At 40.9% G+C, this 42,123-nt stretch carries 36 protein-coding genes and 1 rRNA gene; 15 read left to right on the top strand and 22 right to left on the bottom strand.

Annotated features, from left to right (window positions below; translation table 11 throughout):
* Positions 1-56: 56 nt before the first annotated feature.
* On the bottom strand, positions 57-353 hold the full coding sequence (locus H6G73_RS21840; protein ID WP_190608286.1) for a hypothetical protein: 297 nt from the start codon (positions 351-353) through the stop codon (positions 57-59).
* Between the two features lie 397 nt (positions 354-750).
* Here H6G73_RS21840 and H6G73_RS21835 point away from each other — a divergent pair, with 397 nt between their 5' ends.
* The gene (locus tag H6G73_RS21835) at positions 751-1,674 is read left to right on the top strand and encodes a PEP-CTERM sorting domain-containing protein (RefSeq protein WP_206756244.1); all 924 of its coding nucleotides are present in this window, start codon (positions 751-753) and stop codon (positions 1,672-1,674) included.
* 425 nt (positions 1,675-2,099) lie between these two features.
* Here H6G73_RS21835 and bchD read toward each other — a convergent pair whose 3' ends face one another.
* Positions 2,100-4,124, bottom strand: a complete 2,025-nt coding sequence (gene bchD / locus H6G73_RS21830) for a magnesium chelatase ATPase subunit D (RefSeq protein WP_190608282.1) — start codon at positions 4,122-4,124, stop codon at positions 2,100-2,102.
* 442 nt (positions 4,125-4,566) lie between these two features.
* On the opposite strand from bchD, the gene H6G73_RS21825 reads away from it, so the two are divergent.
* From H6G73_RS21825 to H6G73_RS21800, 6 genes are all read left to right on the top strand, one after another.
* A complete protein-coding gene (locus H6G73_RS21825; RefSeq protein WP_390840633.1) occupies positions 4,567-5,136 on the top strand; it encodes a YdcF family protein in 570 nt (189 codons plus the stop codon).
* Positions 5,137-5,284: 148 nt separating this feature from the next.
* Positions 5,285-6,448 (top strand): GuaB3 family IMP dehydrogenase-related protein, encoded by a 1,164-nt coding sequence (locus H6G73_RS21820; RefSeq protein WP_190608280.1) that lies wholly within the window; start codon positions 5,285-5,287, stop codon positions 6,446-6,448.
* A 303-nt stretch (positions 6,449-6,751) separates the two neighbouring features.
* Positions 6,752-7,075 (top strand): thioredoxin, encoded by a 324-nt coding sequence (trxA, locus tag H6G73_RS21815; protein WP_190608278.1) that lies wholly within the window; start codon positions 6,752-6,754, stop codon positions 7,073-7,075.
* Between the two features lie 355 nt (positions 7,076-7,430).
* Positions 7,431-8,501, top strand: coding sequence for an LOG family protein (locus tag H6G73_RS21810; RefSeq protein WP_190608276.1), 1,071 nt, complete (start codon positions 7,431-7,433; stop codon positions 8,499-8,501).
* Between the two features lie 467 nt (positions 8,502-8,968).
* Positions 8,969-10,297: a D-alanyl-D-alanine carboxypeptidase gene (locus tag H6G73_RS21805; RefSeq protein ID WP_190608274.1), complete on the top strand. Its 1,329-nt coding sequence runs from the start codon at positions 8,969-8,971 to the stop codon at positions 10,295-10,297.
* Between the two features lie 152 nt (positions 10,298-10,449).
* The gene (locus H6G73_RS21800; RefSeq protein WP_190608272.1) at positions 10,450-11,127 is read left to right on the top strand and encodes a potassium channel family protein; all 678 of its coding nucleotides are present in this window, start codon (positions 10,450-10,452) and stop codon (positions 11,125-11,127) included.
* A 24-nt stretch (positions 11,128-11,151) separates the two neighbouring features.
* On the opposite strand, the gene H6G73_RS21795 is transcribed toward H6G73_RS21800, so the two are convergent.
* From H6G73_RS21795 to H6G73_RS21765, 7 genes are all read right to left on the bottom strand, one after another.
* Positions 11,152-12,705 (bottom strand): Na+/H+ antiporter, encoded by a 1,554-nt coding sequence (locus H6G73_RS21795; RefSeq protein WP_190608270.1) that lies wholly within the window; start codon positions 12,703-12,705, stop codon positions 11,152-11,154.
* A gap of 186 nt (positions 12,706-12,891) precedes the next feature.
* Positions 12,892-13,263, bottom strand: coding sequence for a VOC family protein (locus tag H6G73_RS21790; RefSeq protein WP_190608269.1), 372 nt, complete (start codon positions 13,261-13,263; stop codon positions 12,892-12,894).
* Between the two features lie 107 nt (positions 13,264-13,370).
* A complete protein-coding gene (locus H6G73_RS21785; protein ID WP_190608267.1) occupies positions 13,371-15,542 on the bottom strand; it encodes a GumC family protein in 2,172 nt (723 codons plus the stop codon).
* A 115-nt stretch (positions 15,543-15,657) separates the two neighbouring features.
* Positions 15,658-17,034: a polysaccharide biosynthesis/export family protein gene (locus H6G73_RS21780; protein ID WP_190608265.1), complete on the bottom strand. Its 1,377-nt coding sequence runs from the start codon at positions 17,032-17,034 to the stop codon at positions 15,658-15,660.
* 146 nt (positions 17,035-17,180) lie between these two features.
* Positions 17,181-17,903: a cyanoexosortase B system-associated protein gene (locus H6G73_RS21775; RefSeq protein ID WP_190608263.1), complete on the bottom strand. Its 723-nt coding sequence runs from the start codon at positions 17,901-17,903 to the stop codon at positions 17,181-17,183.
* A 149-nt stretch (positions 17,904-18,052) separates the two neighbouring features.
* Positions 18,053-18,964, bottom strand: coding sequence for a cyanoexosortase B (gene crtB, locus H6G73_RS21770; protein ID WP_190608261.1), 912 nt, complete (start codon positions 18,962-18,964; stop codon positions 18,053-18,055).
* A 98-nt stretch (positions 18,965-19,062) separates the two neighbouring features.
* On the bottom strand, positions 19,063-20,199 hold the full coding sequence (locus tag H6G73_RS21765; RefSeq protein ID WP_242034275.1) for a DegT/DnrJ/EryC1/StrS family aminotransferase: 1,137 nt from the start codon (positions 20,197-20,199) through the stop codon (positions 19,063-19,065).
* Positions 20,200-20,784: 585 nt separating this feature from the next.
* Here H6G73_RS21765 and H6G73_RS21760 point away from each other — a divergent pair.
* Positions 20,785-22,332, top strand: a complete 1,548-nt coding sequence (locus H6G73_RS21760; RefSeq protein ID WP_190608258.1) for a GAF domain-containing sensor histidine kinase — start codon at positions 20,785-20,787, stop codon at positions 22,330-22,332.
* Between the two features lie 269 nt (positions 22,333-22,601).
* Positions 22,602-24,017 (top strand): IctB family putative bicarbonate transporter, encoded by a 1,416-nt coding sequence (locus H6G73_RS21755; protein WP_190608256.1) that lies wholly within the window; start codon positions 22,602-22,604, stop codon positions 24,015-24,017.
* A gap of 148 nt (positions 24,018-24,165) precedes the next feature.
* Here H6G73_RS21755 and H6G73_RS21750 read toward each other — a convergent pair whose 3' ends face one another.
* Entirely contained in the window at positions 24,166-24,447 is a 282-nt protein-coding gene (locus H6G73_RS21750) for a WGxxGxxG family protein (protein ID WP_190608254.1), read from the bottom strand.
* A gap of 426 nt (positions 24,448-24,873) precedes the next feature.
* Complete coding sequence (smpB, locus tag H6G73_RS21745; protein ID WP_190608252.1) at positions 24,874-25,341, bottom strand: SsrA-binding protein SmpB; 468 nt, start codon at positions 25,339-25,341, stop codon at positions 24,874-24,876.
* Positions 25,342-25,749: 408 nt separating this feature from the next.
* Here smpB and H6G73_RS21740 point away from each other — a divergent pair, with 408 nt between their 5' ends.
* Positions 25,750-26,430: a response regulator transcription factor gene (locus H6G73_RS21740; RefSeq protein ID WP_190608250.1), complete on the top strand. Its 681-nt coding sequence runs from the start codon at positions 25,750-25,752 to the stop codon at positions 26,428-26,430.
* Positions 26,431-26,452: 22 nt separating this feature from the next.
* Here the strand turns inward: H6G73_RS21740 and H6G73_RS21735 are convergent, their stop codons facing one another.
* The 4 genes from H6G73_RS21735 to murC form a co-directional block, all read right to left on the bottom strand.
* Positions 26,453-26,929 (bottom strand): low molecular weight protein-tyrosine-phosphatase, encoded by a 477-nt coding sequence (locus tag H6G73_RS21735; protein WP_190608247.1) that lies wholly within the window; start codon positions 26,927-26,929, stop codon positions 26,453-26,455.
* A 76-nt stretch (positions 26,930-27,005) separates the two neighbouring features.
* Positions 27,006-27,356, bottom strand: a complete 351-nt coding sequence (locus H6G73_RS21730; RefSeq protein ID WP_190608246.1) for a YbaB/EbfC family nucleoid-associated protein — start codon at positions 27,354-27,356, stop codon at positions 27,006-27,008.
* Positions 27,357-27,490: 134 nt separating this feature from the next.
* A complete protein-coding gene (gene murB / locus H6G73_RS21725) occupies positions 27,491-28,513 on the bottom strand; it encodes a UDP-N-acetylmuramate dehydrogenase (RefSeq protein WP_190608244.1) in 1,023 nt (340 codons plus the stop codon).
* Positions 28,514-28,653: 140 nt separating this feature from the next.
* Complete coding sequence (gene murC / locus H6G73_RS21720; protein WP_190608242.1) at positions 28,654-30,114, bottom strand: UDP-N-acetylmuramate--L-alanine ligase; 1,461 nt, start codon at positions 30,112-30,114, stop codon at positions 28,654-28,656.
* 389 nt (positions 30,115-30,503) lie between these two features.
* Here murC and nadD point away from each other — a divergent pair, with 389 nt between their 5' ends.
* Together nadD and H6G73_RS21710 are read left to right on the top strand one after the other, a co-directional pair.
* Positions 30,504-31,127, top strand: a complete 624-nt coding sequence (gene nadD / locus H6G73_RS21715; RefSeq protein WP_190608240.1) for a nicotinate (nicotinamide) nucleotide adenylyltransferase — start codon at positions 30,504-30,506, stop codon at positions 31,125-31,127.
* A gap of 120 nt (positions 31,128-31,247) precedes the next feature.
* On the top strand, positions 31,248-32,261 hold the full coding sequence (locus tag H6G73_RS21710; RefSeq protein WP_190608238.1) for a type I glyceraldehyde-3-phosphate dehydrogenase: 1,014 nt from the start codon (positions 31,248-31,250) through the stop codon (positions 32,259-32,261).
* A gap of 21 nt (positions 32,262-32,282) precedes the next feature.
* Here H6G73_RS21710 and thiL read toward each other — a convergent pair whose 3' ends face one another.
* A complete protein-coding gene (gene thiL / locus H6G73_RS21705; protein ID WP_190608289.1) occupies positions 32,283-33,320 on the bottom strand; it encodes a thiamine-phosphate kinase in 1,038 nt (345 codons plus the stop codon).
* Positions 33,321-33,706: 386 nt separating this feature from the next.
* Here thiL and H6G73_RS21700 point away from each other — a divergent pair, with 386 nt between their 5' ends.
* Positions 33,707-34,318, top strand: coding sequence for a GerMN domain-containing protein (locus tag H6G73_RS21700; protein WP_190608236.1), 612 nt, complete (start codon positions 33,707-33,709; stop codon positions 34,316-34,318).
* A gap of 48 nt (positions 34,319-34,366) precedes the next feature.
* On the opposite strand, the gene H6G73_RS21695 is transcribed toward H6G73_RS21700, so the two are convergent.
* The 3 genes from H6G73_RS21695 to efp all read right to left on the bottom strand — a co-directional run bounded on the left by H6G73_RS21695 (position 34,367) and on the right by efp (position 36,051).
* Complete coding sequence (locus tag H6G73_RS21695; RefSeq protein WP_190608234.1) at positions 34,367-34,711, bottom strand: ArsR/SmtB family transcription factor; 345 nt, start codon at positions 34,709-34,711, stop codon at positions 34,367-34,369.
* A gap of 62 nt (positions 34,712-34,773) precedes the next feature.
* Positions 34,774-35,295 (bottom strand): acetyl-CoA carboxylase biotin carboxyl carrier protein, encoded by a 522-nt coding sequence (accB, locus tag H6G73_RS21690; protein WP_190608232.1) that lies wholly within the window; start codon positions 35,293-35,295, stop codon positions 34,774-34,776.
* A 198-nt stretch (positions 35,296-35,493) separates the two neighbouring features.
* Positions 35,494-36,051 (bottom strand): elongation factor P, encoded by a 558-nt coding sequence (gene efp, locus H6G73_RS21685; protein ID WP_190608230.1) that lies wholly within the window; start codon positions 36,049-36,051, stop codon positions 35,494-35,496.
* A 195-nt stretch (positions 36,052-36,246) separates the two neighbouring features.
* On the opposite strand from efp, the gene H6G73_RS21680 reads away from it, so the two are divergent.
* The gene (locus H6G73_RS21680) at positions 36,247-37,353 is read left to right on the top strand and encodes a peptidylprolyl isomerase (protein ID WP_190608228.1); all 1,107 of its coding nucleotides are present in this window, start codon (positions 36,247-36,249) and stop codon (positions 37,351-37,353) included.
* Positions 37,354-37,799: 446 nt separating this feature from the next.
* Here the strand turns inward: H6G73_RS21680 and H6G73_RS21675 are convergent, their stop codons facing one another.
* The 3 genes from H6G73_RS21675 to glyQ form a co-directional block, all read right to left on the bottom strand.
* Positions 37,800-40,151: a ComEC/Rec2 family competence protein gene (locus H6G73_RS21675; RefSeq protein ID WP_190608226.1), complete on the bottom strand. Its 2,352-nt coding sequence runs from the start codon at positions 40,149-40,151 to the stop codon at positions 37,800-37,802.
* A 131-nt stretch (positions 40,152-40,282) separates the two neighbouring features.
* Positions 40,283-40,771, bottom strand: coding sequence for a DUF4079 domain-containing protein (locus H6G73_RS21670; RefSeq protein ID WP_199317816.1), 489 nt, complete (start codon positions 40,769-40,771; stop codon positions 40,283-40,285).
* Between the two features lie 90 nt (positions 40,772-40,861).
* Positions 40,862-41,731: a glycine--tRNA ligase subunit alpha gene (gene glyQ / locus H6G73_RS21665; protein WP_190608224.1), complete on the bottom strand. Its 870-nt coding sequence runs from the start codon at positions 41,729-41,731 to the stop codon at positions 40,862-40,864.
* A 307-nt stretch (positions 41,732-42,038) separates the two neighbouring features.
* Here glyQ and H6G73_RS21660 point away from each other — a divergent pair.
* Positions 42,039-42,123, top strand: a 16S ribosomal RNA gene (locus H6G73_RS21660); the annotation flags it as partial.

The following is a 42,123-nucleotide window of genomic DNA, read 5'->3' as shown; positions in this document are numbered from 1 at the left end:
TGATACTTATTTTCATTAACTCTCTTAGGACTTAAATAAGCTTTAGTTCTTGTGTACTATTTTGGTGGCTTTTTTTGATGTGTGACAGTTAGGGTGCGGAAGGTGGGTTCTATTACTGCTCTAATATTCCTTGGAATAACTTTAGTACCTAATGCTTCACTAAGTATTGGCCAGAATTCAGAACCAATTTCTTTTACATAATGATAACTAAAACCATTTTCCTTAGCTATAGTTCGGTAATATTTACCTTCTAAACAACCCCTCAATACAACGATTTGTATATCTTTAAGAGGTTTGGTAGTGTATTGCTTTATCTGAAGTTTAACGAATTCTACTGCATCATCAGTATTCATTGGCTGACAGTGTTTAAGGCTATTTTTAGTAGATATTTAGTAAATTTAGCATTTTTACCCACCAAACCCACTTTTTCGACTAATTTTTTTATACAACTCCCCACCATCAGTGGGTAGACAGGTCTATCAAGAGTTGATTAGATTTTTATCATAGATTGAAAATACAGGATAAAAAGAAAAAACTGTTTTTTATGCACCGTTACCACGTTATTTATATCGACTAAAAAATCAAATTAGGTTGGGTTAAGCAATAGGGCAACCCAACAACAAAGTTAATAGTATTGGGTTTCCTTATGTCAACCTAACTTAACTGTTACCATCTCTTGTAAGACTGGTAATTTAATTGTACCAATCTATATATCAATCATCTCTTTCAACTCCCATAGGATAGTTACTCATGAAAAAGATAATTACTCAAATAATCTCAATTATTCTAATGATTTCTGGCAGCTTAATTGCTAGTAATCAATCCGCTAGAGCTATAAATCTCTATGGAACTTGGCAATACTTCGATGATTCTCCCAATGATAGCCTTGATGGTCATGGAGGCTCGACTAATGAGTTGTATGGTATCACGAGTATGGAGGATGCAAACTTTATTTATATCGTATTTAATAGCCAATTTCCATTAAACGGTCTTCCTAGTAATGGTGCTAATGATGGTAATATTAATTATGGAGATATTTTTCTCAACTTTTCTCCTGGATTAAGCTTAAATGCAGCTATTAATCAAGGTAGCGTATATGGTGTTCAATTTGCACCTGGAAATAATTCTGGTGTTTTTTCAGGTGTATGGGGTGATATAACTCTAGCTAGTGTAGCTGCACAAAATAATGGTTATTATCTACAAGGTTACTACAACACTCTAAATAATACACTGGGTAGAGATAAAGATGGTGGGCAGATGTTTGGTTATATGTCCAAAGACGAATTTTCTAGTTATATGTCCTATCAACCCAAACCAGCAGGACAATATCAACCTACGCCTAATGTAATTGGTGCATCTAATAAAAAGATAGCAGAAATTACTACTTTAAATAAGCAGGAATTATTAAAACTCGGACTAGATTTAAGTAAGTTTTCTGTAGTAGGTTCTGATCTAGTTGGTGTTAAATTCGATAAAACAGGATTACCTGTTAGTGATTTAATTATTAGTTTATTACTAAATTGCAATAATGATGGGCTTACAGGTTATCATCAACGTTCTCAAAAACCTCCTATAGAAGTTCCTGAACCCGGTACAATTTTAGGTTTCATGGTTCTGATAGGCGTTTTGTTATCTAATAAAAGAGTAGAAAAATCAGGGTTAAAAGCAGAATAAGTTGAGGTATATAGGCAACACAATTACTTATTAACTACAACTTAGATCATCAATAAAAATTGAATATTTACCTTTAGCGATCGCACTCTAGCCACCTTCACATCAAAAGAGCGATCGCTTTTCTCATTTATGATATTGAGCTATCGCCTTCTAGCCACCTTCACATCAAAAACGTGATACCTGCGGTGGTATAACGCCAACGTTTTTCTGTATCTTTTGGCAAACAGAGGTATATAACAATTTCACATTGCATAGGGGTGGGTTTACAAGTACCTGGTTTGAGCAATTCCAGGTATTGATAAACCCGCCCCTACTAGTTTTTCCTGACTACCATTGACTGTGAGGAGTTTTGAAAGCAGAGAGTAGGAAATTATACCATTCTGTGTCAGTTTCAACCGAACGGTTTTAGACCCAATTTCTGAGAACTATCTAGATTTTAAATCTGCTATGGCTCCTTTTGTCATGGCAGCGATCGCTTTATCGGTGGCTTTTGGTAACTGATAATATTTACCACCTGCTGTTTTGGCTAATTCCTTAGCAAACCCAGTAGACACAAATTTACTCTCTGTATCAATTACCAGTAATTGCATTCCCGCAGCGCGAATCCTTGCGGCAATATCTAGTAATTCTGCTTTGATATCTGGCTTTTCTCCTGGTTCTTGGGGTTCACCTAAGGAACGAGATAACGGAATATTACCACGACCATCAGTAATTGCTACGATGACCACCTGTCCAATATCTCCACCCATTTGGGCATTTACTCCCACTCTCACAGCTTGAGTTAAGCCATGGGCTAAAGGAGAACCACCGCCACAAGGTAACTTTTCTAACCTATTTTTCGCCAAAGCGATGGAACGGGTAGGAGGTAGTAAAACTTCTGCTTGTTCACCTCGGAAGGGAATCAAGGCAATTTGGTCACGGTTTTGATAGGATTCAGTTAAAAGCTGCATTACCGCGCCTTTAGCTGACTGCATTCTATTTAAAGCCATTGAACCGGAAGCATCGACTACAAATACCACTAAAGCGCCAGCTTTCCTGACTAGCCGCTTAGTCCGCATATCGCCCTGTTCAACAATTACCTTTTTGTCTGGTTGTCTAGCACGACGTGCTTTTTGATACGGTGCTGCGGCTCGCAATGTGGCATCTACGGCGATGCGGCGGACTTTACCTTTAGGTAACATCGGCTTGATGTAACGCCCTCGGTCTTCTGAGAAGATGAGGCTGCGGCTACCAGATTTGCCCTGGCGTTGAGACATTTGTGTAAAGTACAACACAGTGGGGTCAAGAATTACCCCCTCTGGGTCAAAGACAAATTCTTCAGGAATGCTGGGAGGTTCCTGTTCCTGCTGCTCTTGTTCCTGTTCTTCCTGTTCCTCTTGTTCCTCTTCCTGTTCTTCTTCTGACTCGTCTTGACTTTCTGGTGGAGGAGGTGGTGGTGGGGGTGGTTGTTGTTCTTCTGGTGGGGTTTGAATAATGGTAGTTCTAGGAACTATGACTAATTCCACTGCGCGACGTAGGTCTTCAGCATTAACGGTGTTGCGTCCTTCTAAGGCCGCAGCAGCTTTAGCTACTCGTACAGCAAATAATTCTGCGCGATGTCCTTCTACACCACCACGAATAGCTTCATTGACTAGGTAGGTAATTTGTTCTTGGGTGATGGTGACTTCTTTTAACCATTCCCGTGCGAGGAGAATTTGGGTTTTGAGTCCGTCGATATCTTCGCTGTACTGTTGGAGAAATTCTTGGGGTGATTTAGAATAAGCGATCGCTTGTTCAACTGCTTGGACTCGTTGATCTAAACCGAGAACACCATCTGCGGAAAGAGCGATCGCAATTCTATCTAACAAATGCTCCCTCAGCGTCCCTTCTTCTGGGTTATAGGTAGCAATAAACAAGGGTTTGCAGGGATGTTGGAAACTAATTCCTTCCCTTTCAATTTGATTTCGTCCTTCAGACAGTACGGTTAACAGTTGATTACTAATTTGGTCATCTAATAAATTGATTTCATCAACATACAAAACTCCACGGTTAGCTGTCGCTAGTAACCCTGGTTGAAAAATTGTGTCCCCTTGTTTTACCGACTGTTCCACGTCCACAGAACCTAAAAGTCGGTCTTCCGTTACACCCAGGGGAATTTGTACAAAGGGCACAGGAATAATTTCTGTTTCTATTTCCTGTCTATTTTCCGCTAAAAGCACATCATCCCATTCTTCTGGCTGATTGGGGTTACAGTTGCTAATTGAACCTTTAACAACTTCTATAGGTGGTAATAAGGCGTGAATAGCACGCGCCATCACAGATTTTGCTGTACCGCGACGACCTGCTATTACCACTCCCCCCAACCCCGGATCTACAGCCGCTAATAGCAAAGCTATCTTAATTGCTTCTTGACCGACTACAGCTGTCAGAGGAAAAGCAGTAATTGTCGGGGTAATAGTAGGCGCAGGCATTGTTTCCTTAAAAGCTATCTTAATGGTTTTAGCATAGCAATTTCTGGAACATTTGATAATTAGTAGGGTGTAGGAGGTAGGAATGTAAGGAAAAGAGAGGATGTGTCCTAGAGTCAGAGAACCATAAATCAAGACCGCAATTGCGAGTTATGGATGTTGTATCAGCTATTCAAGGCCACAGTGATGACAATGCTATTCCCATTCAAAATCCCAAATTTTACAAAGGTATTAAACACCTTTGATGAATTTTCACAGATCAGTTAGGATATGGCAGCAATTACCGTCATGTTGATAATACGCAAATTAGCGCGTATTAATGCAAGAAGAGCAAATCCAGATTTTTGAGGAATTTTGCCGATTCTGCTCATGGCAATCTTTATTTTTCTAAATTTTGCTTATTTTTAAAGAAAATTCAGGTCTAAGCAAAAACAACCATAGAACCTTGAAGAAGCGACTGTTCACAGGCACACTTTTACGGCTGACTACTCTTTCCCTACCGCTGCTAATGTGGTGGGGATATAAAGAAGTCCGAAATCAATTTTTAAAGCCCCAGGCTGTTTTGGTTTTAGGCGGTTCCACTAGCCGTTTAGAAAGGGAGAAATTTACTGCTAAATTCGCTCGTCAACATCCTCATATACCCATATGGATTACGGGAGGTAGCCCACCAAAATCTACAAAACAAGTATTTAGCAAAGCTGGAGTTGATCCCAAGCGATTACATTTAGATTATGAAGCGGTAGATACAGTAACTAATTTTACTACCTTAGTAGATGACTTGCGATCGCGTGGAATTAGAAGAGTTTATCTGATCACTTCCGATTTTCATATGCGTCGCGCTTGTGTGATTGGTGAAATTGTTTTAGGTAGTCGGGGGATAGACTTTCAACCGATTTCCGTCCCTTCAGAAAACGCACCAGAACCAATCCAAAAATCCATTCGCGATGGAGCTAGAGCCATTATCTGGCTAGCAACAGGTTATACAGGGGCAGAACAACTTCAAAATAAGCACTAAACCTTATAGATGTATGAGAAAGTAACTGTTTCTATTGGTCAACCATCACAGGAAAATTGCTAATTTTAAATCAAAAATCCAAAATTCAATTCTCAACATCCCCACAATTTGATACCCTAGCTTAAACAGTTTTGAGAAAAGTTACAGCGTGGACATTCAACTTGGGCGGGGAAAGAAGGCTCGCCGAGCCTATGGTATTGATGAAATTGCTTTAGTCCCCGGGAAAAGAACACTAGATCCGAGTTTGGCAGATACTAGGTGGAATATTGGCAATATTGAGCGAGAAATCCCCATTATTGCTAGTGCCATGGACGGGGTTGTGGATGTGGGTATGGCTGTGAGATTATCCCAATTAGGTGCTTTAGGGGTACTTAATTTAGAGGGTATCCAAACCCGTTACGCCGATCCCAACCCGATATTAGATCGGATTGCCTCTGTGGGTAAAGATGAATTCGTTACCCTGATGCAAGAACTTTATGCCGAACCAATAAAGCCGGAATTAATTGAAAAACGTATTCAGGAAATTAAACAACAGGGCGGTATTGCGGCAGTAAGTGCCACACCCGCAGGTGCAAGCAAATATGGTGAAGTAGTAGCTAAAGCTGGGGCAGATTTGTTTTTTGTCCAAGCGACAGTAGTTTCTACCGCTCACCTGTCACCAGAATCTGTGACTCCCTTAGATTTGGCAGAGTTTTGCCGCTCTATGCCCATACCAGTGATTTTAGGCAACTGTGTTACCTATGAAGTCACTTTAGATTTGATGAAAGCGGGAGCAGCAGGGGTATTGGTAGGTATTGGACCTGGTGCTGCCTGTACTTCCCGTGGTGTGTTAGGTGTTGGTATCCCCCAAGCCACAGCGATCGCTGATTGCGCGGCTGCCAGAGACGAGTATTATCAAGAAACTGGTAAATATATTCCTGTGATTGCTGACGGTGGGTTAATTACTGGTGGCGATATTTGTAAATGTATTGCCTGTGGTGCTGATGGTGTGATGATTGGTTCACCCTTTGCTAGAGCGGCCCAAGCTCCAGGCAGAGGCTATCATTGGGGTATGGCCACTCCCAGCCCAGTGTTACCCCGCGGTACTCGCATTCGTGTCGGTACAACAGGTACTCTTGAACAAATACTCACAGGCCCAGCCGTACTAGATGATGGAACTCATAATCTTTTAGGAGCCTTAAAAACTAGTATGGGGACATTAGGGGCCAAAAACATAAAAGAAATGCAGCAGGTAGAAGTGGTGATTGCTCCTTCTCTATTAACCGAAGGGAAAGTTTACCAAAAAGCCCAACAATTAGGTATGGGTAAATAAAGGAATTGGTAAGACTCTTACCCATAAGTAAGCACTAATCACCCATAAATAAATTTTTCCACAGCATTAGATAATCGCTGGAAAAATTGCATCTGTCGCCTACAATAGAAATAGCGGAGACGCATGTTTCCGTTCACTCCTCACACCACACTCCGCCCGGACTACTGTTCGGGCGGTTCCTTATGATTATGCCTTATTTCTATAGGTTCTTTGTAAATGTCCGTTCTTCTCTTCCAAGCTGATGTTTTGGCTATGGTAGAATTTTCACGAAACGCAGAAATATAATAGGCAAAGGTTTTAGGCATGTCAGCAGCAGCAGAAGTTACAGACTCTAGTTTTAAACAAGAAGTTCTCGACAGCGATGTTCCTGTATTAGTCGATTTTTGGGCCCCTTGGTGTGGCCCATGTCGGATGGTTGCTCCCGTGGTGGAGGAAATCGCGGCACAGTATGAAGGTAAATTGAAAGTTGTGAAAGTCAATACTGACGAAAACCCCCAGGTTGCCAGTCAATATGGCATCCGTAGCATTCCCACTCTAATGATTTTTAAAGGTGGTCAAAAAGTAGATATGGTAGTTGGTGCTGTTCCTAAAAGTACATTAGGTACTACTGTGGAAAAGCATCTTTAATAGTCCAGCAGCGATCGCATCCTGTTGGGTTTTCCATTAGCATTAGCTATGGGTGAATATTTGTCCAATCATTCGAGAGACGGCATATTTGCCTCTCTTGTATGTCTAGACCACAATCAAAAAAATTCCCACGAAAACTCTGAGGATGTATCTCCATGAAGGGATACATCCATATTTGTTAATGGCTACATAGTCACTGATTGCTAGAGTAGGTGACAGGTGACAGCACTAAAAGTCTTTGGGTGTCTAGAGTGAAGCCAAAGCAGGATATAAATTAAATTTCTGGTTAGTAAGACTTTGATAGATTTTATAAAAAATTAATGTAAAATATAGTGCCATTATTGTGGCATTGATCATGACCTCGGAAGTATCTTTTGAATCCTTAGAGTCTCTCCAAGCTGATATTGCTGACTTACTAGACCATTTACCAAGTTTAAAAAATCGGCAATACATTCAACAGGCATTATCGACCATAGTCCGTCTAGCTGAGTGTGAAATTGAGCGTCTTGATTGGAAAATATTATCTGCGGCTTTGGCAGATATGGAGCGCGGTTTCCAACTATTTTACAACTACAGGCATGTTCGCAAAGTTACTATTTTTGGTTCCGCTCGATTAGCACCAGAAACCCCAGAATACGAAATGGCCGTTGAATTTGCCCGTGTCGTTACTCAAATGGGTTTTATGGTCATGACTGGTGGTGGTGGTGGCATTATGCAAGCTGGTCATGAAGGTGCTGGTAGAGAAAATTCTTTTGGTTTAAATATTCAGCTACCCTTTGAACAACAAGCTAACCCCATTATTGAAGGTGATGCCAAGCTGATTAATTTCAAATATTTCTTTACCCGCAAACTGTTTCTACTCAAAGAAAGTGATGCAGTGGCTTTATTTCCTGGTGGTTTCGGCACTCAAGATGAGGCTTTTGAGTGCATGACATTGAGCCAAACTGGAAAATTTGGACCTGTACCTCTAGTCTTAATTGACCATCCAGGTGGTGATTATTGGCAGTCTTGGAGTGAATATATCAATCGACAATTGGTAGACAAAGGACTTGTCAGTCCAGACGATCCGAGCCTCTATACAGTCACAGATAATTTACAGGTTGCCTGTGACGCAATTACCCGATTTTACCAGATTTACCACTCTAGTCGCTATGTTGGTAATCAGTTGGTGATTCGTTTGCGGCAAGATTTATCTTCTGCTCAAGTAGAGCAACTTAATGCTACATTTAGTGACATTCTCGTCAAAGGAAAAATCGAAAAAAGTCAAGCTTTACCCCAAGAAAATCAAGATGAAACTGTAGATTTACCGCGGTTGGTTTTGTACTTTAATCAAAGAGATTTGGGACGTTTATATCAAATGATTGGCACCATTAACCAAATGGGTACTCCTTCACCAGAAGCAGCGGCACATCCCGAAAGAAAGTAGATTAACACCCTGACTTTAATATTCTTGATTGAAGTCCAATTTCCACGAAAATATAGACAGACAGATAATCTCAATCTTGCCTCTAAAATCCACAATGGTCAGCATTTTAATTGTCTATCGAATTTACCATTTTTCTGTTATGTTTCTCAGTTATTGTTAATCAATGACAGATATATTAGGTGACAGTGCTAAAAGACTTTGGGTATCTCAGTTTTAGTTGTAGTTAATGTCCTAACTGCCTTGTCTACGGCTATTAGTAAAATAGGCATCTTAATTGCTTGTATAGACCTTAATCACAAGAAATTTTCTATACTTGCCAAAATATTTTAGACATCGTGTGTTTCACCCTACTTCCAAATCAAAAATAGGCTAGTTATCATGGCTCAGTGCTGATGGTCAGCCAAAATGGTTGAATATTAGCACAGTAAACAATAGTTGATATTTAAACAAAGATAGAGGAATAGGAAATGCTGGAATTATTGGGTTCAGGTGTGGTTTCAGTTTGGCTAGAAATGGCTGGTGTGCAAGTTAAGCTCATGGATGCCTTAGATGCCTTATCTTCCCAAAGTCGTCCTGGCTTGGTAATTGCCCCTGACCCCAATCCAGCAGGAGCTTTAACGGTACAACAATATCTCAAAGGTTTGCTGTCTTCCAAAGTAGTAGAGCCAAATCTGCTACAAAGTCAGGGTATTTGGTTACAATCTGGCCCTATGTTGCTGGCTAATCATCAAGGTACAACGCCCCTATCAGCAGCTTCTTTAACTAAGGTTGCTACGTCACTGGTATCTTTCAACATGTTGGGCCCTGACCATCAATTTGAAACTTTGGTGAGTGCCACTGGCCCGGTGATGAATGGAGTGGTGCAAGGTGATTTGGTGATTACTGGTGGTGGTGATCCGATGTTTGTTTCCGAGGAAGCGATCGCTGTTGGTAATATGCTCAATAAAATGGGTATTAAGCAAGTCAAGGGAAATTTGCTTATTACTGGCAGTTTTGCCATGAATTTTCAACGTAACCCTCTCCTAGCAGGTCAACTCTTCAAGCAAGTCTTAAATTCCAAAACTTGGCCCCGTGGTGTGGTGTTTCAACACTCAATTATGCCGAAGGGAACACCAAAACCCCAAGTAGTCATTACTGGAGGGGTGAAATTAGCCAATCAAGTCAATCCCCAAGCCACATTACTGGTACGTCACCGTTCATTACCCTTGCGACAAATTATCAAGGAAATGAACGTTTTTAGTAATAACGACATTGCAGAAATGTTAGCTGAAGCTGTAGGGGGAGCAGCGGTAGTCCAAGCAAATGCTGCTAAATTAGCAATGTTTCCTCAGTCAGAAATTCAATTAATTAATGGTTCAGGATTAGGACAGGAAAATCGGATTTCTCCCAGGGCTGTCTGTGCTATGTTCATGACGCTACAAAGAGAGGCAGCTGTCCATAAATTAACTTTAGCTGATTTATTTCCTACCGCTGGTTTTGACAATCGTGGCACAATGCACTCTCGACACCTACCAGCAGCAACTGTGATGAAGACAGGGACTTTAAATACTGTCAGTGCCTTAGCTGGAGTTGTGCCGACAGGCGATCGCGGTTTGGTTTGGTTTGCTATCATCAACCGAGGGCCCAGTGTACCTACGTTCCGCGTTGAACAAGATAAACTAGTCCAAAACTTAGTTAAACAACTGCAAGTGGCAACAGCAATTCCTTCTGTTCTCACACCTCTCGGTGGCAAAAATGTTTTACCAGAATTAGGGGCTATCAGTCGGAATGAAATTTTGTATAAAACTACCAATTAAGTAAAAACTGGCAACATTTTTAGCATCTAGAATATCAACAAAAAACATACATTGAGATAAGAAATAGCAATCTCTATCTTTTCAGTTTAATCCTTCGTAACTTTGCTAACCTGTAAAGTTAAATAGGAAGTTAAAGAGGATTAGGTGCAGCTATGTATGTGCTAATTGGTGGAGCCGGCTTAGTAGGTCTTTCTTTGGCTCAAAGGTTGATCGAAATAGGGCATACTGTTGCTGTGATTGATATTAATCCTACTGCTTGTCGCTATGCCCGTGACCAAGTAGGAGTAATGGCTTTTGAAGGTAGTGCGGTTAGTACAGAAGTCTTGTTAGAAGCAGGAATTCGTAAAGCCAACGCATTAGCAGCAATGCTCAGAAGTGATGCTTTAAACTTAGCAATGGTCACTCTTGCTAAACACTATGGTGTGCCTCATATTCTCACACGAATGCGTCATGCCGATTTTGCTGAACCTCTGCGCTTGGCAGGAGCTAACCATATTATTAGCACGGTAGATTTAGCTGTTTCCACCATGGTCAATGCCATTGAATACCCGCAAGTAGAATCAATGATGCACTTTGAACAAGGTCAAATAGAGGTGTTGAAACTGTCTATCGCTAATAATTGTTATGTGGTTGGTCGTAGTTTGGCAGAAATTGCCCAAGATGCCAAGTTTCCTACTGGGTCTCTCATTATTGGTTATCAAGCACATCCCCATGAAGATTTGACGATTCCTAACGGTAGCACAGTTCTAGAATCAGGTTCGACGGTACTGGTAGCTACAAAACCAGGATCGTTGCATCAAGTTATTGATTTTATAGAAGGTTGCAAATAACCTCAATTGCAGTTAGATGATTAATTAATCATCTTCTAATTTCAGCAATTGTTCATCAATTTTTCTGAGTCTTTCTCGGACAATTTCTTCGGAAATGATGCGTTTTCGCATTGCTTCATTTAGTGCGCCTTTCTCTGCTAGTAGTAACCGTCGCCGAATAGCATCAAGCTGAATAAATTTGTTACTTTCACCATCAAACTCATCTGAACGGCGATTGTAAAATTCTCTTAATGATTTTTCAGCAGTTGCTACTTGTACTTGATAATTAGAACGCATCTCTTCATAGACAGCTTTGGGTAATATGCCTGTTTTTAATAAAGTATCTAACTCATCTTGCGCTGCCTTAGCAGTGATGAGTTGGGCCTGCAATTCCTCAATTTTTTGATGAGATGCTGAAGATTCAGACAATTGCAACTTTTTGACTGACCACGGTAAACTTAACCCTTGCCCCAGTAAAGATAGCAATACTATTCCAAAGACTATGGCAATTAGTTGTTCTCTTCCTGTTACAGTTCCAGGGATACTTAGTGCTAAGGCCATTGAAAGAGAGCCTTTAATATTACCAAAAAACAAAACATGCTGCCAGCGCCAAGGAATTGGCCGGTCAAACCAGCTAACTAGAGCTAATAATGGATAGATAGAAAGTATTCTTCCTGCTTGATAAGCAACTATTGCTAGCAACACCGCAGGTAAGTTTCTCCAAAGAGTGATTAGGTCAATTTCTAGGCCAATCAGTAGGAAAATAAAGCTATTCACCCCAAAAGCTATAGATTCCCAAAAACTGAGCAATGTTAATCGAGTAGAAGCAGATACGTTGTCTGAAAGACCTACAGTACCGACTATTAGCCCAGCTACTACCACTGCCACTGCACCAGATACGCTCAAAAATTGTCCGATTTGAAAGGCTCCTAGTGCAACCGCCACTGTTAGGAGAATACTACTAAGCGGTTCATCTGAACGCACAAATAAACCTGTACTTAAATATCCCACAGCCAACCCAATCAAGGTTCCACCAACAATCACCACAAACAACTCTTGCATTCCATCTAAAATGGTGAGGGAACCAGCTGCATGAAATTTGACAATTAAACTAAATAAAACTAAAGCAATACCATCATTAAATAAGCTTTCTCCTTCAACAATTGTGGAAAGACGAGAAGGGACAGCTACTTCTTTAAATACTGCTATTACCGATACTGTATCAGTAATGGCTAAAATTACCCCTGCTAGTAAGGCAGCTGTCCAATTTAGACCCAGTATAAATTTTAATAAAATAGATGTGACTGCTGAACAAATTAACACCCCTGGTCCTGCTAATAGGGCTATGGGTTTAATAGTGCTACGCAGACGACTAATATCTGTGTTGATAGCTGCCTCAAAAATGAGAATTGGTAAAAATAGATTTAATATCAGGGAATCATTTAGACCAATACGTCTTGGTAAGAGTTCCGTGATAGCTAAACCTGCTAAAACCAAACCTGTAACATAGGGGACTCGTAGCCAACGACTCAGCAGTGTAACAATGGTGGCTACTAGTAGGAGAATAATGGCAATATTAACTAACTCAGAAACGTTCACTTTAATTTTAGAATGCTGATTGTTGGATACTTCAAATTTTCACCACTGGAGCGAGTGTTTTTATGCACAGAGAAAATTTTCAACCATAGCAGGTGACAGGCTTGGTTGTGAATATCAGCATGTACTCAATGCCTTTTCTAGGACTATAAAACTTATGTATGTATAGAAAATCAAAATTTATTTGACCTAGTTTTTGGAGCAAATTTGACTCAACTCAATCACATTTCCATCTGGGTCTTTGGTAAAAATAGCAGGACGACCAGAAGCACTAGATTGAATAGGATAATTTTGATTAATTAATTCTTGCTTGGCTGATTCCAAATCAACAACAGCAAAAGCAATGTGGGGATTACGTCCCCATTTGTCGTTTTGGTTTTCTGTCGGTATAATATCAGAAACTATTAAATGAATTTGATAATTACCCAATTGATACCATGCACCAGGATATTTTAAGGTGCGGTTGATTTTACTTAATCCTAAAATTTGACCATAAAAATGTTCTGAACGTTCCAAATTGGTCACAAGAATAGCAGTATGGAGACTTTGGCTAATTTCCATAGTTAATTGGTTAATTAATTCGGTGAGGTAACAGGTAATAGTTAATAAGCAATGAAGTAGGAGGGTAAAATGTATCTTTATTCCCTGCCTACACCTCTCCCTTTTCTTTAGTTATTACTAGCAGTAACTGGTACTTCTTCTAAAGTTTCCACAATTTCCGGTATGGGTGCAGAAGTCTCTACTGGTTCAGGGATATAAACAGGAATATCCGCTGCATTAATAATACCTCCCAATAATCCCAATTCATCTTCTGTCAATTGGTCAATTGCTTCCGCTAACATGTTTTCCTGTGTGATGTTGGGTCTAGTGACTAAAACAATGCCATCGCTGTATGGTTGAATTAAGAGGGGGTCATTGGATAAACTTAAGGGGCTAGTATCTAAAATCACCAAGTCGTAGCGTTCTCGTACATCTTCCATCAGTCGGCGCATTTCACTAGATTCGAGAATAGCTGCTGAGTGGCGTACAGGCCCAGGACTAGGAATGATGTATAAATTTTCCACATCTGGGACAATGCGAATACTTTCACTTAAACTAGCGTAATAAAGCAAGGGTTCAAAGGCCGCCTCTGGATCAAGTTTGACATTTAAGGATGAGGCGCGGGAAGGCGATCGCAAATCTGTTTCGATAATTAAGGTTCTTTTCCCAGCACGAGCAGATGCAATACCTAAGTTATAGGCACTGAGCGTTTTTCCTTCTTGGCTGCTCACGCTGGTGATTAACACGACTTTTAAGGTTTTCCCACCAATACGACGCACATTGCTGCGGAATTTTTCGTAAAACTCCAAATAGGGAGAATACAAGGACAGCAGGACGGGTAAGGTATCTGGATCTAAACCATCAACGGGAATCAAGGGTAATTCTCCCAACAAAGCCACTTCCCGTTGTTTGAGACTGTCGCGAATATCCTCTCTGGTTTTGAATGTACCTTCGAGGGAACCTAAGAGGAATATCACCCCTGCACCTACTACTACACCCATAAAACCACCTATGGCTAAGGTCATAGCTACGCTCTTGGGTTTGGCTAGTTCCCGACGTACTATGGGTGGTCTAGCTACGCTAAAACTACTCACCGTTTCGGCTTCCGCGGCTTGAGCGTCTGCTAATTTAGCTTGAATTTGGTCGTAAATAGCTTTTTTCAGGGCTACAACTTGCTCTAAACGCGATCGCTCCAATTGTTTATTGGGAATGAGGGAATATTCTTTTCTTAATTGCTCTTCTAATCGAATTTGTTGATTGAGTTGCTGCTGTAAGGTTTCTCTTTGAGTTTGCAAAGCTACCATTTGGTTAGCTAGCTGCTGTCTGGTGGGGTCTAAGCTGCTTTGGGTGCGAATACCTGACAAATTTTTTTGTAGGGGAGTAGCCATACCTGCGCCACCTAAAACTTCGTTTGCGCGTTGTTGTAGCAGTTCTTCAGCCGCTTGTTTTTGACGCTGTAGCTGAATCATCGTTGGATGTTCAGGCCGCAAGTCTTTTTTGAGCAATGCTATTTGTGATTCAACCTGATAAATTTGCGATCGCAAATTCGCGATAATGGGATCAGCACTCAAAGCTGAAGATACATAAGCTTGACCTACACTCAATCCCAACTTGGCCTCTAGGGAACGCAACTGAGCATCAATCCCAGCAATAGTAAATTGTATTTGCCTTTGTTGCGTCTGACTACTGCTGACCGCAGTTAATAAACTGCCATTTTCTGCGGCTAAGATAGCAGGTCTTTCCCGGCGATCGTATAGTTCTAATTTTCTCTCTGCTGCTTGTAATTCTTGCTTTGCCTGTGGCAATCTTTCATTAATTTTTTTTATAATCGCCGTTAATCTACTATTATTAATATCCCCACTCACTTTAATTATTTGCTGCATCACCTCCTGCACAACTTGTCTAGCTTGATTATCATCAGTATCTTTATACTGGATTTTGGTAATAGAAGATTCTAACTTGCCAAATTTATCTTGACTGGGCAAATTAATAGATATATTTGTACCTATCTTTTCTGGCTTAATATTCAGCTTTGAGGATACAGCTTCAATGATTTGGTTAGATAGTAAAACATCCTCTTTCAGTTCCTTACCTTCTTCCTGAATTTCACTACCTGTTTTAGAGAAAGAGACTGGTGGACCATTGTAGGTTAATTCACCTTCTGAAACATAAGTAGCAGGCGGTTCTGGTTGCATAGCTACCACTGTTGAACCTACGACAATTAATCCAAAACTGACTAATCCAATCCATTTGTATTTTTCAAAAGCAATCAGATAGCGCTTAACAATTGGTGGTGTCATAGTTTTTTAATGATCAGTTATGGAGATGAAGTTGCTCTTTGTGCCCTCAGGATTACCATTTGGGTAGCTATGCTCACAAATAATATCTTAACCATTCAGAGTCTGAATTGGCACATTAGTTATTGGAATTACCACCGAATATGCCATTGCCAAAGTTTTGAAAAAAGCGGAGAAACCCTTGAACATTAAAGAATGGTTGGGTAATAGTGTTCAATAAATTGGTCACTTTGCCAATTAAACTGCGACCTACAACAATTACATCGTTATCTTGCAAAGCCACATTTTGAGAAGCATCTCCTGCTAGTGCTTTTTTGGCATCTAGTCTTTGGGTAATAGCCTTTCCTTGTTCTGGGTCAAAACGCACCAAGGCAATATCCCGCAAATTCGCAGCCTCTAGGCTCACACCACTTAAAGCATCTATAAATGTACTGCCATTGGGTAAAGATTGGACACCAATTCCTCCAGCCGCATAATTTAAAATTCTGACTCTAATTTGCGGTACAGCTAAAGTAGAGCGAGCAATTAAATTCCGGTCATAGCCATCATCACTACCCACTTCTCGTCGGGGAAAAAACACAGCATCTCCATCTTGCAACCGTAAATTAGGAGGGGAACTACCACCTTGCAGTGCTCCATATAAGTCAACTGTTTGTGTAATGATTTCCCCATCCGGTCGTTTACGCCGCACTTGCACTTGCCGTAAGTCAGCCGTCAATGTTGAACCACCCACTAAGGGTATAATGTCTGTAACTCTCGGCATGACAGAAGGAGCAGTATAAATCCCTGGACGAAAAACTTCTCCTGTCACAGTAATTTGCACTGGTCGCATTCCTGCTAAGGAAACCTGTACTAATTGCTCTGGTGCTATGGTATTTAAAGCCAAACGAATTTTTTCTTGGGCTTCGTCTACACTTAATCCTTTGATGGAAATCTTACCCACTTGGGGAATCAATACATTACCATCTGGATCAACATTACCTTGGAAACTTAAGTCTGGACGTGGGGCTGCTAGGGATAAAGTAACTATAGGATTAATAACATAACGATCTATACTTGCCCTGACTTTAGCTTCTGCTTCTGGAATGGTTAAACCTTTGAGAGTAATAATCCCCAGCAGTGGTACAACAATATTGCCTTCTAAATTAATTACTGCTTGAAAGCTCAAGTCTGGAAATCTTTGGACATTGACATTAATACTATCTCCCATACCCAAACGATAGGGACCTGGAGGACGCTGGACAGAGACGCTGATAGTATCTCCAGTATCCAAAAGATAACGGTCAAATTGAGGAGACGTTTCTTCCTGATTGTTGGGAGAAGTGAAGTCTACATTAGATGGGGGGGCAGGTAATTCTCCGGGTAATTGATTGGGAGATGTTGTAGTTTGAGCAACAACAGTAGGAATGGATGTTATGGAATAAACGCCCACTTGAAGAGTGATCAGACACAAGGCGCTGAATGCACGCATATGAGAATTGTAAATTGTAAACATGGGTGCAGTAAATTAGCGATATGTAATTGCGCCGAATAGTTATTTTACTGTGCAATTATCACTGTGTGAGGTTTTTGTATCAAAAATTATGGACAATAGCACCTGAGTAATTTACTAGCTTGAGCAAATTCTTGCCTTGACAGTTTTTACTCAAAAATATTCAACAATGCACTTTGCACTGTTTGCCCTAAAGACTCTGTAGCTTGCCAATATGTTTCCACTTGTCCTAAAGGTTCCATAGGTATCAAAATGGTGACTGCGGCCCAAGCAACTCGCTGTCTGTGCCATTGTGCCAATTGATCAGCGAAAAACCAGTTTACAGGAGAAGGATTTCCACGATCAGGCATAGCGTACCATTGTAAAACAGCAAAAGTTTGTTGAGATGTTACCACACGAAAGAATCTAGCTTTGATGGGAGTAGTTAAAATTTTTCCTGATTGAGAAGTTGTTTTGACATTAAATTCTGCGTCCCGTTCTTGAGATATATCCCACTTACCCCAAGATAATTTTCCCCAACTATTGATATCAGTCCACTCAATTTGTGGTTTATCGTTAGGCCCATTTTGAGGTAACACTAGTAACGTTACTGGTGTTGTTTCTTGGCCTTTCTTCATCATCTGCAACAGCCATTTATGCTCACCAATCCTTGGTTCTAACTTATCGGTGATTTTCCAACCTGGGATATCTAAACCGTTTTGACGAATTTTTTTTAATTCCTGAAGTTTAGCAATTGCTGGTGGTTGTTTCCATTGCCAACGGCCTGTGATGTATCCAGGGAATGCACCCAGACCCAGTAGGACTATCAGAAATATCAAAACCAAAACTTGACTTAGTTGCCGTTCTTTGAGCAGCTTGGATAAATATATCATGAGTGAAATTACCCATACTTAGAAAAGATTATATGGTATTGTCTGCTCAGATTTTTCGGGAAGTGGAAATGTTATCTGTAATAGGGGTAGGGAGACGGAAAGACAAGTTGATACTTCCCGTCTCTCCTATATTCTGCGGTTAAGTGCTATTAACTTTGTTCTTGTTCATCAACGGACAGTTCTAAACTTGGTTCTGGTGCTGTAGCAAAATAACTGTTCATCCAGTTGAGTAATGGTACTAGCAAAAACAACATAGCAGCTGAATACAGGTCTCCCCCCCAACTGTCATGTAGCCAAACAAAAGCTGCTTCCTGTCCAGTACCATGGAAGAATGTTAGTAAGGTATTGCGAATAATGTTGGCAGTTACACTGATGACTACTGCTATGGATAGGAAGCTAACAGTAATACGTCGTGAAGAGAGGGAATCAGTCCAGTAAAGTAGCATCAAACCAACATAGATGGTAGTAAAGAGCATTTTTAACCCAGCACAATAGGGGGCAACTTCCACGATTCGCCCTTTGACGTAAATATTGATACCGTCTACTACTACCCCCATACCAAACTGATTTAAAATAAATCCCGCTGTACCAGCAATAAAACTCTGGAGAGGAAAGGTGTATGGTGCAATGAGATAAGGTACTGAGGTAGGGGTAGCTAGAAAAACTAACAACAGAGGAAATCCATTAAGTTTCAATCCTGGTATACCTTTCAGCCATAGGCATATTCCAGCGAGGATAGTGGGTAAGGAAAGATTTACCCATTCGGTTACACCACTGAGGTAAAAAATAGCTCCTATGACTAACAAACCTATTCCTAAGGGATGGTTGATGTTAGCTAAACGCTGCCATTTTTTTCTATTTGTCCAAGTTAGATATCCAGCAAATGGCAGGCCAATGATACCGTGACTAAAATATTCATGCTCAGTGCTGATATTTTTATGTAGCCAGCCATCTAACCAGTGCAGTAAGATGGGGGCATATAGGAACAGCAAGACAGTAATAATTGCTAAGTTAATTAATGGTGTTAAATTTCTGGTTTTGATCTGTTGCTGGAATGTCATAAAAAAATTCTCAATTGCCAGTTAAATATTTATTTTTGATACTTATTTACAACCTGGGTTGATTTAGAGGTGGTGGATTGACCAGAATGTATGCAACCTCAGATTTTTTCGGTTTTGACTATGGTGGTAATGGCTTCAATCACGGTCTTTGCTTGAGTTGTAGTCAATCCAGGATACATGGGTAAAGATAGTATTTGTTGTGCTAATTTTTCTGCGTGGGGGAAGTCACCCGCTTTATATCCTAAGTATGTAAATGCTGGTTGGAGATGACAAGGTATGGGGTAATGGATACCAGTTTGAATTTCTAAATTCGCCAGTTTTGTTTGTAATTCTTGCCGTGAAATAGGGCAGGAATCATCAATTTTGATGACATAGAGATGATAAATATGGCCTGTCCCACTGTAGTTATGAATGGGAATGATACCAAATGGTGCTAGGGGTGATAGTTGCTGGTCATATTGCTGGGCAATCATCAAGCGATCGCGATTCCATTGGGGTAAATGTGGTAATTTTTGTTGTAGTATCGCAGCCTGTAAGGTATCTAGGCGGCTATTAGTTCCTGGTTCCAGATGAATATATTTTTGGGATGAACCATAATTCCGCAAACTCCGCATTTTCGCAGCAATTTCTGGATTACTGGTAACAACAATACCACCATCACCAAAGGCCCCCAGGTTTTTACTCGGATAAAAACTAAATGCTGCTGCTAGACCGACTGAACCAGCAATATATCCTTCCCTTTCTGCCAGATGTGCTTGGGCCGCGTCTTCAAAAATAATTAATTGATGGGTATGAGCAAATTCTAATAGTTGACTAGGTGAGACCATTTGTCCGTAAAGATGTACGGGAATAATGGCTTTAGTCCGAGATGTAATTACCTTGGCTGCTGCTTCTAAATCAATTAAGGCTGTTTCTGGGTCACAATCAACGAAGACAGGTTTTGCCCCCACCCGCAAAACACCAATTAAAGTAGCAATAAAGGTATTAACAGGTAAAATCACTTCGTCGCCTTCACCAATATTACATGCTTGTAAACCTAGAGCGATTGCATCTGTTCCTGAAGCTACACCAATACCATATTCTGTACCACAAGCAGATGCAAAGGCCGACTCAAACTCTGCCACTGCTGCCCCTAAAATAAAATCCCCTTGGGTCACAACTTTCTGGATAGCTTGCTGCCACTGAGTTTCAATAGCCTGGTGCTGTAACTGCAAATCTACAAAAGGTATTTTCATAATTCCTGTACTTAATTTCGGTGTAGCTAGCAAAAAGGGCGTGTTTAAGTCCTGTTTTACACAATGTAATGTATTTTTCATGGTCTCGTAAGTATTTAGCGCCCCAAAGATATGAAAGAAAAGTAAATTTTTGATAAAGTTTAGATGTAAATCACATAAAGTAAATAATCAATCACCATCAACACAACAATGTCACCCAATTCACAGCTTCTGAATTGGCATGTTTTTGCATGTTGCTGAAAATTCTCTCCACCAAGGTAATTTTTCCAGCGAAATTAGACTCAATATCCAACTCATATCTAATTACCGCCAGGGTTTTACAGGTTGACATTGGACATTAAATCATGTCTATTTATCTGATTTATCAATAAACTCCAATTTATCTCAGTAAAAATCTTGAATTAACTCATGAATTAGATACTTTAATTACTGTTAGTAGTGAAGAGGAGAAAGAAAAAAATTTGTACGAAAGTTGTTAATCAGATATTAATTTTGGGAATCATGATCAATAGGAAGTATGAATCCCCGAATCAAAGGTTATAGAAATTACAGTAGATAACAACATTTATCAAGGTATTCATGGTGATGATAGAGTCTAACAATAAATTATTTGCCCCGAAAGATGGTTGGATGTCTTTCTCGCACGAAGAACAAAAACGTCTGCAAATCTTGTCAGAATTAGGTTTAAGGCAACCAGAAACTATTCCAGTATTTGAAGAAGCTACACAAAGTGCTGCACATTTTTTAGAAGCACCCATATCCATATTGGGATTTATGGATCAAGATATTCATTGGTTTAAGTCTGCTGTAGGCTTATCAAGATTGGGATTAATGAATAATTTGGCCCAAACTCGTCAAATGTCGAGGCGAGAATCTTTTTGTAGTCAAGTAGTAGAAACTGCTCAAGTGGTCGTCATTAATGACACTAAAGAATTAGCTCGTGATTTATTAATTGATAGTCCATTACTCCAACAGTATGGAATTCGTGCTTACTTAGGTGCACCACTAATAGACGCAACAGGACATTGCTTAGGTGCATTGGCAGTGATGGATTTAGTGCCACGTACCTTTACTAGGCGGGAAATAGAATTTCTACAAATTATTGCTCGTTGGAGTATGAGTGAATTTGAGCGTAATCGACTCCTACAAGCACAACCCGAAAAAACTCCTACCAAAACTACCCCTAGTTTGGCACTCCAGCCAGAACATACAGTTGAGCTAAAAATTACAACTCCAACTACAGAAGAAAGTTCTGATACTATTAAGCCGTTAAAGCTCGAACTCTTAAGTCAGTTAACTCATGAGTTACGTACACCCTTAACTTCTGTTTTGGGTATGGCTAGTGTGCTGGGTCGAGAGATTTATGGACCTTTAACTACTAAACAAAAAGAATATTTGGAAATTATTCAACACAGTGGGCGTTATTTACTGTCTTTAGTGAATGAAATTACTGAATTAGGTGCCACAGATCCCAATTCCCATGTTTTGAATTTATCGCCTGTAGATATTGAAATGATGTGTCAACAGGCTATTAACTCTTTAGATGAAATAGCCAGCCGTCGTGAACAAGAAGTACGCCTCTCCATTGAACCTGGGCGTAGCCGGATTTGGCATTTAGATAAAGACAAAGTGCGGCAAATGTTGTATCACTTGTTATTTAGCGTGATTCAACTTTCTGCTACAGGTAGTGTGGTTAGATTACATGTTTCCTATAAAGAAGATACTTTAAATATGACTGTTTGGGTATCTCATCCTTGGTTAGGAGAGGGTATTACTGATGTTGACCCTTACTTTAAGCTGAATTCCTTCTCGATTTTAGAGATGGTAGGGGAGGTGATCAATTATGAACCCAACTCCAGCCATCAGCTAAATACATCTACCAGTTGGGACAGTTCAGCTTACTACCCTGATAGTGTTTTCCTGGATGATGCTGCTACCCAATTAACTAAGCCATCTAATAATGTTTCCCGTGAAAGATTAGGTTTCTTACTTAGCTGTCAATTGGCGGAATTACACGGAGGACAGATCGCAATTCAAGGTTCATCAGAATCAGGATACCGTTATGTGCTGTCTTTGCCACTACAAGCACCTAATTCTACGGAGATATTGAATGATATAGCAGGTGACAGGTAACAGGTGACAGGTAACAGTGCGAAAAGCCTTTGTGTGTCTTAGTTTTAGTTGTAGTTAATGTCCTAACTGTCTTGTCTACGGCTATATATCTGATGTGAGGTATTGCTAATTCTTCAATGAATTGGGTCAGTAGGGGGAGAAAATAATTTTGATTTTTCCCCACAACTGGGAACAGAAAAATATTCACCAAAGCTCTTTTTTCCTAACTTCCCGCATTATGATCATGGGCAAGTCCTATTTGGGCTGGCTAATTGGTCACAATGTTATTTATGAATGCAGTTTGGCAAAGATTAACTTTATCATCCTTTCCTCTGAGAGAATTTCTGAGTAGCAGTTATTTACATCAGTGGCTGGTGGGTGTATTGGGTGCTTGGCGACAAACCAGTTTGGTGATGCAGTGGGGAGATGCGATCGCTCTTGGGTTGTTGAGTTTAATATATGCTCTAGCCCCCTTTGTCTCCAGCACCTTAATTGGTCTATTACTGGTGGCTTGTGTTGGGTTCTGGCTATTGCTGACTTTATCAGATGAAGTGTCGGCAAAAAATACCTTTCTTTTTACGCCCATTCATTTGTTGGTGCTACTTTACTGGAGTATTGCAGCCATCGCTACAGCTTTATCACCAGTCAAAAAAGCAGCTATCAATGATTTAGCTACTCTTACCCTGTATTTGTTGCTGTTTGCTTTATGCGCTAGGGTACTCAGAGTCAGCCGTTTTCGCTCATGGTTAATTACTCTCTATTTACACATCTCCCTGATAGTTGGTGTATACGGTATCCGACAATGGTTTTTTGGTGCAACAGCACTAGCTACATGGGTAGACCCTGAATCACCTTTATCTAAGACAACAAGGGTCTACAGTTATTTGGGTAACCCTAATTTGCTTGCTGGATACCTTCTACCAGCAGTAGTTTTGAGTTTAGTTGCCATTTTTGCTTGGCATGGTTGGCCCAGAAAGGCTTTAGCTCTGACAATATTTATTGTTAATTCTGCCTGCTTGGTATTGACATTTAGCCGTGGTGGTTGGATTGGTTTAGTAGTAGCATTTTTAACGGCCATGGCCCTACTAATTTATTGGTGGAGTATAGAAATGCCTCCCTTTTGGCGCACTTGGTCTCTGCCAATAGTTTTGGGAGGATTAATAGGACTATTGATACTATCGGTAATTTTTGTTGAGCCTGTACGCCTGAGAGTTTTCAGCATTTTTGCTGACCGTCAAGATAGTAGTAATAATTTCCGGCGTAACGTTTGGGATGCTGTGTTTAGAATGATAGGCGATCGCCCGATTATTGGTATTGGCCCCGGCCACAATTCTTTCAATAAGGTTTACCCCCTCTACCAACACCCTCGTTATAGTGCTTTGAGTGCTTACTCCATTTTCTTGGAAATAGCTGTCGAAACCGGTTTCTTGGGGCTAGGCTGTTTCCTGTGGTTATTGTTCGTTACCTTCAATACAGCATTGACTCAAATCCAGAGATTAAGACAGTCTCGTAACGTTGAGGGTTTTTGGTTAATTGGGGCGATCGCTACTATGCTGGGAATGTTAGCTCACGGTACCGTCGATACTATTTGGTATCGTCCAGAAGTGAATACTCTTTGGTGGTTGATAGTTGCCTTAGTTGCTAGCTACTGGAAACCTATAGGCTTTTCGGAATATCCAATCTCTCATTCACAAGCGACTACATAATCAATACCCAAAAAGGCAGAAGGCAAGTCTTGACGAAATCAGTTTGACTCCCCCAAATAAAGCCGCTTATTTCGTCTTCTTTTTCCTACCTCTCTGCCTCCCTGACAACTTCTACTTCTATCTTCTACTCCTATTCTGATTCAAAACCCTACTCTCTGTAGCTGGTTGCCCCTGGCATATTCGGGTCACGATAGCGGGTTGGCTCATCTTCGCGTTTTTTACCAGCTAACCCAGCCAGACCTAGTAAGCCAATTAATCCCAACCAACCCCAGTTAATGTCATTGCGATCATAATTGGTTGTTCCTGGCGCTACATCCGTTCTGGGTTGAGTATTTACTTGTGCTTGAACTGGTAGGAAAGTCAAAGGTAAAAACCCCATACTCAAACTGAGAACCCCAACGCCAACAGCCTTGCGAAAATAACTTTTCATGGTGTAAGTGCCTCATCCTTTGCAAAGATATTCCCCACTCTATCGAGTCACCCCATGAGCAAAATCAATCTCTAGCTATAAACAAAGGGGTTCAGAAGTCAGAAGTTCAGAAGTTCAGGAGTTCAGAAGTTCAGAAGTTCAGGAGTTCAGGAGTCAGAAGTTCAGAAGTTCAGGAGTTCAGGAGTCAGAAGTTCAGAAGTTCAGAAGTTCAGGAGTTCAGGAGTCAGAAGTTCAGAAGTCAGGAGTTCAGAAGTTCATAAGTCAGAAGTATACCTCCGGCACGCTACGCGAACAGAAGTATGGCTGATGCCTATGCCACACTACATCAACGCGAACAAGAGTTTCAAAACGTAAGAATCCCGCAGCAATCATCTGAATTATTCTGCAACTTCTGCAACTCCTGTAACTTCATTAACGTCCTGACAATCAATAATTTTTCATTGCCCTTTGAATATCACGCTGGTCTTGACGGCGCTTCAGGTCTTCTCGCTTATCATGTAGTTTTTTGCCTTTGCATAAGCCAATACTCACTTTCACCCAACCACGTTTAAAGTACATTTTTAACGGGATTAAGGTTAATCCTTGTTGTTCCACCTTGCCAATTAATTTACGAATTTCTTGGCGGTGAAGCAAAAGCTTGCGTGTGCGTCGTGGTTCATGATTAAAATATTGTCCACTGGCAGTATAAGGGGAAATATGAGCATTAATTAACCAGACTTCGCCATTACGAATTAAAGCATAACCGTCTTGAAGATTAACTCTGCCGGCGCGAATGGACTTCACCTCAGTTCCTGTTAACTGAATTCCTACCTCATAGGTTTCGAGAATTTCATACAAATACCGGGCTTGACGATTATCGGTAATAACTTTGTAACCTTCGTTCTTGTCACTCATTGAAAATCTTGGGTACGTTAAAAATTATCTAGAAATTGGCTCAAACGGATTTGCAAATTAATGATTGCCTATTAAATTAATATAAATGCTGAATTCGGGACTTTCACTACAATCTACACCTTCACCATACACCGAATACATAGTAAGCTGTAAAGCATCCAGTTTACTATTTTAGACACCAGGGAAAATGAGTGTTAAAGTTAGTTTGCTCATTGATTCATAGTGTCAAAATGTATTAATACATTCTAAGTATTTAATATTTTCTTTATAAATCACCCTATAGGCAGTCATTAACAGATAATCCTGTCATAGTATGAAACATAAGGACACCATAATTATCTGTGTTTTATTTAGAGTGGTTGTTATAGCGAATTGCTTAGTCACAAAAATGTTAGGGGTGTACAGTCCATGCCCTTGATGATCCTTGTAGCGGATGACGATTTGGGCACTCGTCTATCAATTAGCGATTATCTTGAATTGTCTGGTTATTCAGTGATGACGGCAGATAATGGTCAAGAGGCGCTAGCGATGGTTGAGGAGTACCAGCCAGATTTAATTGTCACGGATATCGTGATGCCACGGATGAATGGCTATGAGTTGGTGCGTCGAGTTCGTCAAAAACCTGTTTTTCGGTTAATACCAGTCATATTGTTAACAGCAAGAACTAAGACTCAAGAGAGAATTTTGGGTTACCAGTCAGGTTGTGATTTATACTTACCAAAACCTTTTGAGCTAGAAGAATTAGCGGCAGCGATTCGGAATTTATTGGAGCGATCGCAAATTATTCAATCAGAATATCGTTATTATCAAGAAAACCTAGCCACATCAACAGCTATTAAGACTGTAGACGGACATAATTCTCTATCTACTCAAATCCAAGAACCACAAATGCTCTCAGGACTGACAACCAGAGAGCAAGAAGTTTTGGAACTATTGACTCACGGCTTGTCTAACGTGGAAATGGGGCACCAGTTACATCTGAGTCCACGCACAGTAGAAAAATATGTCAGTAGTTTATTAAGAAAAACAGAAACCAACAACCGAGCCGAGTTAGTACGTTTTGCCATTAAACATGGATTAGTGGAATAGCTCCCTAAGTTTAGCCATTCCATCAAACTTGAGTGATTACGTATTCGAGCAAGCCCTCACATGCGTCTACTAGTAAATCAATGACCTGATTAAATCCTTCCGAGCCACCATAATAAGGGTCAGGGACTTCTTTCAGGGTATGACGCGAACAAAAATCGCACATCAAGCGCACTTTCTGCTCATATTGTCTTGAATAGTCCAACAGCAGGATATCGTGATAATTATCCTTATCCATCGCCAAAATCAAATCAAACCCTTGAAAATCAGATTTTTGAAATTGACGAGCTTGTCCACGCAATTTAATTCCCAATTTTGTACTGGCTGCTGAACTCATCCTTCTATCTGGTGGGCTACCAATGTGATAGCTAGAGGTACCCGCCGAATCACAAGTAATCTTCTCACTCAAACCAGCCTGCTCAACCAGATGATTCATGATATTTTCTGCTGAGGGTGAGCGGCAAATATTCCCTAGGCAGACAAATAATAACTTATACGCCATAGATAAACTTTTGTCCTTTGTCATTAGCCATTTGTCTTCAGCCTATAGCCAACGACCTATGACTAATGACTAATGACTAAAATCCAGGTAACTCCAGCCCACTGGTCAATTCTTCCATGCGTTGGCGCATTGTTTCGGTAGACTTTTTGTAAGCGTCTTTCATTGCTGCTGTCACCAGGTCAGAAACAACGTCTGCACCTTCTTGAAAAGCTTCAGGAGAAATTTCTACTCGTTTGGGTTCCTGGTTACCACTGACAATTACCTTCACCAAGCCACCACCAGACTCACCAAGAATCTCCATTTGTTCTAACTCTTCCTGAAGACGCTTGGCACCTTCTTGAACTTGCTGGGCTTTCTTAAAAGCATCCGCTAGTTCTCTCATTTTTCCTAAACCAAAGCCAAATCCCTGTCCCTGTCCTTTGTTCATAATGAATTCTACGTGTGTGCTTTGAATAACAAATCAAATTCAATTATAGAGGTGGTGGGTAATAGGTAATGGGTAATCGTTTTTTCCTATCATCTATCACCTATTACCCATGATCAATTTATGTCAGCTACTCATCAGCAAGCAGCTTGAAACTCACCCAACATTTTTACTTCTGGCTCTAAGCAAATAGACCAACGCTCCTGTACCTCGTGTTGAATATGACGAATGAGGCAGAAGATATCATTGGCCTTAGCTCCACCACGATTGACAATAAAATTAGCATGGAGTTGCGCTACTTGTGCTCCACCAATTTGATAGCCTTTTAAACCACTTTGTTCAATCAACCAACCAGCAGAATAAGGCTTAGGATTGCGGAAGACACTACCACAACTAGGATAGTTATAAGGTTGGGTAGAAAGTCGATGTTGTTTGTGTTGCTTCGTATTGGCTACAACCTGCTCTGGATCTGCTCCTGGTTGGAGTTGGAATGTAGCCTGAGTAACTATGCGTTGAGCTTGGCTTTGTCCAGCAGCATTGAGATTTTGCAGTAATGATGTGCGATAGCTGTAACCCAGTTCTGAGGGAGTTAGAGTTTCTACTTTGCCATCAGGTAAAAGAACTTGAGCGCTCACTAACATATCTGCAATACAACTATTATGTGCCCCCGCATTCATAACTACAGCGCCACCAACAGTACCAGGAATGCCCACAGACCACTCTAATCCTTGCCAACCTAACCCTGCGGCTTCCCAAGCCAAATTGGGAATTGATTCACCCGCAGCAACAGTTAATAAGCCAGTTTCTGGATCAAAATGCTTAAAGCGCAAATGCCGAGTGGCTATGACTAAACCCGGTATGCCATGATCGCTGACTAATAGGTTAGAACCTGCTCCTAGTATGGTAACTGGTAGGTTATTTTCCTTAGCGTAATCAATACTTGCTTGTAATGCAGCTAGGTTACGAGGGGCAACATACCATTCAGCTGCTCCTCCTACTCGATAAGAAGTAAAAGCTGACAAACTAGCTTGAGGTTTCAGGACACAATCAGTTCCTGGCAAATAAATTAGTTTACTATTGCGAGAATTATCTTTTTCTTGCTGTTGAGGAGTCACGTCGGAAGCGTTACAGACTTTTACAGAGCCCTGAGAAGTTATCATTTTGACTTCATTTTGTTTGTGAGTTTTTAATCTTGAGTGATTAACCGTGATCAAATATCGGTTAGGGATTTAGCTCCAGAAATTTGTGCTAGCTCGAATTTTCTGTTTAAGAAAACTCTAGCTATGGGTTATCAGTAGATTTAGGATGTAGCTGTTGCCGGTTCACGTAATGTGGCAATAATTTCCGGAATGGACTGATTCAAATTCCCGGCACCTAAAAACAGTGCTAAATCACCAGGACGCAAGGTTTGTACTAAAAACTCATTCACCAAAGATAAAGTTGGTTGATAAACTACTTGGGGGTGTTGTTGACTAATGGCGTTGGCTAACTGTTCTCCACTTACTTGACCTAAATTAGGTTCTCCAGCACTGTAAATATCTGTTAGCACAACTAAATCCGCATGGGAGAAGGATTGAGCAAATTCTTCTAAAAAGGTCAATGTGCGGCTATAGCGATGGGGCTGGAAAATTGCTACTACTCTTTGTCCTGGTCTAGCTTGAAGACGAGCTGCTGCTAGGGTAGCACGGATTTCACTGGGGTGATGGGCATAATCATCAATGAAGGTAATACCAGATGCTTCTCCGCGGAACTCAAACCGTCTTCTGGCTCCTTCAAAGGTGGAAATACCTTTAGCAATTTCGCCAAATTCTAAGCCTAGAGCACGTCCCACAGCTACTGCTGCTAGGGCATTGCTGAGGTTATGCCGACTTAATAGTTTGACGTTCAACATACCCAATGCTTTACCCCGTTCCCAAACGAGGGCTGTTGTCCCGTCAGCGCGGTAGTCTATATTCGTGACTGTATAATCTGCACCTGTATCTGGCACTAGACTATAGGAAATAGTTGGTTTCAAGCGATCGCGAACTGTATCACAATCAATACTACCCACTAAAATTTGACAACCTTGGGCAAATTTTTGGAAAGTATCAACCACTTCCTCTAGAGTTTCGTAGTGGTCGGGATGATCTAGTTCAATATTAGTGATTACTCCGATCATTGGTGCATGTTTCACCAAAGAACCATCTGATTCATCTGCCTCTGCAACTAAGTAATCGCTTTGACCCAATCTGGCATTACCTTCCCAAGCATTAACCTCTCCACCCACCAAAATAGTTGGATCTAGTCCTGCTTGCAGTAACATATAACCAATCATGCTACTGGTGGTGGTTTTACCGTGTGTACCTGCAATAGCAATGCTACGGTAATCAGCAATTAAGGCTGCCAATACATCAGAACGATGTAAAATTGGGCAGCCTAGTTCTAATGCGGCTTTGTATTCTAAATTATTTGTGTTAATCGCTGTTGAACAAATTACTTGGGGTAAAGTAGCTTTATCAGTAGATAATTTTTCTTGTGAATTTAATAATACTCCTGGCTTGGATGCTTGAGACAAAAATATTTCCAGATTACTTGCTTCTTGTTTACTAAAGATATGAGCACCAAGGGATTCCAGCTTGCGGGTAATATGGTTGGGACGGAGATCAGAACCAGATACAGGTAATTGCCTCTGGGCTAAAACGTAGGCTAAAGCCGACATCCCAATTCCACCAATCCCAATAAAATGAAATGGTCTACCACTAAAATCTATAGAATTAATCATTGCTGACTCCTCTTAAACCACACCACACCATAATCACAAATGACACGCGTATCATAACAGGATTTTGATTTTTACTGATACTGTTAACCTACTGTCTTAAGCTACTGATGAATCATTAATGTTTGGCTTTAGTTTTGCTAGTTGAGCAAAATTTTACCCTAATGAATATTTTTTCTACTTCTGAATTATTCTGAAAATTGTTGCTACATCGGGAAAGAAAATCCTGTAATTTAAAGTACATATTTACTGTTCTGTGACCAGCTAGCAATAACAGTTATGCCATTAGAAAAATAATTGTCAATGGCATAGTGCCCTGCTTGAGAGTCTTACAATAGTCCATAAAGAGTAAATACTTTTATTTAAACCGCAAAAACCTGGTTGAACTAGAAATGCAGAGACTAGCAATTTTTGGCGGCACTTTTGATCCAATTCATTGGGGACACTTACTCCTAGCTGAAACTGCTTTAAATCAAGTTCCCCTAGAACAGGTAATTTGGGTGCCTTCACGAAATCCTCCTCATAAACAAGCTGCTCTTTTTCAACAGCGTGTAGAAATGCTGCAATTAGCAATACAAGACAATCCAGGGTTTACTCTCTCACTAATTGAGGGAAGCCGCCCCGGAACTTCTTATGCCATCAACACCTTAAATGATTTATCTACTTGTTACCCAAATACTTATTGGTATTGGATTATTGGATTGGATGCCTTCCAAACTTTGCCGCGCTGGTATCGTGGACTGGAAGTAGCACAAATGTGTAATTGGTTAATCGCTCCTCGACTAATAGGTGGTGAGACTATAGCTCAAAGTCAGCTAATCTGCAAGCAAGTAGAGAAAGAACTTAAAAACCAGTCCTGTGTCATCCACTGGCAATGTTTGAACACACCTTTAGTCGAAGTTTCGTCAAGTATAATCCGTCAACTTTGTCGTGAACACCATTCTATTCGTTATTTAGTAACCGAATCGGTCAGATTGTACATCGTTCAGCACAACCTCTACGCACATAATTTCTGAATAAATTATGTGATTTTTTTCAGATATAACACTTTATGGTTATTAATGCTCCCCCCCTTTGCGATATGATTGGGGTCAACGATATCAACTTATAGGCATAAATACAGAGGGCAAGACACTGTGATTAGAGTTGCAATCAACGGTTTCGGGCGCATTGGACGTAACTTTGCACGCTGCTGGGTAGGAAGAGAAAACAGCAACATTGACTTAGTTGCTATTAATGACACATCTGACCCTAGAACTAACGCTCACCTACTCAAATATGACTCCATGCTAGGTAAGTTGAAGGGTGTAGATATTACCGCCGATGATAACTCCATTATCATCAACGGTAAGACAATTAAATGCGTATCCGATCGCAATCCAGAAAACTTGCCCTGGAAAGAGTGGGGAATTGACCTAATTATTGAGGCTACCGGGGTCTTTACTAGCAAAGAAGGTGCATTAAAGCACGTCAATGCTGGAGCTAAAAAAGTTCTCATTACTGCTCCTGGTAAAAATGAAGATGGTACTTTCGTAGTTGGTGTGAACCACCATGACTACGACCATCACAAACATCACATTATCAGTAACGCCAGCTGTACCACCAACTGCTTGGCTCCCATTGCCAAAGTATTACATGAAAAATTTGGCATTATCAAAGGCACAATGACTACTACCCACAGTTACACAGGTGACCAGCGTCTATTAGATGCTTCTCACCGCGATGTGCGTCGGGCTAGAGCGGCAGCTATTAACATTGTTCCCACCTCTACCGGTGCGGCAAAAGCTGTAGCACTAGTATTACCAGAACTCAAGGGTAAACTGAATGGTGTAGCTTTGCGCGTACCAACTCCTAATGTTTCAATGGTGGATTTTGTAGTGCAAGTTGAAAAACCCACCATTACTGAAGAAGTTAACCAAGCTCTGAAAGATGCTGCTGAAGGTTCCCTCAAAGGCATTTTAGACTACAGTGAATTGCAACTAGTTTCTTCCGATTATCAAGGAACAGATGCTTCTTCCATTGTTGATGCCAGCTTAACCTTGGTTATGGGCAATGACATGGTAAAAGTTATGGCTTGGTATGACAACGAGTGGGGTTACAGCCAACGAGTTCTTGATTTAGCAGAATTGGTTGCTACCAAGTGGGTATAGGTATTTAGTTGTAGATAACTACTAACTAAAGTGTTGAAATCCCTGACTAAGAGTAAGAACTTGGTCAGGGAATTTTTTGTGTTTGTCTTGGAGAACCACTTGAGAGCCTGGTGTGACTGTGCCAATAATGGCGGCATCTGTTCCTAATGCTTGAACTAGAGCTAATGCCCAAGGATGTGGTAGGCACAGAACTAATTCAAAGTCTTCACCACCATAAAGAATATATTTCCATGCTTGGTCGGTGGTGAGCCAGTGATTAAAGGCTGAGGGGTAGGGAATTTGACTGTATTCGATGACGGCTCCTACACCACTGGCACGGCAAATTTGAATCAGGGCATCTGCTAAACCGTCGCTGCTGTCCATACCGGCAATGAGGATAGGGGATGGAGAATTGGGATTTGGGGCGTTAACTATTTTCTGTAATAGAGATATGGCATCTAAACGGGGCTGGGGACGCTGGTGGGCTGTGATTAAAGCTGCCTTTTCTGCTGCGTTGAGGGTTTTGCCTATTTGGGGATTGAGGAGCAGTTCTAAGCCAGCGCAGGCAGCACCATGAATTCCTGTCACCACGATCGCTTGTCCGACCTGTGCTGAACAACGACGGATCACCAAATGGGGATGGACTTGACCAAAGGCGGTGATTGCTACAGTGGTGACGGGCGATCGCACTATATCTCCACCAACTATCGGCACATGATACTTTTCCAAGCACTCAGTCATACCTTGATAAAGTTGCTCCACCCAACTCACCTGGACGTGGCCAGGAAGTCCCAAACCAACGGTAATTCCTAAGGGAGAAGCCCCCATAGCTGCGATATCTGACAAATTGGCTGCTGCTGCTCTCCAACCCGCATCGGCTGAGGATGTGGTGATATGACTAAAATGCACACCTTCTACCAGCATATCGGTGGTGACAACTAAAGATTGTTCTGGTTGAGTGGTAATTACAGCGGCATCATCTCCAACCACATCTGAAGGACAAAACTTGTGCAATCTTTCTAACAGACCTTGTTCGCCAATATCCTGTATTTTTAGGTCAGATAATTCGTGATTTACCATAATTTTTCTCTTGCCATCCCCGGTTAGTTTCACCTCAATTAACCTTAAATAATCACCACAATTTTTACAAATTATTAAGATGAAATTCTTCAGTTACGATGACGGACTGAGAATGCCAACCTAAAATAAAGATGAGATAAAGTCACTAATGGTGCAAGGTGTAACTAAACTGTAGTGATTGGTATAGCTGGTAAAAGACAGGTGACAGGGAACAGGCAAGGAGGAGTTTATTTCATTATTAACAAGGTAATTTAGATACTTTTAACTGTCGATTTACCCTGTGTCGCTTAATTTTTAAGAAATTGCTTATTCAACTGTATCATCGCTTACTCTGTTCCTATTTATAGGAAAGAATATTTTAGCCTTTAGTCAAGTAGGTTTTAGATATGAACAACCAACAACGAACTAACCGTATTACTCCAGGTGTAGTGGCTGCCGTTTCAGCAGCAGTTGTGGCGGTCAGTGGTAGTGTAGCTTGGTTTACTTCACAATCTAGTAATTCTCCCACACCTGCCAATCCATCTCAAACATCTGATCAACGTGTCCAACCATCCAATACACAGACAGGTAATGAACAAACTGCTAATGTCTATTGGCTGAAATCTAATAACCAAGGGGTTGAGTTAGTTCCTCACAGTATAAAAGTAGCTGCGGCACAACCTAAACAAGCTTTAGAGGCAGCTGTTCAAACTTTATTGGCAGGGCCAACTGAAGGCACAGAGTCAACTACCATTCCCAAAGGAACCAAGTTACTGGGATTAAAAGCGGAAAATAATGAGATTCACGTTAATTTGTCCGAGGAGTTTACTCAAGGTGGTGGTAGTACATCGATGATGGGAAGGGTAGGACAAATTGTCTACACAGCAACCACTCTCAATCCCAACGCCAAGGTCTATATAGATATCAATGGTAAACAGTTGGATGTGTTGGGTGGGGAAGGTGTGGAAATTGACCAACCGTTGACTCGTCAGAGCTTCCAGCAGAATTATCCCCTTTAGTCAGTGGTTTTCTAGTCAGTTGCGCCAGGAACAACCACTGACAACTGACTAAGATTTGTTTAGCACCCTAAAGTTACGGGCTTGCTGTTCTAACCTTGTGGCGAGGCGATCGCAAACCCGATTACACAATTCAAAAATCATTTCGTCTTCCACCCGGTAATAGGCACATGTTCCTTCACTGCGGCGGCTCAGGATACCTGCTTGCCACATTACCTTTAAGTGCTTAGACACATTTGCCTGAGACGTTTGTGTTGCCTCTACCAGTTCTTGCACACATTTTTCTTCATCCCGTAGTAAGTGCAGCAGCCGCAGACGCATCGGCTCGCTTAACAAACTGAAGTATTCAGCTACTTGTTGCACTACTTCTGGTGGTACAGGCAACGTTTGTTTCATCAGGTTTGACCCACAAGGACGGACAAAGTTAACAGTGACTCATTCCATATATAGATTAATACTTAATCGGGGTTAATTCTCATCAAAGGTTGACCATATTCTACAGGTTCGCCATTTTGCACCAAAATTTCCATCACTTGCCCAGAAACTTCGGCTTCAATTTCGTTCATCAGCTTCATCGCTTCAATAATACAGACCGTTTGACCTGCCTTGACGCGATCGCCTACTTCCACAAATGGTGCTTCTCCTGGTGCTGGTGCGCGATAAAAAGTACCCACCATGGGTGACTGTACTTGTACCCAACGCTGTTCTATGGGAGAAGGAGCATTGACTGGTGCTGATGCTCCTGCATTTTCGGCAACACGATTGGCATCTGGTAATTGGTTTCCTGGTGGTGACACCGATGTCAATCCCGAACTAACCACACCACTTACCGTTGCTTGGCCTAAAGGCGCTTGATTGCTAAAACTTACAGCTTTACGAACCGTTAGCTCAAAATCATCACTTTTGAGCGTGACTTCGGCAATATCTGTTTGTGCAATAGTTGCCAGTAGTTGGCGGATTTCATTAAAGTCCAATGGCACAGTTTTTTCTACCTCGACCTAACCGTAAACGAAAATTTTATGTGTGGCAGGGATATAATCCCTCATGAAAAGGGATTGAAATCGGAGTACCAATTGGAGATTTGTGGTTTTGGATTGTGGTTTCAAGGGTTTGACTTACGCCTTTATCCTCAATCACAAACAATCCTCGCCATTCCAGGTTGGTAGCCGCGATGAAAATTATTCCCTGCCTAAATATTTATCTTCTCTGGTATCGATTTTGATCCGCTCACCTTGAGAAATAAACAAGGGAACCATCACAATTGCACCAGTTTCCACAGTTGCGGGTTTAGTACCACCAGTAGCGGTATCACCTTTGACACCTGGATCGGTTTGCACAACTTCGAGCACTACAGAATTAGGCAATTCCACTTCTAGAACTTGATCACCCCAACGAATAACGTTGACTTCCATACCTTCCTTGAGGTATTTGACGCGATCGCCTATTTGTGCAGCACTTAATCTACCTTCTTCATAGGTTTCCATATCCATAAAGACGAACTCTTCGCCCTCTTTATAGGTATGTTGCATCGTGCTTTTTTCTAAGTTGGCTTGTGGTACAGTTTCCCCTGCACGGAACGTTCTTTCTACCACGTTCCCATTCTGGACATTTTTCAGTTTAGTTCTCACAAAGGCAGAACCTTTACCTGGCTTCACGTGGAGAAATTCCACTACGCGCCACACAGAACCATCTAAAACAATAGAGACACCGGGTCGAAAGTCGTTACTAGAGATCATGAAGATAACAAATTTGGCAAGACAATCGGCATTTATTGTACCCTTCAAAGGTCGTAATTAGTCATTAGTCATCAGTCATTAGTTCTGAGACATGAAGGGCTATACTCATAACTCAGCACTCAGCACTGTTACTGTGGGAATATTATTGATGGGTTACTTCCAGTCAACTCTTTGATGCTGAATTTGAGAAATTCCATGTTTAACTTATTAAAGTCCTGGCTGAACCACAGTCTTAAAGTAATACTGCTGGTAACAATATTCTTAGGCATCAGTACAGCTGGGTGGACACCCTCCAGCCATGCTGCCTTACCATCTGGAAATGCAATTACCGATGGCAACGCTTTGTTAAGGTATGCACTCCCTATCGATAATCAACCTGTCAGAAAACTGCAAGCTAGTCTAGAAGACATTTCTAATCAACTGCGAGCTAATAAGCGTTGGGGTGCAGTTTCTAAAGACCTGAGCCAAGCTGCAAGGATTCTTGAACAACCCTCCAAAATCTTAGCAAGCGTTCCTGAAGAACGCCAACCCCAAGCCGAAGCTTGGATAACGGAATTAAAATCTGGTGTAACTGCATTGCAGGAGGTAGCTAACACTAAAGATAAAACTCAAGTGCTGCAAGGCAGAAGCAAGTTGCTCAGTCTTGTGAGTTTACTAGAAGAATCAATGGTGAAGGAATTTCCTTTTACCGTGCCAGTTGAGTACAACAACTTACCACAACTCAAAGGCCGTGCCACCATAGGTATCAAAACCAATAAAGGTAATCTGACCGTAGTTGTGGATGGTTATAGCGCCCCTGTCACCGCTGGTAACTTTGTGGATTTAGTGAACCGTGGTTTTTACAATGGTCTAGAATTTACCCGTTCTGAAGAATCCTACGTACTGCAAACTGGAGACCCTGTTGGTAAAGAAGTTGGGTTTATTGATCCAAAAACCAATAAATACCGCGCTATTCCCTTAGAAATTTTGGTAGAAGGAGATAAGGAACCAACCTACGGTATTACCTTAGAAGAAGCAGGCCGTTATTTAGATATGCCTGTTCTACCTTTTTCTTCCTTTGGTGCATTAGCTTTAGCCCGTCCTGAAAGCGATGTGAACGGTGGTTCTTCTCAAGTGTTCTTCTTCCTATTTGAACCAGAACTCACCCCCGCAGGACGCAATCTTTTAGATGGTCGTTATGCTGTGTTTGGCTATTTAACAGAAGGCAAAGAGATTTTGGATACACTCAAAGCAGGTGACAAAATTGAATCTGCTACCGTTGTTCAAGGTATTGAAAATTTGGTCAAACCAAAAGCAGCATAAGTAATTGTAGGTAGAACAAGGGGGACTTGAGAGCGATCGCTACCTCATTAAGACCAAAGGGTTTAGCAATGCTAAACCCTAAGTCTATCAATTAAATTTCATAACTTTGACACATATTTGTCACGAACATAGAAATTATCCATGTAAAAATTAATATGGCTACAGACCTACTATATGTGGTTAATTGAAAGGCGGGGACTCCCGCCTTTTATTTATAGCATGTTTACTGAGTATTTTGTTCTATATTATACTCAATAAACAAATAACTAGGAGTAGCCCTTTCAAGGTGTCTATTTTTGAGCCTTGGGAGATTCGACCTCTACTCAGGTTGGAGAAATCCTGCTTGAGCAAGTTGGGTCTGTGAACAAAGAATCTCCTTGCTTCTAGCACGGTGAGTGTCAATTGATTGTATCTTATGGGTGGCAAATAAGATTGAGTTATTAATCCTAGAAAAACGAAGATTGATTTTCGGTGGACTGCATAAAAGTTTCAAAATTTCCCTCTGGTGTCCATTGTATTGCTCCGTCTCTACCAGTCAAAAAAATCTGTGTTTGCACTTTATCTAATGCAAACAGAGTTTTAGCATCTAAATCACCAGATGGTGCGATCGCTACTTGTGGTTTTAGGGCTACAACTAAATCAAGCAATGATTCTGGTGGACACCACAAAACCTGAGGTGGAGATAAATCACCTGTTTTTAATAACTCTGCAATTTCTTGCCCTTGAATTCTGCCCACAAATAACCAAGTTTGATCAAAAATTTGCAATTTTAAAATTGGTAATTGGTCATTAATCACTTCCACCATCGTAGAACCAACCTCTACAGCCTGTTTGATCGTTAATGGTTGATAACTTCCTTGACGATTTTGCAACTCTTTTTGAATAATCTGCGTTTCTAGTTCATTATCTAATGAATTAACAGCGTGATAAAAGTTTTTAATATTGATATTTTGCAGTATATTTAACCAACCATCACTTTCATTACCCGGAAATTTACTAGCTATTGCCCAATCAATTTTATTAATACCCTGTTGTTGTAAAAATGGTACAACTGTAAATCTGCCTGTTCCTTCATCTCCACTATTAATTAGAGTATTATTTCCTCTGATTTGCACTACTACTACAGGTTCTGTTCTGGTTGCTAATAATGTAATTCTCAATAAGTTGGTAGCAGAATGCCAAAACGGTATTAATACTACAACAATAGAAATAAAGCCTGCTAAAAACCAACGTTTTTGCCACCACTTAATGAGCCAAGATAAAATAATCAAGCTATAAATAGTTAACATCTGCCAAGTGGCAATACTACCAACAACAACTGCATTACCTGGCAGACCACCAAAAAAATCTACCAACTGAATTAACCAATGTGTTGGATAATATAAAAAACTAGCAAGTGTACTACCTGCACTCGGCAAAATTAAGCTAGCCAAAGCACTAACCATCCCACCCAAACTAATTAGAGAAATTAGTGGTGTAGAAATAATATTGAGTGGCAAACTATAAGTTGGCACAACTCCAAAAGTGAAAAGTTGTAAAGGTAGAGTCCAAATAGTTGCTGCCAAAGGAACAGCGATCGCGCCAGCTAATAAAGGTGGTATCCAATCTAACCGCTTTGTAATTGGTGAGACAGTGGTAATTAACCCCAAAGTTGCCAAAAAACTCAATTGAAAGCCTAAATCCCAAATCCACAAAGGATTAACCACTAACAATATAGTTGCCGCTAACAGCAAAGACCCTAATTGCTGTATCCTTCTCTCCAAAGCCAACCCTACTAAAGCTGCAAAACCCATAATCACAGCCCTAAGAACCGCAGGCTGGAACCCAGTTAAACATAAAAAAGTAATTAAACCTAAACTACCTAAACTAATTTGCGTAACCTTTTTTGCTCGCTTTGTCAGTTGTAATATCACTCCCAAAATTAGAGAAGTTTGAAACCCAGAAGCTGCCAAAGCATGAGCTAATCCAGCCTTCACAAATAAATCACGGACATCATAGGGTAAATCAACAGCCTTACTACCCAAAACCATCGCACTGACGAGAGGCCCTTCTGGTACACCCAAAAATCTCACTTGCGATCGCACAATTATCTCTCTAACCTGCCACCATCCCCAAGGCCTTTCTTCATCTACAACACTCACTTGCTGTCCAGCCAACCCCGCAAATGTCCCTTCCTGTTGCAGATATTTCTGAAAATCAAAACCACCAGGATTAGAAGCTGCCTTAGGTTTATACAACACTCCAGTCACTTGAATCTGTTGACCAGAATATAAACCAGTCGCTTGGAGAATCGGTACAGTTACATATAACTTGCCTGAAACCCCTTTTTTGGGTACTTGACCTTGCTCATTTTTGACCTCATCTAGCTGCGTTACCTTTAACCAAAACTGTCCCTTCTGACTACGAGTCATCCTTGGATGGCTAGCTACTTCACCACGTACAATCACCAATTGCTCTTGACGACTTTTATTGCCATCTACAACAAACTTACTAATGTCCTTAACTTCTGGTTGAGGTAATCGCCATTGAAAATAAAAAGTTGCCAATAAACCTACTAAACCAGCTACTATCCACACTCTGGGATCGGGAGTATTTTGCCAGCTATTTGCCAATGTCTTCGTAGCACCTGTAGCTTTCTGCCTCTGAGAACTCAACCACCAATTTCTATACACTCGACGAAAAAAAACAGCCCCTACTATTCCCAAACCGAAAATCCCAGCACCACCACCAGGAACTGCCGTCAACAATAAACCTAGAATATAGCTAAGACAAACAATTACCCCACTCACCTGCATCATAAAACCCTATTGCCAAAGCACCCAGTGCAGAAATTACAAGATAAAGCCTATGGGCATTTTAAGCATATTTAACCTACTCAACCAGTTTGGCTCACAATATCTTGTCCACTTTGGCTTTGGCAATAGCAGCATTATAGAGATAAGCCCAAATTAAAACCTAATAAAGCATGAACAAACAACAATCCCAAGGCTGCTGTCCCTAAGTAAGCATGAACAGCCCGTAACGGCTTTTTATCTCCAAAAAATCCACTCAGAGAAATCACACCATTGACTAATAGCAAAATCAACACAATCGAACCAGTCCAAAAATGAGGACTTTCAAACAATGGTTGATGCTGCATCACCAGCGATAAAACCCCACCAGTGTAACCACCCGCCAAGAAAATAAACATCCAAGGAGCAAGTATTCTGTGGGCACCTCGGCTTTGAATTGCTGCGTCCTTATCTGTACCCTCCAACAACTTGCCACGCCAACCAGCAATACCTACAAAAGTCCCCATGACAAAAATGACAATACCCATCATCATTGGGTGTCCCCAATGCACAATTGGTTCTGGAATCCCCAATGCACGAAACCAAGCAGCTAGAGGTTCTAAAAACTCTTTAATGTTGTTCACCATATTTTATCCAACTCTTCCAACAAGCAAAATCGTTACCAGGCTCAACCTGATAACGAATACATTTTAGATACCTTGCATCCTCAATAGTTTTCAATTTTTGAGCAAAGGAAATCCTAACTTTTCCCTTTGTTCCACATATAACTGTGCTACCCGTCTTGCCAAATGCCGAATTCTACCAATGTAACGAGTTCTTTCCGTCACAGAAATTACTCCTCTAGCATCCAGCAAATTGAACATATGTGAACACTTCAAAACATAGTCCAAACTAGGTAAAACTAGTCCCCGTTCCGATAACTGGTTAGCTTCCTGCTCGTATAAATTGAACAGCGTCAACAACAACTCTGGATTTGACGCTTCAAAATTATAGGTACTCTGCTCAATCTCATTTTGCAGAAAAATCTCACCATAGGTAATATTGTCTGTCCATTGAATCTTGGTAATTGCCTCTACCTCTTGCAGATACATGGCTAGACGCTCTAATCCATAAGTAATCTCAATTGACACCGGACGGCAATCAATACCCCCACACTGCTGGAAGTAGGTAAATTGAGTAATTTCCATCCCATCTAACCAAACTTCCCAACCAGTACCCCAAGCACCCACCGTCGCATCTTCCCAGTTATCCTCCACAAACCGGATATCGTGGTCTTCAGGACGAATACCCAACGCTCTTAAAGAATCAAGATAAATTTCTTGGATATTATCTGGTGAAGGCTTAATCAAAACTTGGTACTGATAATAATGCTGGAAACGATTTGGGTTTTCACCATAGCGTCCATCCGTTGGACGACGACAAGGCTCCACATAAGCCACAGCCCAAGGTTCCGGCCCCAATGCCCTTAAAAAAGTGTGGGGATTCTTAGTTCCTGCCCCCTTCTCCATATCGTAAGGTTGGGCAATCAAGCAGCCTTGGTTACTCCAAAACTGATGCAATACAGCTATTACAGATTGAAAATTCACGCTTCATCCATCCTTAGACCGCACAATGCTTCAACCATTTTTGCTTAAACCCAGCATTGTGAGCAGCTTTCAGCCACGAAAAAATTTTTTCCAAAAAAACCAGAAAAAAGAGTTGACATAGGAAAGGAGGTTCGCTATATTAATTAAGTGCCTGAGAGCGAAGCGAAAAGAAGCGACGCTGGAAGCGCACCGAACCTTGAAAATATTATAGTTTGAAAGCCAGTATACAACAAGACCCTGCGTCAAGTAAAGAAAATAACCTTGACTGAGGTTGAAAAGCAGTCGAAGAGCTAAAAGCAAACTTAACAAAACGGAGAGTTTGATCCTGGCTCAGGATGAACGCTGGCGGTATGCTTAACACATGCAAGTCGAACGGGAATCTTAGGATTCTA

Source organism: Richelia sinica FACHB-800 (assembly GCF_014698825.1).
Lineage (GTDB): Bacteria > Cyanobacteriota > Cyanobacteriia > Cyanobacteriales > Nostocaceae > FACHB-800.
Note: the sequence above shows the minus strand (reverse complement) of the source record. Positions and strands in the feature narration are given on the sequence as shown.

Bases quoted from the DNA above. Each gene is read 5' to 3' on its own strand.
- H6G73_RS21760 (WP_190608258.1), top strand. From the start codon at position 20,785: ATGATAGAGTCTAACAATAAATTATTTGCCCCGAAAGATGGTTGGATG.
- H6G73_RS21775 (WP_190608263.1), bottom strand. From the start codon at position 17,903: ATGATATATTTATCCAAGCTGCTCAAAGAACGGCAACTAAGTCAAGTT.
- H6G73_RS21670 (WP_199317816.1), bottom strand. From the start codon at position 40,771: ATGGTGAACAACATTAAAGAGTTTTTAGAACCTCTAGCTGCTTGGTTT.
- H6G73_RS21730 (WP_190608246.1), bottom strand. From the start codon at position 27,356: ATGAACAAAGGACAGGGACAGGGATTTGGCTTTGGTTTAGGAAAAATG.
- murC (WP_190608242.1), bottom strand. From the start codon at position 30,114: ATGATTAATTCTATAGATTTTAGTGGTAGACCATTTCATTTTATTGGG.
- efp (WP_190608230.1), bottom strand. From the start codon at position 36,051: ATGATCTCTAGTAACGACTTTCGACCCGGTGTCTCTATTGTTTTAGAT.
- H6G73_RS21810 (WP_190608276.1), top strand. From the start codon at position 7,431: ATGACCTCGGAAGTATCTTTTGAATCCTTAGAGTCTCTCCAAGCTGAT.
- crtB (WP_190608261.1), bottom strand. From the start codon at position 18,964: ATGACATTCCAGCAACAGATCAAAACCAGAAATTTAACACCATTAATT.
- H6G73_RS21765 (WP_242034275.1), bottom strand. From the start codon at position 20,199: ATGAAAATACCTTTTGTAGATTTGCAGTTACAGCACCAGGCTATTGAA.
- trxA (WP_190608278.1), top strand. From the start codon at position 6,752: ATGTCAGCAGCAGCAGAAGTTACAGACTCTAGTTTTAAACAAGAAGTT.
- H6G73_RS21835 (WP_206756244.1), top strand. From the start codon at position 751: ATGAAAAAGATAATTACTCAAATAATCTCAATTATTCTAATGATTTCT.
- nadD (WP_190608240.1), top strand. From the start codon at position 30,504: ATGCAGAGACTAGCAATTTTTGGCGGCACTTTTGATCCAATTCATTGG.
- bchD (WP_190608282.1), bottom strand. From the start codon at position 4,124: ATGCCTGCGCCTACTATTACCCCGACAATTACTGCTTTTCCTCTGACA.
- H6G73_RS21790 (WP_190608269.1), bottom strand. From the start codon at position 13,263: ATGGAAATTAGCCAAAGTCTCCATACTGCTATTCTTGTGACCAATTTG.
- smpB (WP_190608252.1), bottom strand. From the start codon at position 25,341: ATGAGTGACAAGAACGAAGGTTACAAAGTTATTACCGATAATCGTCAA.
- H6G73_RS21805 (WP_190608274.1), top strand. From the start codon at position 8,969: ATGCTGGAATTATTGGGTTCAGGTGTGGTTTCAGTTTGGCTAGAAATG.
- H6G73_RS21695 (WP_190608234.1), bottom strand. From the start codon at position 34,711: ATGAAACAAACGTTGCCTGTACCACCAGAAGTAGTGCAACAAGTAGCT.
- H6G73_RS21735 (WP_190608247.1), bottom strand. From the start codon at position 26,929: ATGGCGTATAAGTTATTATTTGTCTGCCTAGGGAATATTTGCCGCTCA.
- H6G73_RS21800 (WP_190608272.1), top strand. From the start codon at position 10,450: ATGTATGTGCTAATTGGTGGAGCCGGCTTAGTAGGTCTTTCTTTGGCT.
- H6G73_RS21785 (WP_190608267.1), bottom strand. From the start codon at position 15,542: ATGACACCACCAATTGTTAAGCGCTATCTGATTGCTTTTGAAAAATAC.
- H6G73_RS21680 (WP_190608228.1), top strand. From the start codon at position 36,247: ATGTTTAACTTATTAAAGTCCTGGCTGAACCACAGTCTTAAAGTAATA.
- murB (WP_190608244.1), bottom strand. From the start codon at position 28,513: ATGATAACTTCTCAGGGCTCTGTAAAAGTCTGTAACGCTTCCGACGTG.
- H6G73_RS21840 (WP_190608286.1), bottom strand. From the start codon at position 353: ATGAATACTGATGATGCAGTAGAATTCGTTAAACTTCAGATAAAGCAA.
- H6G73_RS21780 (WP_190608265.1), bottom strand. From the start codon at position 17,034: ATGTTTACAATTTACAATTCTCATATGCGTGCATTCAGCGCCTTGTGT.
- thiL (WP_190608289.1), bottom strand. From the start codon at position 33,320: ATGGTAAATCACGAATTATCTGACCTAAAAATACAGGATATTGGCGAA.
- H6G73_RS21750 (WP_190608254.1), bottom strand. From the start codon at position 24,447: ATGAAAAGTTATTTTCGCAAGGCTGTTGGCGTTGGGGTTCTCAGTTTG.
- H6G73_RS21755 (WP_190608256.1), top strand. From the start codon at position 22,602: ATGAATGCAGTTTGGCAAAGATTAACTTTATCATCCTTTCCTCTGAGA.
- H6G73_RS21740 (WP_190608250.1), top strand. From the start codon at position 25,750: ATGCCCTTGATGATCCTTGTAGCGGATGACGATTTGGGCACTCGTCTA.
- H6G73_RS21675 (WP_190608226.1), bottom strand. From the start codon at position 40,151: ATGATGCAGGTGAGTGGGGTAATTGTTTGTCTTAGCTATATTCTAGGT.
- H6G73_RS21700 (WP_190608236.1), top strand. From the start codon at position 33,707: ATGAACAACCAACAACGAACTAACCGTATTACTCCAGGTGTAGTGGCT.